We start from the raw sequence: 55,155 nt of genomic DNA on the forward strand, positions 1-55,155 counted from the left end.
CGGGGGGTGTCGTGGTCATGACCGCCTGCCTCCTGATGCGACGACCGGATATCGCCGACGGTCAGCCTATCGCCGCATCGAGGCCCGCCGACGCGCGCGCGACCGCCCGCCGACGGATCGTCGGCGGGCGGTCGAGGCGACGTCAGCGGGCGCTGAAAGCGGCGTCGAAAGCGGCCGTCGGGGCTGCGAACGCGTTGCGCCGGACGAACTCCAGCGCCTCCGGAGCGCCGAGGAGCCGGTCCATCCCCGCGTCCTCCCACTCGACCGAGATGGGACCGTCGTAGCCGATGGCGTTCAGGGCGCGGAACGACTCCTCCCACGGCACGTCCCCTCGCCCCGTCGACACGAAGTCCCAGCCGCGACGCAGATCCGCCCACGCCAGGTGGGATCCGAGCCGGCCGTTGCGCCCGTTGCCGACGTTGAGCTTCACGTCCTTGCAGTCCACGTGGTAGATCAGGTCCGTGAACTCGAGGATGAAGTCCACCGGGTCGAGCTGCTGCCACATGAAGTGCGACGGATCCCAGTTCAGGCCGAACGCCGGGCGGTGGCCGATGGCCTCCAGCGTTCGGACGGTGGTCCAGTAGTCGTAGGCGATCTCGCTGGGGTGCACCTCGTGGGCGAAGCGCACGCCGACCTCGTCGAAGACGTCGAGGATCGGGTTCCAGCGGTCGGCGAAGTCCTGGTAGCCGGCATCCACCGCCTCCTGCGAGACCGGCGGGAACATCGCCACGTACTTCCAGATGCTCGACCCGGTGAAGCCGACCACGGTCTTCACCCCGAGCTTCGCGGCGAGACGAGCGGTGTTCTTCATCTCCTCCGCGGCGCGCCGGCGCACGCCCTCGGGGTCGCCGTCACCCCACACTCGGTCGCTCAGGATGTCGCGGTGGCGGTGGTCGATCGGATCGTCGCAGACGGCCTGGCCCTTGAGGTGGTTGGAGATCGCCCACACCTTGAGGCCATACCGCTCCAGCAGCTCGAGCTTCGCCTCCGCGTAGCCGGGCTCGTCCCAGCGCCACGGGTCGAGGTGATCTCCCCAGCACGCGAGCTCGAGCCCGTCATAGCCCCAGCCGGCGGCCAGGCGCGCCACCTCCTCGAGCGGGAGGTCGGCCCACTGGCCGGTGAAGAGGGTGATCGGTCGCGCCATGAGGGATTCCTTCCGATTGCGGGGAGAGATGAGGAGAGCGGATGCTGCGGCGCGGCCGCTCAGTCGACGGGCGTCCAGGCGCTGCCGGCCCCGGAGCTGCGCTGCACGGCGTCGAGCACCCGCTGCACGTGCAGGCCGTCGGCGAACGACGGACGGGGCTGCGTCCCGTCGGCGATGGCGACGACGAGATCGCGCACCTGGTGGCTGAAGCCGTGCTCGTAGCCGAGCATGTGACCCGTCGGCCACCACGGGGAGAGGTAGGGGTGGTCGTGCTCGGTCACGAGGATGCGCCGGAAGCCCTGCTCGGTGCCGGGCTGCGTCGCGTCGTAGAGCTCCAGCTCGTTGAGACGCTCGAGGTCGAACGACAGCGCGCCCAGCGATCCCGACACCTCGATGCGGAGCGCGTTCTTGCGACCCGTGCGGAAGCGGGTCGCCTCGAAGGAGGCGAGCGCACCGGACTCGAGCCGGCCGGTGAAGAGGGCGACGTCGTCGACGGTGACGGCGCCGCGCTCGGACGAGGCCGTGCCCGACAGGCCGACCCCCTCGCCCAGCAGCGGGCGCTCGGTGACGAGGGTCTCGAGGATGCCCGAGACGGAGGTGAGGCGCTGGCCGGTGATGTACTCGGCGAGGTCCGCGGCGTGGGCGCCGATGTCGCCGAGGGCGCCGGAGCCCGCGCGGTCCTTCTGCAGGCGCCAGGTGAGGGGCGCGTCCGCGTCGGACAGCCAGTCCTGGAGGTACTCGGCGCGCACCTGGCGGATGTCGCCGATGCGGCCGGCGGCCACGAGGTCACGGGCGAAGGTCGCCGCCGGCACACGGCGGTAGGTGAAGCCCACCATGGCGCGCACGCCGGATGCGGCGGCCGCGGCATCCGTCATCTCCTGCGCCTCGGCCACCGTGTTGGCGAGGGGCTTCTCGCACAGGACGTGCTTGCCGGCGCGGAGAGCGGCGATCGCGATCTCGGCGTGCGTGTCGCCGGGCGTCACGATGTCGACCACGTCGATGTCGGGGCGCTCGATGACCTCGCGCCAGTCGGTCGCGGACTCGGCCCAGCCCCACTTCGCCGCCGAGGCGCGGACGCCGTCGGCGTCGCGGCCGACCACGACCTGCATGACCGGCTCGAGCGGGAGGTCGAAGAAGCGGGGGGCCACGCGCCACCCCTGCGAATGGGCGGCGCCCATGAAGCCGTGTCCGATCATGGCGATGCGGAGTTCGTCGGTCATCGGGGCTCCTCTCGGGGATGATGCGGGGCGCCCGTCCTGTCCGGACGGGCGCCCCGCAGGTGGATCAGGACTCGAACGCGAGGTCGATGAAGTCCGCGACGTTGTCCTTGGTCACGACGGGCGCGTCCAGCACGATGCGGTTCGGCACGCTCGGGGTGATCAGGTCGCTCGCCGTCTTGCCCTGGGCGATGAGGCGCGCGAGCGCGATGCCGTCGGCGGCCTGCGTCGACGGGTAGATGATCGTCGCCTTCAGCACCGAGTCGTCGGCCTGGATGGCCTCCATGGCGTTCTTCGAGCCGGCACCGCCGACCATGATGAACTCGTCGCGACCCGCCGAGGTGATGGCGGCGAGCACTCCGATGCCCTGGTCGTCGTCGTGGTTCCAGATCGCGTCGATCTGCGGGTTCGCCGACAGCAGCTGCGAGGCCGCGGCCTCACCGCCCTGCACGGTGAAGTCGGCCGCGACGCGGGCCGAGACGTCGAGTCCGCAGTCGCTCAGGGCGTCCTTGAACCCGGCCGAGCGGTCCTGCGTGAGCGGCAGGGAGTCGATGCCCGCGATCTCCGCCACGACGGCGCCCGGCTTGTCGCCGAGCTGCTCGCAGATGTAGGTGCCGGCGCTGACGCCCATGCCGTAGTTGTCGCCGAGAACGGTGGAGCGGGCGGCGAACGGGCTGCTGAACTCCCGGTCGACGTTGATGACCGGGATGCCGGCCTGCATCGCCTTGATCGCGACCTCGGTGAGGGCGGCGCCGTCGCTCGGAAGCAGCACGATCGCGTCGACCTTGTCGTTGATGAAGGTCTCGACGGCGGCGATCTGGGCGGTGACGTCGTTCGTGCCCTCTGCGGCCTGCAGGGTGACGTCGGGATACTTCGCAGCGGCGGCCAGCGCGCCGGAGTTGATGGCGCCGAGCCAGCCGTGGTCGGCGGCCGGTCCGGAGAAGCCGATGGTGACCGTGTCTCCGGTCGCGGCGTTCTCCTCGCTGGTGGTGCCCTGGTCGACGCTCTCTTCGGCGCTGGTGCTTCCGGCCGTGCAGCCGGCCAGCAGGCCGACGGCGGCCAGCGCCGCGACTCCGGCGACGACGACGCGTGCGCGGTGGGTGCGCAGTGAACGCATGTGATTCCTCCTCGAATTGATGCGGGTAGCGGCCGCGGTGCCTCGGGAGAGCCTCGTACGCCCGTCCGGCCTCACTGCCAGGGTCAACGTAGCAGAACGAGTGTCCGAAGTGTCGTCTTTTGTCGTCGTCGGCGCAAAAGTGATCCGTGTCCGGTTTTCGCGCGGAATCACGCGGATGTCCGGCGAGACACGTTTCGGGCCTCCAACGATGAAGACCCGAGGGGATCCGTCCCCACGGGGCCGCTGAGCGCGTGTTATGGTCACGTCGTGATCAAAGATGACCATGGCACGGCGTTACTCGACGTCCGGGGTGTGACCAAGAGCTTCGCCGGGGTGCACGCCCTCCGCGGAGTCGACCTGAGCGTCCGCGCGGGCGAGGTGCACTGCATCCTCGGGCAGAACGGCGCGGGCAAGTCGACGCTCATCAAGGTGCTCGCCGGCGTCCACCGACCCGACGACGGCGAGATCGCCTGGAACGGCGAGACGGTCGAGATCCCCTCGCCGCAGGCGGGCATCGAGCTGGGCATCGCGACGATGTACCAGGAGCTCGACGTCGTGGACGGCCTGACCATCGCCGAGAACATCTTCCTCGGCCACGAGCTGGCGCGCGGGGGCTTCAGCCGGCGCAGCCAGGCGGCCGCCCGCACGCGGGAGCTGCTGCAGCGCCTCGGTCACGCGAGCCTGTCCCCCCACACCGAGGTCGGATCCCTCAGCGCGGCGAACAAGCAGATCGTCAGCATGGCGCGTGCGCTGTCGCACGACATCAAGCTCATCATCATGGACGAGCCGTCGGCCGTGCTCGACACCGAGGAGGTCAAGAACCTCTTCTCCGTCGTGCGCGAGCTCACCGGTCAGGGCATCGCCGTCGTCTACATCACCCACCGCCTCGAGGAGATCCGGCAGATCGGCGACCGGATCACCGTCCTGAAGGACGGGCGCAGCACGGCGAACGGGCTCGCGGTGGCCGACACCCCGACATCCGAGCTCATCCGCCTGATGACGGGCCGCACCGTGGAGAACGTCTTCCCCGCGGCCGTCCCGGTGCCCGCCGACGCGCCGACGATGCTCGAGGTCGACGGCCTGGCGCTCTCCGGCGTCTTCGCGGACGTGTCGTTCTCCGTGCGCGCCGGCGAGATCGTGGGGCTGGCCGGGCTCGTCGGCTCGGGTCGCTCCGAGATCCTCGAGACGGTGTACGGAGCGCGTCGCTCGACCTCCGGCACCGTGCGTGTCGCCGGCGAGCCGCTGCGCCGCGGGTCGGTCACGGCCGCCGTCGCCGCGGGGGTCGGTCTGACGCCCGAGGAGCGCAAGAGCCAGGGGCTCGTCCTCGAGGAGCCGATCTTCGTCAACGTCACCCTCTCGTCGGTCGCGCGGTTCGCGAAGGCCGGGTTCCTCGACGAACGGGCCGAACGCGCCGTCTCGCGCGAGCAGATCGAGGCCCTCGAGCTGCGACCCGCCGACCCCGACCGCGCCGCCGCCACGCTGTCCGGCGGCAACCAGCAGAAGATCCTGCTGGCGCGCTGGCTCGTGCACGGCACCCGGGTGCTGCTGCTGGACGAACCGACCCGCGGGGTCGACGTCGGCGCGCGCACCGAGATCTACGCGCTGATCCGACGTCTCGCCGCCGCCGGCAACGCGGTCGTCATCGTCTCCAGCGAGATCGACGAGGTGCTCGGCCTCGCCGACACCGTGCTCGTCATCGCCGAGGGCCGCGTGCTCACCACCCTCCCCGCCAGCCAGATCGACGAGCACGGCGTGCTCGACCTCGTGATGAAAGGAGCTGCCGCGTGAGCGAGCAGACCACCACCCGCGCCGCCGCAGCTCCTGCGTCCGCACCGGAGCCGTCCGATCGGAAGTCCGCCGCGTCGCGCCTGCTGTCCGGCTCCGCCGGACGCAACCTGGGCCTCGTCCTGGCGCTCGCCCTCATCTTCGTCATCGGGGCGGTGACGGCCGGCGACACGTTCACGAGCGTGCCGAACATCCTCGTCATCCTGCGCCAGGCCTCGATCATCGGCGTCGTCAGCATCGGCATGACCTTCGTCATCATCGCCGGCGGCATCGACCTCTCGGTGGGCGCCGTGATGGGGCTCGCCTCCGTGGTGGCCACCCTCGCCGTCATCCAGGACGTCGTCGATGACACGCACTGGATCGTGATGGTCGTCATCGCACTCGCCGTCGGCGTCTTCGCCGGCCTGATCAACGGCATCGTCATCGCCTACGGCAAGGTGGTCGCCTTCATGGCCACCCTCGCCATGCTCGTGGCCGCGCGCGGCCTCGCCGAGATCCTCGCCGACCGCCGCACGCTCGTCGTGGAGGACCGCGGATTCGTGTCGTTCTTCAACAGCGACTTCCTCGGCGTCGACGTGCTCATCTGGATCTTCGTGCTCGTCTCCGTCGCCGGCTGGATCCTCCTCAACCGCACGACCTTCGGCCGCCGCACCGTCGCCATCGGTGGCAACCGTGAAGCCGCCCGCCTCGCGGGCATCAACGTGCGCCGTCACACCGTCTGGCTCTACGTGCTCGCGGGGCTCACCGCCGGCATCGCCGCCGTGATGATCCTCGGCCGCACCACCGCCGGCACCTCGACCCACGGCACGCTCCTCGAGCTCGACGCGATCGCGGCCGTCGTGGTCGGCGGCACTCTCCTCATCGGCGGCCGCGGCACGATCACCGGCACCGTGTTCGGCGTGCTGATCTTCGCCACTCTGCAGAACGTCTTCGTGCAGAACAACCTCTCCTCCTCGGTGCAGGCCGTCGCGAAGGGCGTGATCATCGTGGTCGCCGTGCTCCTGCAGCAGCGCTTCGCCCGCCGCGGGACCCGTGGATGAGCGGATGCCGGCGGCACAGGCGCATTCGCCGGAACCACCCCTGACTCACAGCAGGTTCGTCAGAAGTCGCGGCACTTCTGCGTGTTTCCGCGTGTTTGACTGAGCCGTGGCGACGACTGTGACGGAGACATCCGCGGCCCCCGGAGGGGTGGGAGAGCTCTTCCACCTGCTGCGCGACGGGGTGCCGCGCACACGCGCGGAGCTGTCGAAGGCGACCGGCCTCGCCAGATCCACCATCGCCGCGCGGGTCGACGAGCTGATGCGCACCGGCCTCATCACACCCGTCGCCGACGCCGCCTCCACCGGAGGACGCCCGCCGTCGCAGTTCGCCCTCAACCCGCAGGCACGCCTGGTGATCGGCGCGGACATCGGCGCGTCGCACGCCGCCATCGCCGTCACCGACCTCTCCGGCGCGATCCTCGCCCAGCGCGAGGAGTCGATCGACATCCGGCAGGGGCCGGTCCCGGTGCTGACGTGGGTGGCCGAAGCGGCGATGGGTCTCCTCGCCGAGACCGGTCGTGATGCCGCCGACCTCGTGGCGATGGGCATCGGGGTGCCGGGGCCCGTCGAGCACTCCACCGGGCAGCCGGTGAACCCGCCGATCATGCCCGGATGGGACCGCTTCGACATCCCGTCGTGGATGCAGCAGCACCTGCAGGTGCCGGTGCTCGTCGACAACGACGTGAACGTGATGGTGCTGGGCGAGCGCGCCACGGCGTGGCCCACCACCGACAACATGATGTTCGTGAAGGTCGCGACCGGCATCGGGGCGGGCGTCATCTCCGCGGGCGAGCTGCAGCGCGGTGCGCAGGGCGTCGCGGGAGACATCGGCCACGTCCGCGTCGCCCGCGGGGCGGACGTGCCCTGCCCGTGCGGCAACCGCGGCTGCCTCGAGGCCCTCGCCTCGGGCCCCGCCATCGCGCGGGCGCTCACCGCGGCCGGTGTTCCCGCGGCGGACGGGGACGACGTCGTCGACCTCGTCAAACACGGCAACATCGACGCGATCCAGGCCGTCCGCCAGGCGGGGCGCGACATCGGCGAGGTGCTGACGGCCTGCGTCAGCCTGATGAACCCGTCCGTCATCGCGATCGGCGGCTCCATGGCCCGCGTCGGGGAGCACCTCATCGCGGGGGTGCGCGAGGTCGTCTACACGCGCTCGACCCCGCTGGCGACCGAGCATCTCTCGATCGTGCAGTCCTCGGCCGCCGAGCGCGCGGCCGTGCGAGGAGCGAGCGGCCTGGCGATCGACCACGCCCTCTCGCACGGCGCGCTGTTCGTCGGTGCCTGAACCGGCCTCAGAGGTCTTCGGGCGACAGGTCGCCTTCGCCGTCCTCGCCGAGTTCGGCCACGACCGGATCGTCGCCCTGCGTCTCGGGCAGGTAGACGTCGGCCGGCAGATCGGCGGCGGGGATCTGGTCGTCGTCCGAGGGGATCTGGTCGGGGTCGTCACCCGTCCCGGTCACCCCGTCCAGCTCGTCGGGCGAGGCTCCCTCATCGAGGGCGGTCGTGCGGTCCCACTCCGCCTGTGCCGGGTCGTCGGCGGGGTCGGCGGTCACGGACGTGTCGCCGTCGCGGAGGGGCTGGGGCAGGACGTCATCGGTGACGGTCACGGGGGCGTCATCGTCGGGGGTGCTCATGGGTGGTCCTTTCGTCGGCTCCCAGCCTCCGCCCCGACATCGTCCCGCCGGAGGCGCTTGCGGCGACGCATCCGACTCGCTAGGGGCCGTCCTCCCGCCGACGGCTGAACGCCGCCGGCTCCTGCGCCATCTGTTCCGGCCGATCGATCCAGGTCCCTATCGGCCCCGGGTCCGGCGGTCAACGGAACACCGCGGGTCGGCACGCGCGGCTAGCATCGGAACAACGCCATCCGCCCGTCAGGTGAGGACCCTCTTTGGACGCCCCGATCGAACGCGACCCGAGTGAGATCAGCTACGACGAACAGCGCTATCCCGCGCGACCTCGTCGGCTGCGCCCACGGGATCAGCTGCGCAGCGGCAGTCTCCGCCGCTTCGTCTCCGACCCCCGCACGGCCAACGGCACGAACCCCGCCTACATCGAATGGCTCGTGCGCCAGTCGATGCTCAAGGATGCGGACGTGCTCGCGCGCACGCTGTCGGGTCAGCCGTCGATGTGGCGCAACCCCTACGCCCGCCCCGACGCGCGCCGCGCGATCGAGACGAGCGACGTGTGGTTCACCGCGTATCCGCTCTCGCTCATCACCCGCGCCGGCGAGTCCTTCCTGCAGGCGTTGGGCGACGACCGTCTCTGGCAGGCGTTCGAGAAGATCGGCATCAACGGCCTGCACACCGGTCCGGTGAAGCGCGCCGGCGGCATCACCGGCTGGCAGCAGACCCCGAGCGTCGACGGTCACTTCGACCGCATCAGCACGCAGATCGACCCCGACTTCGGCGATGAGGCGGCCGTCCGCCGACTGGCCGACGTCGCCGACTCGCACGGCGGCAGCGTCATCGACGACATCGTGCCCGGTCACACCGGCAAGGGCGCCGACTTCCGCCTCGCCGAGATGGCCTACAAGGACTACCCGGGCATCTACCACATGATCGAGATCCCGCCGGAGGACTGGAACCTCCTGCCGGAGGTGCCGGAGGGCCGGGACTCGGTCAACCTCGACCCGGCCCAGGAGCGCGAGCTCAGCGAGCGCGGCTACATCATCGGCGAGCTGCAGCGGGTCATCTTCTACACGCCCGGCGTCAAGGAGACGAACTGGAGCGCGACCGCCGCCGTCACCGGCACGGACGGTCAGGATCGCCGGTGGGTGTACCTGCACTACTTCAAGGAGGGCCAGCCCTCGATCAACTGGCTCGACCCGACGTTCTCGGGCATGCGCCTGGTGATCGGCGATGCCCTGCACTCCCTCGGCGAGCTGGGCACGAGCGCGCTGCGCCTCGACGCCAACGGCTTCCTCGGCGTGGAGAAGAGCACCGAGGGGCTTCCGGCGTGGTCGGAGGGGCACCCGCTCTCGCAGGCCGCGAACCACATCATCGCCGGCATGGTGCGCAAGGTCGGCGGGTTCACCTTCCAGGAGCTGAACCTCACGATGGAGGACATCCGCGACACCGGCGCCGTCGGCGCCGACCTCTCGTACGACTTCGTCACCCGCCCCGCCTACCACCACGCCCTCGCCACCGGCAGCACCGAGTTCCTGCGCCTCGCGCTGAACACGTCGCTGGCCACCGGGGTCGAGCCGGTGCAGCTCGTGCACGGCCTGCAGAACCACGACGAGCTCACCTACGAGCTCGTGCACTGGGCGACCACGCACCGCGACGACGTGTTCGAGTTCCGCCACGGCGAAGTCACCGGACTCGAGCTGGCGCAGCATATCCGCGCCGAGCTCACCGAGGTGCTCACGGTCGGCGCCGACTACAACCTGGTGTTCACGCAGAACGGCATCGCGTGCACGACCGCGTCGCTGATCGCCGCGTCGCAGGGTCGCGCGACGCTGGACGACATCACCGACGAGGATGCCGCGAGCATCCGTGACGCCCACCTCCTGCTGGCCCGCTACAACGCGTGGCAGCCCGGCGTGTTCGCTCTGTCCGGGTGGGACCTCACCGGTTCGCTGACGCTCCCGGCCGAAGAGGTGCGCTCGCTGATCGCGACCGGCGACACCCGGTGGATCGAGCGCGGCGCGCACGATCTGCTCGACGTCGATCCGGACGCGACGCGGTCGGCTGCCGGGATGCCGCGGGCCCGCGCCCTCTACGGCGCCCTGCCCGCGCAGCTCGAGGACCCGCACTCGTTCGCGTCCGGCCTCCGGCACGTGCTCGATGTCCGCCGCGCCCACGGGATCGCCGTGGCGACGCAGGTCGACATCCCCCAGGTGGCCCACCCCAGCATGCTGGTGATGGTGCACCGTCTGGACGGCGGCGACGCCGCGCTCGAGGATGCGCCGCTGCAGATCACGGTGCTCAACTTCTCCCCCGAGACGATCGACGGCACCGTGCGCTCCGACTCGCTCGTCCCGCGCAGCGGCGTGATCGACGCGGAGAGCGGCGAATCGGTCGGCCGCGTGGACGATCTGCAGAGCTTCCCGCTACAGCTCGGCCCCTACGAAGGCCGCTTCCTGATCTTCGAGGCGCCCGAGCCCGAGGAGCTGCACCCGGTCACCCGCGCCATCCACATCATCCCCACCGCCTGAGCCCTCGTCTCCGCCACCCGCACGGGTGGCGGAGACGTCCGCTCACCTCCGCGGCTGCGCGACGGGGTTGCCCGCGACGAACAGGTCGCCCGGATCGAGGATGCCCTTCAGCGTCTGCAGGCGGCGTGCCGCCGGACCGAACCCGAGGGCGCGATCCTCGTCAGGCGCGTCGATGAAGGTGAGGGCGAGCGCGTCGATCCGCCAGCGGTCGAGCAGGCCCACTCCCTCCCGCACGGCCGTCGTCAGGGGAGACGCCATCTCCGGCGCGGGCACGATCGCGATCGTGTGCATGATGTACTCCCCCGGCAGGCTGGCCACCGCACCGCCGCCGGCCGGGCTCTGCGCGAACGCCCCGCCGATGTGTCGCAGCTCGCTCACGAAGATCCCCGGGATCGATCCTGCCTCCACGAACGCGTCGGCCGCGGCGGCGGGGAGCCCGTCCAGCACCGAGTGCGCCGTCACCGCCGGCGCCGGTCCCGGCGGGTCCATGTGCACGCCGATGAGGTCGGCGGACGGGATGCGCGCGAACGTGTCCACCTCGGGCGCGAGGGCGCGGAGGGGGCCGAGAAGAGCGGATGCCGCGGCATCCGATCCCAGGATGGCGCCGTCGATGACCACCACCGACCGTCCCGAGAGGAACGGCGGCAGGTCCGGCATCGGCGGGAAGTTCATGATGCGCAGGGCGGTGGTGGCCTCGTCGGGTGCCGTGCGGGTCCACGCCGACCACGCGCGCGTCACCTCGTCGGCGCGGGAGGCGTCCCACAGGAGCATGCCTGCGACGACCGTGGCGAGCGGCCGGAGGGAGATCGTGAGGGCCACGACCACGCCGAAGGCCCCCGATCCGCCGCGCAGCGCCCAGAAGAGCTCCGCGTCCTCGTCGGGTCCGGCGCGGTGCAGGCTGCCGTCGGCGGTGACGACCTCGATCGCCCGCACGTCGCCCACGGCGAGCCCGTGCGCCCGGCCGTAGAACGACAGACCGCCGCCGAGGAGATAGCCGACCACGCCGACGCTCCCGGCGCTGCCGTGGAGTGCCGTGAGACCGTGCGGGGCGGTCTGCGCCAGCACGTCGTTCCAGGTCGCACCCCCGTCGATGCGGGCCGTGCGCCCGGTCGGATCGACGGTGACCGATCGCAGGGCGGACATGTCGACGAGGATCACCTCGGACAGATCCGTGGCGCTCAGCCCGGCCGCCATGTGGCCCGTCGCCTGCGGTGCGACGCGCAGGCCCGCCGCGGACGCCGCGCGGACGACGTCGATGACCTCCCGCGTGCTCTCGGGCCGGACGACGGCGAGAGGTCGCTGATCGATCGCCACGTTCCACGGGGTGCGGAGCTCGTCGTATCCGGCGTCGGTCGCAGTGACGAGTCGGTCGCCGAGCGCCTCCCGCACGCGTCGGAGGCGGGTATCGGTGTCGGCGGTGTCGATGGCGGTCATGTCGGGTCTCCCACGTCGGGTTCCGTCCTCTCGGGTGTCGAGGCGGAGGTGATCCCAGGGTGCGCCGAGCAGCGGACGAAGGCCATGGGCCTGGGTCCTGCATCACCGCCGGCGCTCAGAAGGCGTAGCGCACGCGGCAGTACGGGAGGTGGCGCGCGATGAGGCCCTCGAGCTGCGCCACGGCCCGGCTCTTGAGTCCGTAGCGGTAGCGCACGTTGACCCCGCCGTTCTGCGAGAGCTTCGTCTCCTGGTTCTCCGGCGTCCAGAGCAGCTCCTCCGCCGTCGGATGCCATCCGAGGTTCACGTCGTGCAGCTGCTCGTTGTGGGTCAGGAAGATGACCTCGCAGGCGAGCTGAGCCTTCGCGCGCGCGCTGAGCGCGGCATCCAGCTGCGCGAAGAGCTCCGTCCACTCGCCGATCCAGTCGGGCGTGAGGATGACGGGCGAGAAGTTGACGTGCACCTCGTAGCCCGCCTCGACGAAGTCGTTGATCGCGGCGATGCGCTCGGCCATCGGCGACGTGCGCAGGTCGGTGACCTTCGCGACGGCGGCCGGCATCAGGGAGAAGCGGATGCGCACGCGGCCGGCGGGGTCCCACTCCAGCAGGTCGCGGTTGACGAACTTGGTCGCGAAGGACGCCTTGGCGGTCGGGGTCATGCGGAACAGATCGCAGAGGTCGCGGACGTTCTCGCTCAGGAGGGCGTCGACCGAGCAGTCGCTGTTCTCACCGATGTCGTAGACCCACGCCTCCGGATCGCACTGCGTCGGCTCCGTCTTCACGCCCTGCTTCGCGATGTGGCGCGCGAGGTGCCGCGAGATCTGCTCGATGTTCGCGAACACCGTCACGGGGTTGCTGTAGCCCTTGCGCCGCGGCACGTAGCAATAGGCGCACGCCATCGCGCAGCCGTTGGCCGTGCTCGGCGCGATGAAGTCGGCCGACCGTCCGTTCGGCCTGGTGACCAGGCTCTTCTTCACACCGAGGACGAGAGCCTGCGTCTTGATGCGCACCCAGCGGGCGACATTGGCCTCGTCGCCGTGCACCTCGGGGATCTGCCAGTGGGACGCGACCGGCACGATGTCGGCGGCGGGCCAGCGGGCGACGATCTCCTGCCCGCGGGGCAGTTCGAGAGCGGCGTCCTCCGCATAGATGCGGGTCACCTGCAGCAGGGTGGAGCGGGTGACAGACATCCTTCCTGTCTACCCGCCCCCTCCGACATCCGCCCCGGGGAGAGTGCGGCTTACGCCCAGGTCCAGGTGGACAGGACCGAATCGGCGACCTCGGTGCGCTGCGACTCCTCGACCGTCGTGCTGAAGGAGAAGGTCACGACGTAGGTCTGACCGTCGTTGGTGAGGTAGTACTGGTCGATCCGGTACTCGGCGCCCTCCGAGCTGAACAGCGCGGTGAGGTGCGCGGACTCCGAGCCGGCGACGTTCTCGCGATCGAGCACCTGCACGTCGGTGGCGCCCGCGCCCTCGAGCTCCTGCACGCCGAGCGTCTCGACGTCATCGGCGGAGATCTCGCCGGCCGGGCTCTTGATGACGTTGACGTTGTCGGAGAAGCCGTCGGTGTCGGTGAGGTCGGCGGCGAGCGAGTCGGCTCCGGTGGCGCCGGCCTGGTCCTTGGCGTCCTCCCAGCCCTCGGGCGCCGTGTAGCTGTAGCCGTCGCCCGTGATGGTGGTGCCCGAGGCGTCGGGAGCCTCGGTCGCGGGTGCGGCCGACTCCTGCGAGGCGGACTCCTGGGGTGCCGCCTCGTCGGGGGCGGTGGTGGCGGCCGGGCCGGCGCAGCCGGCGAGGGCGAGGACGGCGGTCAGGGCGAAGACGGGAAGGGCGGAGGTTCGGGCGATGCGGGACATGCTGTCACCGTAGAGGCAGGCCGGTCGCGGGATCCAATCTCCGTCGCGGGGTTGACCCGGGGCCGCCCGACGCCCTACTCGCCGCCGGGCGGGACGCGGGCCGGACGTCGGGAGCCGGACGAGGGTCGTGCAGGATGGACGCAGGCGACGGACGGGGAGCAGGGATGAGCGGGCGCGAGGATGCGGCATCCGATCTCTCCGATGGCGTCGATGCGTTCGCCGATCTGATGCGCGAACCGCCGAATCCGCCCGCGGACGGGGAGTGGGCCGATGACCCGCGACGCCGGCGCGCGCGTCGGCGGCGCGGCTGGATCATCGCCGCGGTGCTGCTGCTCGTGCTCGTCGGGGCACCGGTGACCTATACGGCCTGGGCGCTGAACGCACCGGTCGCCGCTCCCGTCGGGACGATGAGCACCCCCCAGGCGGCCGCCGCCGCTCCGGTCGCGCTGACGCTGCCCGCCGAGGGCGCGACCGCGATCAGCGTCAGCGGCGGCGAGGCGTACCTCGGCGACACCGCGGCAGGCATCTGGGCCGCGACCGGGGGCGATGACCCGCGGCCGATCGCGAGCATCACGAAGCTCGTCACCGCGATGGTCATCCTGGACGCGATCCCGCTCGCCGGCTCCGACGACCCGGGACCGACCATCACGTTCACCAAGGCCGACCACGACCTCTACGACGAGTACTACGTGCAGGGCGCGACGATCGCCCCGATGCCGACCGGCAGCACGCTCTCACTGCACGATGCGCTCGCGACGATGCTCATCCCCTCGGCGAGCAACTACGCCGACGCGGTGTCGCGCTGGGTCTTCGGATCGCAGGGCGCCTTCGTCGACGCCGCACGCGCCTGGCTCGACGAGCAGGGCCTCACGGGCACGACCATCGTCGAGCCGACGGGGCTGAGCCCCGACAACACGAGCCGACCCAGCGAACTGATCGCGATCGGCAGGCTCGCCGCGGCGAACCCGGTGATCTCCCGGATCGCGTCGACCGGAACGCTCGCGCTCCAGGGGCCGGGCTTCATGGTCAACACCAACTCCCTCCTCGGCCGAGAGGGCGTCACCGGCCTGAAAACGGGCACGTTCGGTCTGGGCTCCTACAACCTGCTGTTCACCGCGTCGCTCGACGTCGGCATCGGCGCACCGCTGCAGGTGACCGGGATCAGGATGGGCGGCGCGACCCGCGACTCGACGAACGCCGACGTCATCGCGCTGCTGAGCAGCATCCGCTCCGGGTTCCACGACATTCCGGTGTCGGCCGCGGGCCAGGAGATCGGTGCTTTCACGACCGCGTGGGGCGCGTCGGCGACCCTCGTGCTGCGCGATGCGGCCTCGGTGCTGACGTGGTCCGACACCCCCATCGTCGCGTCGCTGTCGACGACCGCGCCCGTGACCTTTCGCGACGGCGAAGAGGTGGGCGTGATGACCTGGACCGCCGGACCGAACACCGCGACCTCCGTCGTCGAGGTCGAGGGCGAGATCGAGCCGCCCACCGAGTGGTGGCGGCTGACGCACCCGTCGGAGCTCGGCCTGCCCTGGGACCCGCCGCCGGGCTGAGCGGTCGCCGCCCCGGTCCGACCGGTCGCTGCGGCGGTCTCAGCCGCCGATGGCGTTCATGCCGCGCGCGGGCTGGAGGAACCCCGGGTCGTTGATCGCGTGGCCCGGAAGCTTCCCGTGCACGCAGGAGCGCAGCATCCCGTCGATCCGGTCGTCGATCGCCGCGGCATCGCCGTCGCGCAGGATCGGCACGAGGTCGTACTCGGTCGTCGAGAAGAGGCAGTTGCGCAGCTGACCGTCGGCCGTGAGGCGGAGCCGGTCGCAGTCGCCGCAGAACGGTGCCGTCACCGACGCGATCACGCCGACGGTGTGCGGGCCGCCGTCGAGCGTCCATCGTTCGGCGGGGGCGCCGCCGCGGCCGGGGATCGGCGTGAGCTGCCAGCGGGCCGCGAGCGCCGCGAGGATCTCCTCCCGCGTCACCATCTGCGCGCGATCCCACGTGTGTCCGGCGTCGAGCGGCATCTGCTCGATGAAGCGGAGCTCGGCGCCGTGGTCGACGGCGAACTGCACGAGGTCGGCGAGTTCGTCGTCGTTCACGCCGCGCATGGCCACGGTGTTGAGCTTGAGAGGACGCAGACCGGATGCCGCGGCCGCCGCGATGCCCTCGAAGACCTCGTCGATGCGATCCCGCCGCGTGAGCTCGTGGAAGCGCGCACGGTCGAGGGTGTCGATGCTGATGTTGAGGCGGTTGAGGCCCGCGTCGACGAGCGCCGGGAGCTTCTCGGCGAGCTTGATGCCGTTGGTGGTCATGGCCAGCTGCACGGGGCCGGACGGGGACGAGATCGCCGAGAGACGACGCACGACCTCGACGATGTCCGTCCGCAGCAGGGGCTCGCCGCCGGTGAGGCGGAACGTCGACACACCGGCCGCGGCGGCGACGCGCGCGATCCGCTCGATCTCGTCGAGCGTCAGGATGCTGGAGCGGGCCAGCCACTCGTTGCCCTGCTCGGGCATGCAGTAAGTGCAGCGCAGCGAGCAGCGGTCGGTCAGCGAGACCCGCAGATCGCGGTGGACGCGGCCGTGGGTGTCGACGAGCGGGTCGCCGGGCGCTCCGCTCGGGACGCCCACCGGCGGGCGCACGCCGAGCATGACGGGAACGGCCGTCACGACCGGTCCCCCGCTCTGCGACGCGAACCCATGTCCCGAGCGTAACCGCGCGGCGGGCGGTCCGGGCCTTCCGGCTGCCGGCGGCTGCGGGATCGCGCCGCCTCAGCCCGCGGTTGACCGCGTCCGACGGCGGGGTCAGCCCGCAGCGCGGAGCGGCTGGAGCCGCACGTGGCGCTCTCGCACGTGCAGCCGCACGGTGGAGCCGGGGCGCAGGCCGAGCTCGGCCGCCTCGTCGACCGCGACGTCGACGGCGACGGCCGGCTCGGCGGTGTGCACGCGCACCGCGCCGGGCAGCTGCTCGAGCCGCGCGACGCGGGCACTCCACTCACCCGGTACGGGCCGCTCGAGCTCCGCGCGGCGCAGGACGCCGGTCCACGTGCTGTCCGTGATGGTCGTGAGCCGCACGTCGGACGGGCGGAACGTCGCCGCGACGGGCGTCCCGTCGGGCAGACCCGACGCACCCGCGGAAGGGACGCCGGGAGCGGATGCTGCAGCCACCGTCCCGCTCAACACGACGTCACCGGCGGGGAACGTGGCGTGCCACCGCCCGTCGCGGAGGGCGCCCTCGACGCGGTTGACCCCGGCCAGCGCCGCGACGAACCGCGTCGCCGGGGCGGCGAGGACCGCCCGCACCGTTCCCTCCTGCACCACACGACCCGCCTCGAGCACGGCGAGGCGGCCGGCCATCGCCGCGGCATCCACCACATCGTGGGTCACGACGACAGCGGTCGCGTGCGCGTGAGCGAGCTGCTCCGCGACCATCGCGCGGAGGTCGCCGGCGGTCTCGGGGTCGAGCGAGGTCAGCGGCTCGTCCAGCAGCAGCACCCGCGGCTGCACGGCGAGCGCGCGGGCGACCGCGACGCGCTGCTGCTGACCGCCCGACAGCTCGGCGGGACGACGATCCCCGGAGCCGGGGAGCCCGACCCGCCACAGCCACTCGTCGGCGTCGCGGTCCGCGTCGGATCGCGACAGACCCTGCGCGCGGAGGCCGAAGGCGACATTCGCGCGGGCCGACAGGTGCGGGAAGAGCCGCGGCTCCTGCCCGAGGAGCACGGCGCCGCGTCGGGCCGGCGGCGTGGACCGGCGGGCGGAGGCGACGACGCCGCCGCCGATCGACACCTCGCCCGAGGTCGGGCGGACGAGACCGGCGATCGCGCCGAGGAGCGTCGACTTCCCTGCGCCGCTCGGGCCCATCACGGCCACGACCTCGCCGGGCTCGAGGTGCAGCTCGACGTCGAGGCGGAAGCCGGGACGCTCCACGACGACGTGCGCCGACAGCGCCGCGCCGCTCATCGGGCCGCCCCCGGACGCCAGGCGCGCACGAGCAGGAGCACGGTGAGCGCGGTCACCAGCAGCAGCAGGCTCAGCGCGACGGCGGTGCCCTGCCCGACGCCGGAGCCGTTGAAGGCCGTGTAGATCGCCAGCGGCATCGTCTGCGTCACGCCGGGTGCGTTGCCCGCGAACAGGGCGGTCGCGCCGAACTCTCCGATCGCCCGGGCGAAGCAGAGCACAGTGCCGGCCACGAGGCCGGGGGCCGCGAGCGGGAGGGTGATGCGCCACAGGATGCGCCAGCGTCCGGCGCCGAGGGTCGCCGCGGTGCGCTCGTAGGCGACGCCGGAGGTGCGCAGCGATCCCTCCACAGCGAGCACGAGGAACGGCAGCGCGACGAAGGTCTGGGCGAGCACGACGGCGGGGGTGGTGAAGGGCACGCGGATGCCGAACCACATGTCCAGCAGCTGCCCGAGCGCCCCGTTCCGTCCGAAGAGATAGAGCAGCGCCACTCCCCCGACCATGGGCGGCAGCACGAGCGGCACGGTCACGAGCGCGCGCAGCAGACCCGCGACCCGTGGGCCGCTGCGCGCGATCAGCAGCGCGAGCGGCACGCCGAGCAGGAGGCAGATCGCGGTGGCGACCACACCGGTGCGCACCGACAGCCACAGGGCGTCCACCGCGGCCGGTGCGGTGATGTCCGCCCACAGCGTCGACCACTCCACGCGGGCGACGAGCGCGCCGAGCGGGACGACGAGGAGGGCGAGCCCCACGACGGCGGGCACGGCCAGCACCGGCGGGACGAACCCCCGGGTCTCGCGCGCTGCGCTCATCAGGTCCCGACGCTATCGCGGCCGGCTCGACGGCGGGCCCGCCTCACGGTGCCCCGAATCCGAGCTCCGCGAGGATGGCCCGGCCCTCCGGCCCGGTGACGAACGCGGCGAACGCGGCGGCCGCCTCCGGGTTCGCCGAGCCCGACAGCGCGGCCACCGGGTAGCGGTTCACGACGTCGTCCGCGCCCTCCGGCACGATCGACTCGACATCGGCGTCCCCGATCACGTCGGTGGCGTAGACGAGTCCGGCATCCGCCTCGTCGGCCGCGACCTTGGTCAGCACCGCCTTCACGTTCTGCTCCGAGCTGACCGGGGTGACCGCGACGTTCTGGGTGGTCAGCAGCGTCTGCGATGCGGCGCCGCACGGCACCTCCGCCGCGCACAGCACGACCGACACCCCCGGGCGCGCGAGGTCTGCCAGATCGTCGATGTCAGCGGGGTTGCCGGCCGGCACGGCGATGACGAGCGTGTTGGTCGCGAAGAGCTCGGCCGAGCCCGCGATGAGGTCGGCGTCGGCGACCTTCGTCATGTTCTTCTCGTCCGCCGACGCGAAGACGTCGGCCGACGCGCCTTCGACGATCTGCGTGGCCAGCGTGCTCGACCCGTCGTAGACGACCGGACGCACGTCCACCCCGGGGTTCTCCGCCGCGAACGCCGACGCGATCTCGTCGAACGCGGCGCCGAGAGACGCCGCGGCGTAGACCGTCAGCTCCCCGGAGAGGGAGGAGGATGCCGTCGCACTCGGCGACGCGGTCGCGCTCGCCTCGGCAGGGGCGGCCGCACCCGACGCGCACCCGCAGAGGAGCAGAACGGATGCCGCGGCCGCGGCGATCAGGGTGATCGGTCTGCGCACGGGTCAGCTCCGGGGGGTCTCGACGATGACGGTGGTGGCCTTCACGACGGCGACGGCGAGCGAGCCGACCTCGAGCCCGAGGTCGCGCACCGCCTCGGCGGACATGAGCGACACGACGCGGTGGGGACCCGCCTGGATGTCGACCTGGGCCATCACGGTGTCGGCCTGGATGCGCGTCACCAGCCCGACGAACCGGTTGCGGGCGCTGGAGAGCACATCGGTCGGGTCGGGCGCGGCTCCCGCCTGCGCGACCGCGCGCGCCGCCAGCGCCTCTCCGGGGATCTCGGTCGGCGTGGAGCCCGTCGTCGGCAGAACCCCCTGGTCGACCCACCGTCTGATGGTGTCGTCACTCACCCCGAGCAGGCGCGCGGCGTCGGAGATGCGATATGCGGACATATCCCGACTATATCTCCGCGCACGCGGCAGAAAGCACGGTACTCCGACCCGGCCGTTAGCCTGAGTCCATGTCGTTCCCGCCGCTGGTCGAGCCCGTCGACGCGCTCACGTCCGCGGAGCGCGCGCGTACCGCGCGGCACGCCAGCCTCGCCGAGCTCGGCGACATCGGACAGCGCAGGCTCGCCGCCGCGCACGTCGCCGTCATCGGCGCGGGCGGCCTCGGATCGCCGATCATCCTGGCCCTCGCCGCCGCCGGCGTCGGCACGCTCACCGTGATCGACGACGACGTCGTCGAGCTCTCGAACCTCCAGCGCCAGGTCATCCACCGGCTCGACGACGTGGGCGCCGCCAAGACCGACAGCGCCGCGCGCGCCACGGCGCAGCTGTCGCCCGAGACGCGCGTGCTCACCGTGCGCGATCGCCTCACCGCGGCCAACGCCGTCGACCTCCTGCGCGAGGCGCATCTCGTCATCGACGGCTCGGATGTCTTCTCGACCCGCGAGGCCGTCGCCGCCGCGGTCGAGCACCTGGGCATCCCCCTGGTGTGGGGGGCCATCCAGTCCTTCGACGCCCAGGTCACCGTCTTCTGGACCGACCCGCCCGCGGGTCACGCCCCCGTCCGCCTGAGCGACCTGTATCCGGTCGGCAGCGCCGACGACGCCCCCACCTGCGCAGCGGTCGGCGTGCTCGGCGCGCTGTGCATCCAGGTCGGCGGACTCATGGCGATCGAGGCGATCAAGCTCATCGCCGGCATCGGCCGCCCGCTCCTCGGTCGCGTGCTCGTGATCGATTCGCTCGGTGGCCGCCAGTCCGAGGTGGCTCTCCGGGGAGCAGCGGCAGCAGCGCGTCCGGCGCCCGTCGAGACGGATGCCGCGCGCCGCCCCCGCTGGATGCCGCTCGACGAGGCCGACGCGGCCCTTGCCGCCGGCATCCGCGTACTCGATGTGCGCGAGCCGCACGAGACCGCCGCGGGCATGATCCCCGGCTCCGTCGCCCTGCCTCTGGCCGACGTGCTGGTCGACCCGACCGCCGCGGGGCCGGGTCCGGTGCTGGTGGTCTGCGCCGTGGGCGCCCGCGCCGATCGCGCCGCGGCCGCGATGCTCGCGCACGGGATCGAGGCGGTCGTGCTCGCCGGCGGCATTCGCGCATGGGACGCCCGAGCCTCGGCCGACGGCGCGTCGGTGCCCGCATGAGCGCCTCGCACGCGCACCCGGGTGGGCACGGGACGCATGACGTCGCCCGCGACTCCGCCCTCCGGACCGTCGAGCAGCACCTCGAGGTCGTGCTGTCCGCCGTGCGCGTGCTGCCGACGACGAGGGTGCCCCTGGGCGAGGCGTTCGGCCGCACGCTGGCCGAGCCCGTCGTGTCGCGGGTCGACATCCCGGTCTTCGACAACTCGGCCATGGACGGATTCGCCGTGCGATCCGCGGATGTCGCGGCCGCAGCATCCGATCACCCGATCCGGCTGCGCGTGGTCGCCGATCTCCCGGCCGGCACGTCGCTCGACCCGGCGCTCGCGCCCGGCGAGGCGGCGCGCATCATGACCGGCTCCCCCGTCCCGGCCGATGCGGACGCGATCGTGCCGTTCGAGGACACCGCGGGCGGACTGCATGGCACCGGCGACATCGTCGAGGTGCGGGCGGCTGCGGCTGCCGGCGCCCACGTGCGCCGACGCGGCGCGGACTCCGTCGCGGGCACCGAGATCGTCTCGGCCGGCACGCTGCTCGGCGGCTTCCAGGTCGCCGCGGCCGCCGCCGCCGGCGTGCCGGACATCGCGGTGCACCACACCCCTCGCGTGGCGGTGGTGTCGACGGGCAGCGAGCTGGCCGAACCGGGCGGCGCGCTCGAGCGCGGGCAGATCCCGGAGTCGAACTCGCTGCTGCTGGACGGACTGGTGCGGGGCGCCGGCGCCGACGTCGTGCTGCGCGCCACGGTGGCCGACGAGGTCGGCGAGCTTCGTGCGGTGCTGGCCGAGGCGGTCGCGCGCGGCGCGGACGTGCTCATCACCTCCGGCGGCGTCAGCGCGGGCGCGTACGAGGTCGTGAAGGACACGTTCGGTCCGGGCGGCGAGCTGCAGTTCACGAAGGTCGCCATGCAGCCGGGTAAGCCGCAGGGCTTCGGCGTGCTCGAGGGTGGCATGCTCGTCTTCGGACTCCCCGGCAACCCGGTCAGCGTCGCCGTCTCGTTCGAGACGTTCGTGCGTCCGGCGCTCCTCGCACTGCAGGGGCGCGCGCAGCGTCAGCGCGACCTGCTGCGCCTGCCGGCGGCCGTCGCGTGGCGCACCCCGCCCGGCCGGCGGCAGTACCTGCCCGCGGCGATCGATCGCTCCGACCCTGCGCGCTGGACGGTGCGACCGGCCACCGCCGGCGGATCGGGCTCGCACCTCGCCGGCGGTCTCGCGGTCGCCGAGGCGTTCGCGGTCGTTCCCGCCGACGCGCCCGCCGTCGCCGTCGGCGACCTCGTGGATGTCATGCTGATTCCATGAGCTTCACCCATCTGGATGCCGCGGGTCACGCCCGCATGGTCGACGTCACCGAGAAGCAGCCGACGGTGCGCTCGGCCACCGCGCGCGGCTTCGTCCGCTGCGCGCCCGACATCGTCGCGGCGCTCCGCGACGGCTCCGTCCCCAAGGGCGACGTGCTCGCCGTGGCGCGCATCGCGGGCATCCAGGGCGCCAAGCAGACCCCCGCGCTCCTGCCGCTGGCGCACGTCATCGGCGTGCACGGCGCGACGGTCGACCTCGTCGTCGAAGACGCGGGCGTCGCCGTCGAGGCGACGGTGCGCACCGCGGATCGCACCGGCGTCGAGATGGAGGCCCTCACCGCCGTGTCGGTGGCGGCGCTGGCGATCGTCGACATGGTGAAGGGGCTCGACAAGGCCACGTCGATCGAGGATGTGCGCATCATCGCCAAGACCGGCGGCAAGTCGGGCCCGTGGGTGCGCCCCGGCGAGAACGTCTCCGCGAGCGGGGAGACGCGCTGATGGCGCTCGTCCGCTTCTTCGCCGCCGCGCGGGAGGCCGTCGGCGCCGACGAGCTGATCCGCTCGGAGAAGACGCTCGGCGAGCTCCGCACGGCCCTCGTGCGCGAACACCCGGCGCTGACCGACATCCTGCCGCGCTGCGCCGTGCTGGTCGCCGGCGAGCGCACGGGAGACGAGCACCCCCTGGTGCCCGACGACGTCATCGACGTCCTGCCGCCCTTCGCCGGCGGCTGAGCCCGGGCGCCGGAACCGGCACATCGAGCCGACCGGCGGTCAGGCGACGGCGATCAGCCGCCGATGCCCTTCCATGCCGTGGTGCCGTCGGCCTCGATCTGACGCTTCCACACGGGCAGCGCGAGCTTGATCTGCTCGATCACCTCCCGGCACACCTCGAACGCCTCGGCGCGATGGGGCGAGGCGACGGCGATGACGACCGCCGCGTCGCCGACGGCCAGCCGGCCGATGCGGTGGCTGACGGCGACGGAGGCCGCCGTGCCCGCCGACGCCTTCTCCGCGATGGCGTGCAGCGCGGTCTCGGCGTCGGGGTGCGCGGAGTACTCCAGCGCGACGACGGCACCCGCGGCATCCGGATCGTGGTCACGCACCCGGCCGACGAAGGTCGTCACCGCTCCCGAGCTCGCGTCGTCGACGGCGTCGAGGTGCTCGTCGAGGACGAGGGCCACGTCGCTGATCCTGGCCAGCCGCACGCCGCCGGACATCAGCGCGCCCTTCCGGGAGCGGGGGCGGACGGCCTGGAGGCGGTGCGGGTCGGCATGCGATCAGCCTAGGTCGACTGCGGACGGACGTGGGGCAGGGTGCGCCCCGCTCACAACCCCCTTCCCGCTCCCGAGCGGTGCGGGCCAGTGTGAGGGGCATGAGTGCAGATGAGCCCGACGCGCGTTCGGGCATGCGGCTGATGTTCTGGGCCTGGATGACGCTGATCGTCGGCGGACTGACGATCATGATCGTGCTGCCCCTGGCGGGGCGCTGAGATGCGACGGTTCTTCCGCGACAACGGTCTGAGCGTCGCGTTCCTGGCCATCTTCGTCGCCGCGCTCGTCGGGCAGTCCTTCGCCGGATTCGCCTACATGAACGAGGATCTCGCGCAGCACGGACTGCCCGCCGTGGGTTATCTCGACTTCGTGACCTCGTCGGACTTCCTTGTCGACGTCGCGGAGAACTGGCAGTCGGAGTTCCTGCAGTTCTTTCTGTTCATCTTCGCGACGATCTGGCTCATCCAACGGGGGTCTCCCGAATCGAAGATCCCCGGCGACGCCGGCCTCGGCTCCGATGAGGACCAGATGGTCGGCGAGCACGCGCGGGCCGACTCGCCGTCGTGGGCGCGCGTCGGCGGCGCGCGCCGGTGGCTGTACTCGAACTCGCTGCTGCTGGTGATGGGCGCGGTGTTCGTGCTGTCGTGGTTCGCGCAGTCGCTGGCGGGCACCGTCGTCGCGAGCGACGAGAACGCCGAGCACGGCCTGCCGCCGCTGACCTGGCTCGACTACGTCATGTCTGCGGACTTCTGGAACCGCACGCTGCAGAACTGGCAGTCGGAGTTCCTCGCCGTCGGCGCCATGGTCGCCTTCTCGATCTACCTCCGCCAGCGCGGATCGAGCGAGTCGAAGCCCGTCGGGCTGCCGCACCACACGAGCTCCGTCGAGTCCGACTGACGACAGGATGCTGCGGCGCCGCCGCACCGGCGGCGCTCAGATCGGACGGCGGGAGCCGGACGGCGGGAGCCGGTCAGTGGTCGCCGCCGCCGAGCTGCGCGACGATGTGCGCGGCCACGGAGAGGACGATCGGCATCCCCGTCCCGACCGCGTTCGGCGAACCGGGGAGGTTGACGACGAGCGCGCCCGAATGCTCACCGGTCGGGTCGACGACACCGACCAGCCCGCGCGCGAGCATGCCGGTGGGCTTGACCGCGGCATCCGCTCGACGCAGCTCCTCGGCGATCCCGGGCACCTCGCGGTCGATCACGCCCCGCGTGCCCTCCGGCGTCTGGTCACGGGGCGAGACGCCCGTGCCTCCGGTGGTGACGACGAGGCGCGCGCCTTCGGCCAGCGCCTCCCGCACGGCCGCCTCGACGCTGTCGGCTCCGTCGGGCACGACCCTGGCTGAGGCGCACGTCCACCCGGCGGCGGTCAGGGCCGCGACGGCGATCGGACCGCTGCCGTCGGAGCGCTCTCCGGCCGCGGTGCGGTCGGAGACGGTGATGACGGTGGCCGTGAGGTTCGCCGGCGGGATCTCGTGATGATGCGACATGGCTTCACCCTAGGCCCGGGCGCTCGGCTGCCTCGGAGCGCGAGCATGATGGAGTCATGCCTGCCGAGCACCGCCCCGGACTGCGCGTGACGCCCGGGGTCGTGATCCCCGAGGCGGAGCTCGCATGGCGCTTCTCGCGCTCGTCCGGACCGGGCGGGCAGGGCGTGAACACGGCGGACTCGCGCGTGGAGCTGGTGTGGGATGCCGCGCGGTCGGCCGCACTGTCCACGGTGCAGCGCGAGCGGGTGCTCGAGAGGCTGAGCGGACGCCTCGTCGACGGAGTGCTCACGATCGCGGCATCCGAGACCCGCGCGCAGCTGCGCAACCGGGAGGCGGCGCGTGCCCGGCTGGTCGGACTCGTCGCCGAGGCCCTGCGGCCTCCCGCTCCCCCGCGCCGCGCGACGAAGCCGACGCGCGGGTCGAAGGAGCGGCGCCTGACGTCGAAGAAGCAGCGCACCGATGTCAAGCGCCTGCGGCGCCCGCCGACCGACTGAGGTCGATCAGATGCGCGAGCGATCCCAGCGGTCGCCCGAGTAGCTGATGATGAAGTAGCCGATGAGCGACAGCAGCCACAGCAGGAAGATCGAGAACACCGCGCCGTGCCCGAACGCCCGGCCGAGTCGCAGGGCGACGATGACGGCGAAGACGACGTTGACGATCGGCACGAGGAGGAGCAGTCCCCACCAGGCCGACAGGCCGGCGGCGCGAACGATGAAGAACGCCGCGACGAAGGGGATGAGCGCGACCCATCCGGGCTGTCCCGCCTTCTTCAGGAACGGCCAGACGGCGGCGACGAAGAGGATGTAGCCGATGAGGCCACCGAAGAAGGAACCCGTCGTGGCGCCTGAATTGTCGGCGTTCTGAACGGAGGCGAGGAGCGGCAGGGCGAGGGCGACGGTGTGCATGCCGCGAGTCTAGGGGCGGCGTCGCACCGCTGACACGGGACCCAGGTCCACGTGTCGCCGGGCGTCGGATGCCGTGACGCCACCATGCCGGCCCGGTCCGCGGGCGCCCCCTGTCAGCCGATGAGCGCGACCCCGAAGCCGGCGACGACCGCTCGGACCTCGTCGAGGTAGCGCTGCGCCTGCTCCGTGAGGGGGATGGCGGCGTGGCCGATCCATCCGATCTCGATGCGCTCGTCGACGTCGAGCGGCACCGCCACGATCTCGGGGTCGAGGTCGTCGCTGATGATGCCCGTCGAGATCGTGTAGCCGTCGAGGCCGATCATGAGGTTGAAGATCGTCGCGCGATCGGAGACGCGGATCTCCTGCCTGCTCGAGAGCGTCGAGAGGATCTCCTCGGCGAAGTAGAAGGAGTTGTTCGCCCCCTGGTCGAAGGTGAGGCGCGGCAGGCCGGCCAGATCGTCCAGTGTCGCTCGCTTCCGCGAGGCCAGCGCGTTGCGGCGGGAGACGAAGATGTGCGGCTCTGCGACGAACAGGGGGTGGAAGGCGAGGCCCGAGTCGCGGAGGAGCTTGTCGATGACGTTCCTGTTGAAGTCGTTGCGATAAAGGATGCCCAGCTCGCTGCGCAGGGTGCGGACGTCCTCGATGATGTCCCACGTGCGGGTCTCCCGTAGCGAGAACTCGTAGTCGGCCGTCTCGGTGCCCTTGACCATGCGCACGAACGCGTCGACCGCGAACGAGTAGTGCTGCGTCGACACCCCGAGCAGCCGTCGCGAGGGCGGCCGGCCGAGGTAGCGCTGCTCGAGGAGAGCGACCTGCTCGACCACCTGCCGGGCGTAGCCGAGGAACTCCACGCCCTCGGCGGTGAGGGTGACACCGCGCGCCGATCGGAGGAGCAGAGCGCGCCCGACCCGGTTCTCGAGGTCTTTCATCGCCGCGGACATGGTCGGCTGTGCGATGAAGAGCAGGTCGGCGGCCGCCGTGATGGAGCCCTCGGCGGCGACCTCGATGAACGACTGGAGTTGCTGGAGGGTGATACCGCTCGTCCGACGCACCATAGGCAGATGCTATGGCATCGGATAGCGAGGGCGAATTACCCGATGACTCGGCGCGGCCCGCACGATGGGGAGACCATCTCGCCGGGCCTTCGGGGCCTCTGCATCCGGAAGGCCCACCATGGTGACCGACGTCACGTTCCGCATCACCACCACGCGCTTCGACGAGGACTACACGCCGTCCTCGAGCTCGCGCGCGACGACGAACTTCGCGAACCTTGCCCGCGGGGAGGGCCGACGTCAGAACCTCCGCAACGCCCTCACGATGATCGACCACCGCTTCAACGAGCTCGCCGTCGACCCGGCCCGGGACCGGTACCGCGTCGAGCTCGACATCGTCTCGGTCGCCCTGCGCTTCGGGACCGACGGCGAGGGCGACGAGGAGTTCCCCGCCGTGGAGATGCTCGAGATCACCGTCGTCGACCGGCGGACGGGCGAGCGGCGCCCGGGCATCGTCGGCAACAACTTCTCGTCGTACCTGCGCGACTACGACTTCAGCATCCGCCTTCCGGCGTCCGCCGCCGCCGCGGGCCATCCTGTCGTCCCCGACGACTTCGGCGATCTGCACGGCCGGCTGTTCCAGCACTTCCTCGACTCCGACGCCTACCGCGAGCTCTTCGCACTGCCGCCCGTGATCTGCATCAGCGTGTCGACGAGCAGGACCTACCACCGCACCGGGTTCGTCCATCCCGTGCTGGGCGCCGAGTACGCGCAGGACTCGTTCTCGCTCACCGACGACTACTTCGGAAAGATGGGCCTGCGGGTGCGCTACTTCATGCCGCGCGGAAGCGCCGCGCCCCTCGCCTTCTACTTCCGCGGCGACCTGCTCGTCGACTACACCGATCTGCAGCTCATCGGCACGATCGCGACCATGGAGACCTTCCAGAAGATCTACCGACCGGAGATCTACAACGCCCTCTCCCCCGCCGGCGACATCTACCGGCCGACTCTCGATCATGCCGACTTCGCCCGGACGCAGGTCGACTACGACCGCGAGGAGCGGAGTCAGCTCGCCGTCATCCAGGGGCGGTACGCCGAGCAGCACTTCGTGAATCCCCATCGGGCCACGCTCGACCAGTGGGCTCGCGACGTCGTGGCTGTCGTCCGATGAGCGTCGCCCCGACCCGCGGCGGGCCTGCGCTGCTCCCCACCTCGATCGTCGGCAGCCTGCCCAAGCCGGCGTGGCTCGCGCAGCCCGAGGTGCTGTGGTCGCCGTGGAAGCTCGAAGGCGCCGTGCTGGACGAGGGACGGCAGGACGCGCTGCGCGTCGCCGTCCAAGAGCAGCAGCGACGCGGCATCGACATCATCAGCGATGGGGAGCAGACCCGCCAGCACTTCGTCACGACGTTCATCGAGAACCTCGACGGCGTCGACTTCGAGCAGCGCGAGACGGTGCGCATCCGCGATCGCTACGACGCCAGCGTCCCGACCGTCGTGGGCGCCGTCAGCCGGAAGCAGCCCGTCTTCGTGAAGGATGCCGCCTTCCTCCGTCAGCAGACCGATCGGCCGATCAAGTGGGCGCTGCCCGGGCCGATGACCATGATCGACACGCTGTACGACCGGTACTACGGAAGCCGCGAGAAGCTGGCCTGGGAGTTCGCGACCATCCTCAACCAGGAGGCGAAGGAGCTCGAGGCTGCGGGGGTCGACATCATCCAGTTCGACGAGCCCGCATTCAACGTCTTCTTCGACGAGGTGAAGGACTGGGGCGTCGCGGCCTTGGAGCGCGCGGCCGAGGGCCTGCGCGCCGAGACCGCGGTGCACATCTGCTACGGCTACGGCATCAAGGTGAACACCGACTGGAAGGCGACACTCGGCTCGGAGTGGCGGCAGTACGAGGAGACGTTCCCGCTCCTCCAGGGCTCCACCATCGACATCGTCTCCCTCGAGAGCCACAACTCGCGGGTGCCGATGGATCTGATCGAGCTCATCCGCGGCAAGAAGGTGATGCTCGGCGCCGTCGACGTGGCGAGCGACGACGTCGAGACGCCGGAGGAGGTGGCGCGCACGCTGCGGCGCGCCCTGGAGTTCGTGGATGCCGACAAGCTCATCCCGAGCTCGAACTGCGGCATGGCGCCGCTGCCGCGCGACGTGGCGTTCGCCAAGCTGAGCGCGCTGTCGGCCGGCGCCGAACTCCTGCGCGCCGAGCTCGCCGGCGGAGCCGACGCACGCCTGCCCGGGGCGGCCTGACGGCGCGGTGACACGCGGCGTCCATGATCAGCGCTGCTGCCGCGTCTCCTGCGCGTCGTCGTCAGCCGCTGGACGCCCCGGACCTTCCGCCACCCGTCGTGACCTTCGGTCAGCGGATGGGGGTGATCCCCTGGGTGGTGCGGGGGAAGGTGGCCAGCACGGCGGGGTCGATGTTCAGGTGAGCTGACACGAGCTGCGGTGGCACGTGCGCGAGCCAGTTCGCGAGAGAGATCTCCTCGTACGTCGGGGCGCGGAACACCTCGAGGAACTGCAGGACGTCGTCGCCGGTGTTCTCGACGTAGTGGCCGTAGTTGCGCTTCACGACTCCCACATCGCCGGGCCGGAAGTCGGTGGTGTTCGCGTGGGGTCCCGTGTTGAAGACCGTCATCCGCGCGGATCCACGGAGGTAGTACTGCCACTCGTCGGAGTTGGGGTGCCAGTGCAGCTCCCGCATCGACCCCGGCTCGACGGTGACCAGGGCGGCAGCGACCGTGTTCGAGAGGGGGAAGGTCGTGCTGTCGGCGATCTGGATGCTTCCGCCGCTGTTCTGATGGCGCGGCTGCGATCGGGACAGACGGAAGATGACCGGCTCCGACGCCCCCCAGCTGACACCCGCAGCGTCCTGATCGGCCGCGAGATCGCCGGGCTCCTCGCCGGGGAAGATCCAGAGGTTGTGCAGCGGGATGTCGCTGAACACGTCCTGAGCGACGCCGAAGTTCTTCGCGAGCACCTCGGGGGGCGTGTGGGCGAACCAGTCCGTCAGCAGGAGCGTGTTGCTCTCGGACTGATTGCCGTCATCGAACGCGAGGACGAATTCCGCGCCGTCAGGTCCCAGACCCTGCAGGGAGTGCGGGGTCCCCGCGGGGAAGAACCAGAGATCGCCCTCTTCGACGTCCTCGACGCTGGGGAGTCCGGCACGGCTGAGCGTCGTGACACGGCATTTCCCCCGGGTCATCACGGCCCACTCGGCGGTCTGATGCCAGTGGAGTTCGCGGATGCCTCCGGCCTCGAGGTGCATGTTCACCCCGGCGATCTCCTCCTGGATCGCGAAGTCCTGCTTGGTGAGCTCCCGCGCCCAGCCGCCCTTCTGCACCCTCCGGGGGGAGATGTTGAACGAGGACCAGAAGAAGGCCTGCGTGCTGATGTCCGTCGCGGGCGCGTCGATCTGATTGGGGAACTGGCTTTCGATCACCGTGTTCTGCGGCCCGGTCATCGTCGTGCTCCCGGGGTGATCGACAGTGTTGATCTCACCCTCCGCAGGAAGGTCGGGGTTCCCGAACGACGCCGTCTCGTGGTTCGGACTCGTGCTGCCGGTGGATTCCATGGCTACTCCTCGATCGTCGACACCTTCTGGCCAGCATTCAACGCCCTCTCCGCGGGTTTGTGCTGCCGCTGTCTCACATGTCTCGACACATGTCGTGGTCACGGAGGCGCCGCGACGGGTGTGATGGGTCATCCGACCCTTTCGATCGACGCGGAGGAGCGCCCGATGACCTCGACAGTCTCGACAGAACGAAGGCGGTATCCGCTTCTCGAACGCCCTTCGGCCGCCATCGCGCTGGCGGTCGCCGCCGGACTCTTGAACGCGTGGACGTTCGGGCACACGCAGACGTTCGCGACCGTTCAGTCCGGCAACATCGTCTCGATCGGCTACTTCGTGGTCGCCGGCGACATGGGACGTGTCGGCATCGCCGCGATCTCCGTCCTGGCGTTCTTCGCGGGCGCGTGCGTGTGCAGCATCCTGATCCTCTGGCTGGCTCGTAGTGGCCGGGCGTACTCCTTGGTCGTCCTCGCCTGCGAGACGGTCCTGCTCATGGTGCTGGCCGCCGTCGCGACGGTCGGCGCCGTCGACCCGTGGTGGATCGCATGGAGCATCAGCTTCCTCGCGGGAATGCAGGGGAACGCCTTCCACCGGGAGACGGGGATGCTGTACGGAAATGTCGCTGTGACGCTCGTGGTGCAGATGGCGGGAAGCCTCCTGGGGCGCGCCATCGGTGCGAAGATCGCGTCGGACGGCCAGCCGCACCTGCGACCGGCAGGTGGGTTCCTGCTGATCCTCCTGGGTTTCGCGGCCGGTGGAGCGGCCGGCTGCGCGGTGGATCCGGTCTGGACCAGCGGCTCGCTCGTGGCCGCTGCCGCCGTGCTGGCCGTGCTGGCCGGTGTCGCCGCGACGCGTCGCGGCCCGGTCGACCCGGCTCAGAACGCTCCGACGCCCTGAGGATCGGTGTCCGCGTGACGCGCCGGTCCGCCGCGACACGCGCGTCGATCCGCACGGAGGCCGGCGGTCACCGGCGATCGTGTGGGCGTCCGGCACTCCTGCGAAGCGCCGGCTCGGGGAAGTAATGCCGTTCGCGGGGTTCGCCATCGGTGTGGGCCCGGGCGGCCGCCTGTAGCTCGCGATCGCGGCCGGTCAGTCTCTGAGTCTGCTGCCGGCGGTACTCGCCCCAGGAGGGCACCATGAAGGACTCGAGCAGCACGTCCTCCTCCTCGCCGCTGCGGAGCAGGGTCCATCTGTACCCGCCGGTGCGCCGCCGAGAGCTCTCGACGAGCCGCATCGATGCGCGGAACGGGTCGATGTCATCGGGGTGCACGATGTAGGCGATCTGCACCAGGACGGGGCCGTCCGTCGGGTCGGGATCGAGAACCAGGGTGGGCGTGGGCCACGACATGGAGACGGTGCGGTCGACCGTGCTGGTGCCGGGCAGAAGCGGCCACCACGTCACACTCGTGGCGATGATGACGAGCAGGGCCGCGGCTGCGGCCAGCGATGTCTCCGTGCCCACGGCCCCGGCCAGGGCACCCCAGCCGAACGAGCCGACGGCCATCGTCCCCATGAAGACGAGGATGTAGATCGACGCCCCGCGCGACCGCACCCACTGCGGGAGCGTCAATTGGAGCGCGGCGTTGAGCACCGTCAGCGTGCCGATCCATGCCACCCCGGCAAGGACGAGCAGCACCAGCATCGGGACGAAGGGCAGGAACGCCGCAGCGACAGTGCCGACGGCGAACAACAGAGCGCTCACCGCGATGACCGCGTTGTCCGAGTACTTCTTCCGAGCCAGCGGCAGCACGAAGATCCCGAGCACGGCGCCGACACCGACAGCACCGAGAAGCAGCCCGTACCCGCTCGAGGTGAGGCCCAGACGTGTGGCGGTCAGGGGAAGCAGCGCCCAGAGCGCGCTGGCGGGAAGGGCGAACAGGGCCGACCGCAGCAGGATGCGACGCACCAGGTGGGCGGATGTGACGTAGCGGACGCCGGCGCGCAGCGCGGCGCCGAACGGTTCCCGGTCATCGAGCCCGACCTGCGGCGGCCGTCGCCACCACCAGAGCGCGGCGACGGCTCCGATGAAGCTGAGCGCGTTGACGCCGAAGACGACCGGGGCGCCGAGCAGGGAGAGCATCACTCCGGCGAGAGCAGGGCCGACGGCTCGCGCTCCGTTCACGGTGACGCCGCCGAGCGCGGAGGATGCCCCGATGAGCGGGCGCGGGACGAGCTCGGGCTGGATCGCCTGCCACGCCGGTGAGGTCAGTGTGGAGGTGATGCCGAGCAGGAATGTGAAGCCGAGGATCGTCCAGGGAGTGAGCGCGTTCAGGAAGGCGATGACCGTCAGCACCGCGGCGATCACCGCACTCGCCGCCGATCCCCAGATCAGCAGCTTCCGGCGATCGAGGGAATCGGCGAGCACCCCCGCCGGGAGGGAGAACAGCACTGCCGGCGCCAGACTCGCTGTCTGGACGAGGGCGATGATGGTCGCGCCCGCAGCGGCATCGACGAGGTACCACTGCGCACCGACCGTCTGCATCCAGGTGCCGATGTTGCTCCCCAGCTGCGCGAACCACAGCATCCGGAACGCCGGGATGGCCAGCGGCGCCCAGGCGGAAACGGCGCCGGGCTTCGAGGCGGCGGGCTTTGAGACAGCGGGCTTCGAAACAGCGGGCTTCGGGGCAACGGGCTTCGCGGCGGCGGGCTTCGCGGCATCCGGCTTCGCGGCAGCGGGCTTGGGGGCGTCTGGCTTCGCGTTCATCGGTCCGCCCGGGCCTGCGTCGCCGCGGCCTCGTCCACGACGGTCGGTGGCCCCACGGGCGTGGCGCTCTCCGCCCCATGGGGGGTGCGGACGGCCGTCGCCGACGGTTCTTCTCGCACGGCGAAGAGGTTGCCGAAGGGATCCAGCAGCTGGCAGAGGCGCTCCCCGGTGAAGACCGTCTTCGGCCCCCGGTGGGTCGTCGCGCCGTGGGCCGTCCATTCCGCGACCACCGCGTCGACGTCCGGCACCGTCCAGTACGGGACCGTTCCCGAGGGTCCGGAGGAGTTCACCTCATCCACGACGTGCAGTGTCAGCCGCGAACCACCGACGTCGAAGGCGACGAGCATGTCCCCACGAACCACGGGCCGGCAGCGCAGCCGCGCCGCGTACCACTCGACCGCCGCCTCCAGGTCTGCCACGAAGTAGAAGACATTGCCGACCGAGCCGAAGGGCGCTCCCGTCATGCGGGACCCGTCGCCGAGACGGACTGCACGGCGACCGTCTCCGAGAGCGGTACGACGGCGGCCCCCCGGCCGGCATCGTCCCCCGGATCGGTCCCGGCGCCGGGAATGGATCGTGTCGCCACTTCGCCCCCGTTCTCACGCCGTGATCGACGCCCTCACAGAACGGTAGGAGATGCGCGCCGTCTCGTGCCTAGACATTTGTCTGAGGTTCTCCGCGTGGAACGCTCCTACGCTGTGCTCCACACGGTAAACGCTCACGTCGAAAGGCACGGATGTCGAACGCGTCGCCGAATGCCGAGCCGATCGCCGCACCCCCGCAGCGAACGGAGAACCTCGCCCTGATCGTGGTGTGCGCGGCTCAGTTCGTGCTTCAGCTCGACTTCAGCGTCGTCAACGTCGCCCTGCCGTCGATCAGGGGCGGACTCGGCTTCTCCGACAGCGACCTGCAGTGGATCGTCACGGGCTACGCACTCACTTTCGGCGCCCTCCTGCTGTTCGGCGGACGGGCGGGAGACCTCTTCGGTCAGCGGAGGATGCTGCTGCTCGGGCTGGTCGTGTTCGGGGTCGGCTCCATCGGCGGCGGCCTCGCGCCCACCCCGGAAGCACTCATCGCCGCGCGGTTCGTTCAGGGTGCGGCAGGCGCCCTGATCTCCCTCGCGGCGCTGTCGTCTCTGACCCTGCTGTTTCCGGACGGTGCGGGGCGGATCCGAGCCCTGGGCATCTGGCAGGGGGCCACCGCTGCCGGAGGGACTGCAGGCATCGTCCTCGGCGGATTGCTGGTCGAAGTCCTCGGGTGGAGAAGCGTCTTCATCATCAACGTCCCGATCGTCATCGCGCTGGTCGTCCTGGTGCCGCGCGTCATCCCCCGACCGGCGACGCGGCAGCACGTCTCCCTGCATCTCGGACCGTCCGTGCTGATCACCGCGGCGATCGCGCTGGTGATCTTCGCGCTCAGCAATCTGGAGCAGTCCGGACCGACGAGCATCGTCACCCTCGTCCCCTTCATCGCCGGTCTCGGCGTGGCCGCCGTGACCCAGAAGCGCTCGCACGACCCGCTGATTCCGAAAGTCGTGCTTCGTTCGCGCCAGCGACGTGGCGCTCTCGTGGTCATGCTGATCGCCGGCGCCGTGCTCGCCGCCTACGTCTACTTCGTCTCGCTCTACCTGCAGACCGTGCTGGGGCTGAGCCCGCTGCTCACCGGGGTCAGCCTGCTACCCGCCACGCTCACCATCGTCGTGCTGTCATCCTTCATCGCCCGGCGGGTCATCGAAAGAATCGGCCTGAAGTCCACGACGATCATCGGCGCGCTGCTCGTGGCCGCCGGACAGACCTGGTTCGTGTCCGTCTCGTCCACCGGCGACTATCTGCTGAATGTCCTCCCGGCGCTCATCCTGACTGCGTCCGGCATCGGGCTGCTGCTCCCCGCCGTGTCGATCGCCGCCACCGCGGACGTCGCATCCGACATCCAGGGCGCAGCCGCGAGCCTCCTGACGACGAGCCAGCAGGTGGGAGCGGCGCTCGGCGTCGCTGCGCTGGCCACGATCGCCGCGACTCGGACCTCCGCCGGCGCCAGCGCCTCCGCGGGGTACTCCACAGCGTTCCTGGTCTCCGCGACAGCGATGATCGTCGCCGTCGCCGTCGTGGCGGTGACCTTCACGAACAAGCATCCCGAGCCGTCACCCCCTCCACACCGTCAGCCCCGCACGAGGAGAAGATCATGACCGACACCGACCAGCACGCCGATTCCCTGCACTTCTCGACAGACATCAAGCCGCTCTTCCGTGACCTCGACCGGAACAGCATGGTGAAGGTCTTCGACCTGTGGAACCACGCAGACGTCGTCGCCCACCAGGACGCGATCGTCCATGCGCTCGAGAGCGGATCCATGCCCTGCGACGGCCCCTGGCCCGCCGCGCAGGTGGCGACCGTCAAGCGCTGGATCGCCGAGGGCTCCCGCCCCTAGCCGGATTGATCTGGATCGTGCCCGATCGCGAGCATCCGTACGCCGAACGTGGCGACCCTCGACGCTATGGCCTGAACACCGACACGAGCCGTTGTCGCTGGAGGCGCGCACAATGATGACGCCGTGCCGGATGGCACGGCGGGAAGGAAGACATGGACCTCACATCACTCCGCATCATCACAGGCGACGTCGACCGGCTCACCCGCTTCTATGAGGCGGTGACCGGAATCACGGCCACGCGGCCCGCGCCGGTGTTCGCAGAACTGCGAACACCCTCGGGCACCTTGGCCATAGCAAGCACGGCGACGGTCGTCATGCTCGGGGAGAACGCACCACAGCCTGCCGTCAACAACTCGATCATCATCGAATTCCTCGTCGAAGACGTCGACGCCGAATTCGCGCGCCTCCATGACGTCCTCGACGACGTCGCCCTGCCGCCGACGACGATGCCCTGGGGAAGCCGGTCAACCCTCTTCCGCGATCCTGACGGCAACCTCGTCAACCTGTTCTCACGCCCCGCCACGTGATCACGCGGCCGTCGTCAGAGCTGATTGCGGGGACGATCGCGATCGCCGCGCACGGGTGACAGTCGTGCTGACCAGTCGAACCTCTCCACGTGGATTCGACGGTCGGGCAGCCCCGCGGCCCGGGCATCGCGGACGACCAGGTCGGTCCACGCAGTGGGACCGCAGACGAACAGATCGGATTCGAGCAGGTGAGGAAGTGCTGAGGTGATGGTCTCTCCTCGGCCGACGGCGTCGGCAGACATCCAGGTCATCACCTCGGCCGGCCGTTCGCCGATCATCTCGGAGACCGTGCCGTCGCCGGCGCGGATGAGTTCTTCCACCTCGTCCCAGAGAAATCTCCGGGACCGATCGGTCGCGCGCAGGATGACGGTCGCTTCGCCTGGGCGCACTCCGCTGTGCTCGAGCAACGCGCGTGCGGGCGTGATACCGATCCCGGCCGCCACGATCGAGAGTCGCGGGGCGGTCCGGGCCGCATCCGTGAAGATCCCATAGGGACCCTCGATGGACACCCTCGTTCCCGACCGCAGTCGTGCAAGGCGCCTCGTCCCGGCCCCCACCGCGCGGACGGTGATGCGTGCACTGGTGTCCGTGGGCACCGCGGAGAACGAGATGGGATGTGCGTGCCACCACGTGCCGCGGCTCCAGAACCGCCAGATCGCGAACTGACCACCGCGCACGCCGAGGCGTGACAGGGCGCGCCCGGAGAGGCGGATCGTGAAGACATCGGGGCCGATGGTCTCCACATCGGTGACCCTGATCGTGTGCTCGTCCGTGGCGAGCAGCGGGGCTGCAACGCGGAACCAGATGATGGAGCCGAATGCCAGGGCGTAGAGGAAGGTCCAGTAGAAGAACTGCGGGGTGCTCTGAGCGAGCACCTGCCCTGCGGAGAGCTGATGGGGCACGGCCACCAGGACGGCGATGTAGCTGAGCAGGTGGATCGCGTGCCATGCCTCATAGGCGAACCGGCGGCGTACGGCGACGAGCGAGGTGATCACGACGAGCACCAGGAGGATGATCCCGGCCAGCGCCAGGAGCATGTCGCGTCCGGAGTACAGCGAGAGCGTCTGGTGCCAGATCGACAGACCGTCCCGGAGGGAGTATCCGACGGTGAGGAGAGCAGCGTGTCCCAGGATCAGGTAGAGCGCCGGCTTCCCGAGGCGTCGGTGCAGGGCCAGCGTGGCATCTTGGCCGAATGTGCGATCCAGCCAAGGGATGCGCGCGGCGAGCACGAGCATGAGCAGGATGAGGTCGGTGCCGATGAGGCCGGTCACGATCCCGGCGGCCGTGATCGCTCCGGCGAGGTCGGTGACGTGTGCCGGTTGCCCGGATCCGAGGAACAGCATCACCGCGATCACGACGGAGACCCAGCAGGCGGCGACAAGAGCGACCTCGGAACGCTGTCGTCGTTGCGATGATCGGTCGCGGTCCTCCTGCGACTTTCCGGGTGAGCTCCGTACGGGCGAGACAGCGGAGGCGGTGGACGGCTTGCTGCTGCTCACGGTGGCGCCCTCCGGCCGGGGCGAGGTTCGCCAGCCTCCGTCAAGTGTCGCATCCCGCGCACGAGTGCGGCCGGAAGCGCACGCTCTCGACAACGTGCAGAACTGCCGGACACGGGCGATGCTGGTGCGACGGCCACCAGCGACTCCTCGCCAACGACCCGACAGAAAAGCCCCGGCTGACCGGGGCCTTTTCACTGTAGCGGGAGCGGGGCTTGAACCCGCGACCTCACGATTATGAGTCGTGCGCTCTCACCAACTGAGCTACCCCGCCGGGTGGAACCGGACGGATCCGGATGCTGCGAGCCCCGAGACAGGATTGAACTGTCGACCCCTTCCTTACCATGGAAGTGCTCTACCACTGAGCTATCGGGGCGTGCTCGGATCTCTCCGGGCAACTCAACGAGAATACCAGAGGCCGGGCCTCCTCTTTGCACGCGATCAGCAGGTGGCGTGCTGCTGGAACCACGGCAGCGGGTCGATCGGCGTGGTGCCGCCCGCGAGGATCTCGACGTGGGTGTGGGCGCCGAAGGAGCGGCCCGTGTCCCCGGTGCGGCCGATGTACTCCCCCACCTCGACGGTGTCGCCGACCTCGACCTGACGCGAGCCGTACTGCATGTGGCCGTAGCGACTGGAGACGAGCTGCCCGTCGACGATGTGGTCGATGACGATCGTCACGCCGAAGGCTCCGCCGCTGTCCGTGGAGATGCGTACGGTGCCTTCGGCGATGGCCTGGATGTGCGCGCCGTCGCCCGGGGTGAAGTCCACACCCTCGTGCATGGTGCCGTCGCGCATGCCGAAGCCGTAGCTCATCGTCACGCCGGTCGCGAAGGGCCACTGGATCGGGCAGTTCGCGTCGTTGGTGAAGACCGAGTTCGAATAGTTCGAGATGCCCTCGACACCGGCGAGGTCGACCAGGCGAGCGGTGTCGTAGCTGCCCGGACGGTCGATCGTCGTGTTCTGGTACTGCGCGGGCGCGACGTAGGCCTGGATCTCGCCTGCGCCGGCAGCGGAGACGACGTCACCGGCGGGCGCCTGGTACGAGGTGGAGGCGACGTCGCTCGAGCCCGTCGCGGCGGCGACCGCCGACACGGGGGTCGTCATGCCGACGGCCAGGAGTCCGACGATGCCCATGACGCCGACGGAGAAGGATGCTGCGGACAGCCGCTTCGTCGAGCGCCGAACCCGCCGCGGCGCGACGTGGACCGGAGCGGTGAGCGCGGCGGGCTCGGTGACCGCAGGCGCGATGATCGGGGTCTCGCCGGTGAAGGAGAGCGCACGGGCGGCTGCGGCGAACGCGTCGTCGTCGATCGCGTCCGTGATCGACACGGGCGTCGCGGATGCCGTGGTCGGTTCTGCGGCGGGGGCCGTCGGCTCGGATGCCACGACCGGCGCCTGTCCGCGACGCGCACGACGGCTCAGCGCTGCCGCGACGGGCGGGGCATGGCCGGCAGCGGCCGGCGGGGTCTCGCCCGACGCGACGGAGTCGGCGGCGAGAGCAGCGGCGGCGACGGCGATCGAGCCGAGGACGGCCGGTGCGGCATCCATCTGCTCGGTCACGGGCGAGGGAGAGACAGGGCTCTCCTGATGCGCGTCGGGCCGCGCGGAAAGAGGTCGGCGAGACCGTCGCGTTGCCGCGGGCTCAGCCGTAGGGGTATTCGAAGACAAGCTCGGTGGGACTCTCGGATCACGTCGCGCAGGCGCATCGACAAGACGGAACAGGCTTGGGATCGTTTGTCAATGCCGGGGGACAGAAGATAACGATCAGGTAAACACTACCCTGCTGAGCCTGAGAGTGCGGTGTGCCGCCGATCAGGCGCGTCGATGTCACGCATTCGGATCATGATCGCCGAACGCGGCGAACGACAGATCGTCGTAGAGGGAGTCGGCGCAGGCGATGGTCATCTCGACGCCGGGGCGGCCTGCCGGAGCGCCACCGACCCGTCCCCCCGCCTCGGTCACCAGCAGCGCACCCGCCGCATGATCCCAGGGGTTGAGCCCTCGCTCGAAGTAGCCGTCGAGCCGTCCGGCGGCGACATACGCGAGGTCGAGCGACGCCGCGCCGATACGGCGCAGATCGCGCGCCAGGGGCATCACGCGGGCGACGCGTTTGAGGTCTCCGGCGTGCGTCGCGGGGTCGTAGCCGAAGCCCGTCGCCAGCAGCGCACCGGCCACACCGCGCTCGGCGTTGACGGAGAGCGGAGATTCGCCGAGCCACGCGCCGCCGCCGCGGGAGGCGGAGAACATCTCGTCGATGGGCGGGGCGTAGACCGCTGCCGCTTCGGCCCGCCAGAGGCGCGCGTCCGGCTCCCCCGTCACCGCGGCGATGCTGACCGCCCAGGCGGGGATCCCGTAGGCGTAGTTGACCGTCCCGTCGATGGGGTCGACGACCCACGTGACCGCGGTCGATCCGCGATCGGCGCCCGTCTCCTCGCCGAGGAAGCCGTCGCCCGGTCGCTCCGCCTTCAGGCGATCGCGGATCAAGGCTTCGACCTCACGGTCCGCCTCGGTCACGATGTCGGCCACCGCGGACTTGGTCGCGGCGATCGCCACGCCCTCCCTGCGGCGGCGCAGAGCCAGGCCGCCGGCTTCGCGGGCGATGTCCATCGCGAGGGCGCGGAGATCCTCTTCCAGGGGCATGACTCCACGTTATCCCCGCCCCGCGGGGCCGGGTGACGCTCGGCGCAACCACCCTGCACGACCCGTCCGCGGCCGGTACCGTGGCCCGCATGACCCGAACCCACGACGTCGTCATCGTCGGAGGCGGGCACAATGCGCTCGTCGCCGCCGCCTATCTCGCGCGCGCCGGATTGAGTGTGGTCGTGCTCGAGCGCCTCCCTCACGTCGGAGGGGCCGCCGTCTCCGAACGCCCGTGGGCGGGAGTCGATGCGCGTCTCTCGCGATACTCCTACCTCGTCTCTCTGCTGCCCGCCGAGATCATCCGCGACCTCGGACTCCGGCTGGAGCTGAAGCGCCGCCGGTATTCGTCGTACACGCCGGATCCCGCAGACCCGACGCGCGGCATCCTCGTGGATCGAGGGGATGCCGCGGCCACGGCCGACTCCTTCGCCCGGGCGACCGGCGACGAGGCCGAGGCGGCGCGCTTCGCGGCGTTCTCGGAGCGCATCGGCGCTCTCGGCCCGGCGATCTTCCCCACTATGACTCAGCCGCTGCCGACGAAGGCGGAGATGAAGGCGCGGCTGGGCGACGATGCGCTGTGGGAGGACGTCGTCGAGCGTCCGCTGGGCGCGATGCTCCGCACCGACCTGCAGAGCGACCTCGCACGCGGCATCGCCCTGACCGACGGACTCATCGGCACCTTCGCCGCGGCGGACGACCCCTCTCTCAGCCAGAACCGCTGCTTCCTGTACCACGTCATCGGCGGCGGCACCGGCGACTGGGACGTGCCGGTCGGCGGCATGGGGCGCGTGTCCGGCGAGCTGGAGCGGGCCGCCCGCGAGGCGGGTGCCGAGATCCGCGTCGACACCGAGGTGACCGCGGTGACGCCCGACGGTGAGGTCTGGGTCGGCGGGAACACCCCGGAGGTGCTCCACGGGCGCCTGGTGCTGAGCGGCGTCGGGCCCGCGGTGCTCGATCGGCTGCTCGCCGCCGCCGCATCGAACCAGCGATTCGACCTCGCCGACAATCCCCTCTTCGCCGGAGCCGGCGTGCCCGAGGGCGCTCAGCTCAAGGTCAACATGCTGCTGACGCGGCTCCCCCGGCTCCGCGACCCGCACGTCGCACCCGAGGCCGCCTTCTCCGGCACGTTCCACGTCAACGAGACGATGACGCAGCTGGACCGTGCCCACGTGGAGGCCCTGGCCGGCGGCATCCCCGACCCCCTCCCCGCCGAGATCTACTGCCACTCCCTCACCGACCCGTCGATCCTCGCCCCCGAGCTGCGGGCCCAGGGCGCGCAGACGCTGACGCTCTTCGGACTGCAGGCGCCGCATCGGCTGGTCGAGGGGACGGATGCCGCGACCTCCCGCGTGGCGCTGCTCGCCGCCGCGCAGCGGAGCCTCGACTCGGTGCTCGCCGAGCCCATCTCCGACTGCATCGCGCTGACGCCGGAAGGGCTGCCGTGCGTCGAGGCGCGCACGACCGCGGATCTCGAGGTGGCCTTGGGCATGGCCGGCGGCGACATCTTCCACGGACCGCTGTCGTGGCCCTGGACACCCGGCGAGGTGCCCGACGCCCCGGCCCGGCGATGGGGCGTCGACACGGCGAATGCGCGCATCCTCACCTGCGGATCCGGCGCCGTCCGCGGGGGCGGAGTGAGCGGCATCGGTGGCCACAACGCCGCCATGGCCGCGCTGGAGCTCCTCCGACCCTGAGTGGAAAGCCTCGCGCGCTCAGCGCTGCGGGGGCAGCGGGGGCGGCGGCGGGAAGCCCTCGTACGGCGGTCGTGCCTGCTGGTCCGGATGCTGCGGCTGCGGCTGGCCGGCCGGTGCGGCCGGCGCGGGGGGCTGCATCGGGGGCCACTGCTGACCGGGACGCTGCGGCGCCGGCTGCGGCGCGTTCCACTGCTGCTCCGGGTGCGGGGCGGGCCACTGCTCGGCCTGACGGGCGGGCCACTGCTCCGGCTGCGAAGCGGGCCACTGCTCGGGCTGCTGTCCGGCCTGCGGGGCCCACTGCTGCTGCGGCTGAGCCTGCCAGGACTGCGGCTGAGCAGGCAGGGCCTGCGGTGCGGCGAAGACCTGCGCGCCCGGTGACGGATAGCCGGTGTAGTAGGCGTTCCAGTCGGGGCTGCCGTCGGGCAGCATCGGGAGGGGCGTCTGGCCGTCGACGTAGGTCGGCCACGGGGCGAGCTCGGAGCCCTCGGCGGCGCGCGGCGCGCGCGGGGCGAAAAGCACGTTCATGAGCGGCAGGAGGGCCGTGCCGACGGCGACCAGGATCGCGATCGCGACGACGAGGCGCCAGTACCAGTCGCCGAAGTCGATGAACTCGTTGAGCATCAGCGCGAAGACGAGCATCGCGGAGAGGATCGCGAGGAGGGCCACCGTCACGTAGGTGACCGCGCGGGTGAACGTGGTGACACGACGCTCGTACGCCTTGCTGTAGAGCCGGACGTGCAGCAGCGCCAGCTGAAGGATGAGGACGATCAGCAGGAACGACAGGAAGCGACCGGCTCCGCCCCCGTAGGTGTATCCGTACTCGTCGTAGCGGTAGGGCAGCCAGATCAGGAACGCTCCGACGATCAGCGTGACGACCCAGACCACCATGCTCGTGAGCGCGAACCAGGCGGGACGCCGTGGCGCGAGGCGGGCCTCGAGGATCGTCACCCCCGCGAACGCGGCGAGCAGGAAGATCGTGAGGAACGCCCGGCCGATCACATCGTTGGACGGACCGACGAGCACCCACACGACGCAGACCAGCGCGGCGGCGATGAGGGCGCCGATGGCCACCCAGATCGCGATGCGGATGAGCTTCGAGCTCGAGACGTCCGTCGGGGTCGATCCCTGGCGGGGGTCATGCGCTGTCATGGCGTCGTCCTCTCTGCGCGGCGTGGATCCGCACGCCCATCCTGGCACGGTGGTCCGCGGGGACGGGAGAAGCGCGGGAGTCCACGCAGCCCTTCCTCCGGCCTGTCGGTGGGGAGGAACGACGAAGGGGGCTCCGCGGTGCGGAGCCCCCTTCAGACGGGTGGCGAGTGAGGGATTCGAACCCCCGAAGTCGAAGACGGCTGATTTACAGTCAGATCCCTTTGGCCGCTTGGGTAACTCGCCAGACGCACCCGCCCGACTTTGGCAGACGACCGGAGGCGCGATTCACGATCTTACCCCGACACGGGAGAGGTCTGAAATCAGGTGCCGATGCGGTCGAGGTCCTCACTGCGGAGCGACTCCGGGAGGCGCAGAAGAGCCCCTTCGTAGCGGCACGTGGCGGCCGCGACATCCATCGCCCTCTCGAGCACCGCAGCCCATTCCTCCTGCGTCGCGGGAGCCTCGGCGATGACGGCGGCCGCTGTGGCCGCGAGCACGGCGTCGCCGGCGCCCATGGTGTCGACGATGCGACCAGGCAGGTCGGAGACGGGGCGGGTGACGACGATCGGCCCGGCCTCGATGGTCGCACCCGACGGACCCTCGGTCGCGAGGACCGCCGTCACGCCGAGGTCGACGAGACGCGCGCGGAGGGCGTCGAGCGGCTGGTCGTAGAGGATGCCGGCGTCGTCGTCGCCGACCTTGACGAGCGCCGCGCCGGCCGCGAGAGCCTCGAACCCGCGCACGAACTCGGCGGTGTCGTGCATCATGCCGGTGCGCGGATTCGGATCGATCGCCAGCGCCCCATGACCTGCGACGGCGCCCGCGAGGTCTTCGGTCTGCGCGGTGTCGTCGAACGGGAAGCAGCTGACGACGACCATGTCGGCCGCGGCGATCGCCTCGCGCTCGACGTCGCCGAACACGATCCGCCGCTCCTGCGCGGCCTGATTGAATTCGTAGACCGGCTCGCCTCCGCCGCTGCGGGTGCTCACCGCTCGTGACGAGCCATGCGGAGCCGGGGTGCCCAGCAGCTCCACGCCGAAATCGGAGAGGAACGTCCGGATGCGGGCGCCGGCATCGTCGTCGCCGACCATGGCGATGAGGGTCGTGGGCACGCCCAGGCGGGCGAGGCCGACGGCGACGTTCAGACCGGCACCGCCGACGAACTCGCGCAGGCCGGTGTCGTCGCGGAGCTCGTCGATGAGGGCGTCGCCGATCACCACGGCACGGCCGCTCATGCGCCGGTCCGCATCGGCTCGAGCACGCGGTCGACGAACGACTCGGCCCGCCGGCGCGTACCGTCGATGCGCCGGTCGACGCTCGCCCGCATCTCGCTGGGCGCGAGCGGCATCGCCAGTCTGACGTTCTCGTGGCAGGACAGGTCGGCGCACATGTAAGTGCCGACGCTGTCGCCGTGCTCCCCCGCGCTGCCGGCCTTGCGCGCGGTGAAGAGCGCGACCTGATCGGCCGGCTGCATCGTGTGGCAGATGTTGCACATCGCGGAGCGTGCGCGCGACGTGCCGTCGGCGGCACGCACGATCACTCCGGCCGGCTGACCGTCGAGCTCGGCGATCACGTACCCGCGACCCTTGGCGCGCGGATCGCGCCAGGCGAGGAAGTCGAGATGGTCCCAGTCGGTGAGCAGGAAATCGTGCGGCATCGTCACGATCTTGAGCTCGTCTGCGGTGGCGTTCGCGAGCGACTCGCGGACGTCGGACTCGGTCATGGGGCGCATGGATCCTCCTCGCGTCTCGGGACAGTCTACGAAGGTGTGCGGACACGGGGCCCGGGGATCGGCGGATGCCGCGGCATCCGCTCGCCCGTCCCTGTCAGGTCCCGCGCCGAGGGCCGTCGCTAGACTGCGGGGATGGCTGATTCCTCTTTCGACATCGTGAGCAAGGTCGACCACCAGGAGGCGGAGAACGCCCTCAACCAGGCGCGCAAGGAGATCGAGCAGCGCTACGACTTCAAGGGGACCGGCGCCTCGGTGGAGTGGAGCGGCGACTCCGTCCTCATCAAGGCGAACTCCGAGGAGCGCGCGAAGGCCGTCCTCGACGTGTTCCAGTCGAAGCTGATCAAGCGCGGCATCTCGCTCAAGAGCCTCGAGTCGGGTGAGCCCTTCGCCAGCGGCAAGGAGTACCGGATCGTCTCGACGATCAAGGACGGCATCTCTTCGGAGAACGCGAAGAAGATCAGCAAGATCATCCGCGACGAAGGCCCCAAGGGCGTCAAGTCGCAGATCCAGGGCGATGAGCTGCGCGTGCAGTCCAAGAGTCGCGACGACCTTCAGGAGGTTCAGCGCCTGCTGAAGGCCGCCGACCTCGAGGTCGACCTGCAGTTCATCAACTACCGCTGACCCTCAGACACGGGGATCGACGGGCGCGACAGCGTCGGCGAGCAGGGCCAGCGTCCGCTCGGCGGCCGGGTGGCCGATCTCGTCGAGGTAGCCGTGCAGGGCGCCCCGCTGGCGCTCGACGTGCACGTCGACGCTTGCCGCGGCGAGCTCCGCCGCGAAAGCCTCACCGGACGCACGCAGGCTGTCGAGCTCGGCGTTGACGATGAGCACCGGCGGGAAGCCGGTCACGTCGTGCCCGCCCGCGAAGGCGTACCCGTCGGGGTCGTGAGCGTCGGGCAGGTAGTTGCGGTTGATGGCGGAGCGGATCTCCGGGGTGAAGATGAACTCGGGCGGCACCTGCGCGAGCAGCCCTGCCAGCTCATCGTTCGGCGGCAGGATCCCGTCGTGGGGCGACGGGTAGACGAGAGCGAGCACGTGCGGCAGGCCGGTGCCGCGGTCGCGCAGGCGCATCGTCGCGGCGGCCGACAGGTTCGCACCGGCGCTCGCACCGCCCAGCGCCACCCGCTCGGGGTCGCCGCCGAAGTCCCGCGCGTGCTCGACGGCCCAGTCGAAGGCCGCGACCGTCTGCAGCGACGCCACGGGGAACCTCGCTCGCGGCCGGTCGGGTTCGGGATCATCCGGGACGTCGTCCGGCGCTCCCCCGAAGGCCCGGGCGCCGTCCAGCGGAGCGAGCGTGTAGTCCACCGACACCACGGTGATGCCGACGGCGCTCAGTCGCCGTCCCACCTGATCGGCCTCAGCCATCTCGAGGCTGCCGAACATGAAGGCTCCGCCGTGCAGCCAGACGAGCGTCGCGCCGAGCGGCTCGTCGGCCGGATAGACCCGCACCCGGAAGTCGTGGTCGGCGGCGCGCAGGGGCACATCGCGGGGGCTGCTCATCCGGGCATCCTGTCAGTGTTCGCTTGGACTGCGGTGCGTCCGCGGATCAGGCGCGATGTCGACGCCGACCACGGCGGACGCATTGCGGCGTTTCAGGAGGGTCGACCCGAGCTCGGCGAGGGGAGGATCAGCGTCTGAGCAGCGACCTCGGCGGCCACGTCGCCGAGCTTCCGCCGATGGCTGCGGGCGTAGTCGCGAAGCGCTCCGAACGCCGTCTGCATGTCGACGTCGTTCTGCGCGGCGATCACGCCCTTGGCCTGTTCGATGAAAATCCTGCTGTCGAGGGCGGCCTGCAGCTGAACGGCCAGGATCGTCCGGTCGCGCAGCAAGCGCTCTTGAAGGATGCCGATGGTCGCGACGTCGGCGAGCGACTGCGCGGTGACCACGTCGGAGTGGCTGAGAGGACCGACGCTGGAGCTGAACTGGTTCATCGAGCCGATGGTCTGCCCCCGCAGTCGCATCGGGAATGCGTGCATCGACCGGAAGCCCTGCCCCAGGGCGGCTCGCGCGAAGACGGGCCACCGATCGCCGATCGCCTCGATGTCCGGAATCGACACGGCCATGCCGGTTCGGAAGGCCTCGACGCATGGCCCCTCTCCGACGCTGAGCTGGTTGATCTCGACGAACGTGACCTCTTCGCTGGTCGACGCGACCACCTGCAGGGCGCCGGACCCATCAGCCAGCACCAGCCCCACATCGTTCGAGTCGAGCAGTGCCGCGCTCTCCTCGACCAGGATGTTCAGGAGCTCCACCACGTCGTAGTCGTCCACCAGTGTGTCCGCCAGCTTGACGAAGGCGGCGGCGAGTCGCGCATCCCTCGTCGTCTCAGTCATCGTCCGTCCGGTCCTCTGCGTGCACGGTGTTGGCCATCATGCCTCCCCTCCCACGTCGCGGGCGGAAATCCGCCCCGCGACGACGTCGCGTGCCACCTCATCCAGCGTCTGCCCGGTCGCGTAGGCACGCGCGCGGAGCCAGGCGAAGGCATCCGTCACCGACACGCCCAGCTGCACCGAGGCCATGCCGGTCGCCTGATGGACTTCGCGTCTCAGACCGACCCCGAACTGCTCCCGCCCCTCCGCCTCCGCGTCCGCTGCCGCCCACCGGAGGGCCTCGTCGGCGGCCCCCCTCGCCAGCGCGGACGCCAGGTCGGTCTGGGTGGGTGTCAGCGCTCCGGGACGGGTCCGGTGGAGATCGACCACACCGACCGTTGCGGCGCCGACTCGAAGCGGGAACGAGAAGAGCGATCCGACCCCGAGCTCGGCGATCGCGTGCGCGAACATGGGCCAACGGCGTCCGTCGTCGGTGCGCGTGTCATCGACCAGCACAGGCTCGCCGCTGCGCAGCGCGGACCAGTGCGGTCCTTCGCCGAGGTCGAACTGCACCTGTTCCAGTCGCGTGGCGAGCTCGCCGCTCGACGAGAGCGTCGAGTGACTCCCGGCGGCGGTCATGACGGATACCGACGCGCCGTCGACGGGCAGCATCTCCAGGAAGCGTGCGTGAAGAGGGTCCTGATCGTGCGTCGAGCGCCCATCTTCGCCGCCACTCTTGTCCGGCATCTGCCTTGTCCCGTCGAGCACGAACCGCTCAGGGCTCTCACGGGACGCAGGTCACAGCGGCGACCCATCCGATTGCCGTGACCATCGTCACGATCCTCCGCTGAGTCCCACACTAGCGACGTCGGGGCCGGCGCGTCAGCCGCCGAGCCCGGGCGGGCGCCCGGGCAGACCCAGGATCCACGCCCGGAGGGTCGCGTAGGCCGCCTCGCGCGCCGCCGGGGCCGACAGGAAGACGTCGTGCAGCGCACCGTCGATTCGGCTGATGGTGACGAGCGATCCGATGCGCGTGGCCGCCCGGGCGATGTCATCGACCACCAGCACCGAGTCGACCGCGCGCAGGGTCTCGGACCAGGAGAACGCCGTTGCGCTGTGCCGCGACAGCAGGACGAGCACCGGGCATCCGACGTCGACACCCATCGCCACGGCGCGGTGGCCCTCGATGATCGCCCACAGCCAGCCGGGGTGCGTCGGGAAGCCTCGCGCGGGTCGCCAGGCCACGTGATCGTCCGGCGGGAGAGTGCCGAGCTCCCGCTGCGCGCGCGTGTAATAGCCGAGGTCGACGGCAGGGTGGGTGCCGCGGGGATCCAGCCGCGCACGCACTTCGACGAGCGGCGTCAGCGCCTGACGTCCGATCGCCCCGAGCTGCAGCTCGAGCCAGGGGCTGTTGAGCACCACGGCTGACGCCAGACCAGGATGGCGGGCGGCCCACAGGGTCAGGATGAGCCCACCCGTCGAATGCCCGAGCAGCACGAGACGGCGGGGCGAAGCATCCGCTTCCTCTCCCGGCGTGTGCCCCATCACCGTCAGGGCCGCCGCGATGTCTTCGTCGTACACCGCGAGATCGGTGACGTAGCCGGGCGTCTGCCCGTCGCGCAGCGATCTTCCGTACTTCCGCAGGTCGAGGGCGTGGAAGCGCGCGCCGAGGTCCGTCCAGAACCGGGCGAGCTCGACCTGGAAGAAGTAGTCCGACCACCCGTGCACGTAGAGGATGTCGACGTCGTGGAGGGGTCGGAACGCGGCGGTGAGCCTGTGCGGAAGTCGTCGCACGAGCGTCGCGACCACGGCGCCCTCGTCGTCGGCACCCAGGGGAAGGGTGCGCTGCTGGAACGGAGGCCCGAGGATGTCGTCGGTCCAGCCCTCGTCCGTCGTCGGTTCGCTCCCGGTGGTCGACGTCGGTTCGCTCCCTCTGGTCGACGTCGGTTCGTTCCCGCGGGTCGACGTCTCCCGTGCGGTCACCGATGCACTCCGCGACGTCCACGGCGGCCGGCGGAGAGGGGCTCGCTCGTGCGCTCGGGCGCGCGTCTCGCCCATCCCGGTGCTCTTTCGGGACGAGGACCCACTCCGATGATGAGCGCGGGGAGGACGGCGAGCGCCGGCAGCCGACGCAGCACCCGCAGCACCGGGGGCGGCGGGCCTCCGGGGTCGCCGCGGAGCGCGGGCATGATGACGCCCGCATGCAGCCCGCGCTGGACGGCCTGGATGACGGCGGCCGGCAGCATGCGGCGACGTTGCACGCGCTCGAGTGCGCGGAGCCCCTCCCGCGTGTGCAGGATGCCGCGGCGCAGCGGATTCGCGAGGACGCGCGCCGCCGCGACCGCGTCCTGCACGGCCAGGTTGATGCCGACACCGCCCACGGGAGACATGGCGTGCGCGGCGTCGCCGATGCACAGCGCGCCGGGCACTAACCACCGGCGAAGGCGGTCGACGCGGACGTCGAGGTGCTTCACGTCATCCATCGATGCGACCGATCCGACGTCGTCGGCGAGGGCGGGGAGCAATGCCGCGGTGTCGGCTCGCAGCGCCTCGATCCCCCGCTGCCGCATCTCCGCGTCCGTTCCCTTCGGGCCGAGGGCGGCGATCTGCACGTAGCCCCTGCGGGGGATGGCGATGGACACCCGGCCGCCGCCCATCCGCGGGAGCAGCGACTCCTCGAACGGATGGGCCGAGGTCACGCGATACCACCACACGTCGAAGCCGACCGGGAAGGACCGCGACGGCAGCGCGAGCTCGCGGCGGATCGTGCTCCCCCGCCCGTCGCAGGCGACAGTGAGATCGGCGCGCAGCTCGCCGGCGCCCTCCGGCGAGCGATACCGCACGCCGACCACGCGGTCGCCCTCGCGCAGCACCCCCGTGACCTCGTGACGGGTGAGCAGGGTGAATCCCCGCTCGCGGGCCGCGGCCTGCGCGAGGAGGTCGAGGAGGTCCCACTGCGGCACCATGGCGATGTAGGGATGCCGCACCGGCAGCCGCGTGAAGTCGGCGATGGTCGTCTCGACGCCGTCCGCATCGGGGAAGACGACACGTGTGATGCGCGACTGCGGGATCTCGTCGAAGGGCGGCAGCAGCCCGAGGTCGTCGAGCAGCGCCAGCGTCGTCGGGTGGACCGTGTCGCCGCGGAAGTCGCGGAGGAAATCCGCGTGCTTCTCGAAGACCGTCACCTTCACCCCGGCCCGCGCGAGCAGCAGCCCCAGGACGAGGCCCGCCGGTCCGCCGCCCGCGATGACGCACGAGCCCGCGATCGGCGGCGCCTGCCTCTTGTCTCTGCTCATCACGCCCCCTGTCGATCATGCATCGGTGCGACGACGTTGACCAGGGCGGGGCGCGGGTGATGCCGGGGACGCGGCACCCGGAGAGACGACTTGACCAGAGCGGGACGCGGGTGATGCCCGGGACGCGGCATCCGGAATTCTTGTATCAGGCTCGGGCGGGGGCGCTCTCTCCATGCATGACCTCGAACCGCGGACCCGCAGCGATGCCGGCGCGGATGCGACGCTGGGGCGTCGCTCGGGGCTGAGGGGGGACGACCGGAGCCGTGGGGGTACGGCATCCGGGCCGGTCGGGCGCGAGCTGGGGGCGCGCCCGACCGGAGTCCCGCTCCTCACGCTCAGCATGCCGATCCGGAGGAGATGCGCCGGTCGGGAGGACGGATGCCGCAGTGGACTCCTCCGCATCGACACATCTCCTCTCGTTCGGCACGCGTCATGAGCGGACCTTGTGGAGGTTCTGCGCCACCGCGCGCATGATGACGTCCTGCACCTCGTGCCAGCGCTCGACGACCGCGACGTAGCCGACGCGGATGACGTGGTACCCGAGGAGTGTGAGCTGGGCGTCGTGGGCCATGTCGCTGTCGCGCTGCGCGCCGACGTGGTGTCCGCCGTCGATCTGCAGGACGAGCCGGTCGCCGATGAGCAGGTCGACGCGGTGGCCCGCGATCAGGATCTGCCGTCGGAGCGGAAGCCCGAGCCAGCGCAGGCGCGGGACGACAAGGGTCTCCAGACCCGAGTCGGCGTAGTCGTCGGCTTCGTCCAGGACCGCCCGAGCCGACGCCGGCAGCCGGAGGCGGCGCAGCGACTCCCTCGCCACGACGCCTGTGCGGAGGGCGGACTCGAAGACGACGAGCGCCGATTCGAACGGCTGGCACGCGGCGACGAGGCACAGCGCGTTCTCTGCCGTGTCCTCGAGCTGCGCCGGATGTCGCGGCACCGGAGGAACGGACCAGTGCACCGTCGCTCCGCGCCATGTCGCATGCCCGGAGTGCGGCGGTGCAGCGACGTGGATGTCGGCACCGTCCAGCACCCACAGTCCGAGACGCTGGGCACGGGTCACGCACGACAGGACGACCCCGGCGCGAGCGGCCGAAACGAGCAGCGGGTCCGCACTCCGGGTCGCGACCCAGCCGTTGCGCACCCGCTCGATGCGGCCGGCGGCGAGCGCACGTTCGACCTCGCGCCTACTGAAGCCCCGGCGTCTCAGCGCCTGGACGCGGATGACACCGCCGACGCTGTGCGCAGCATCCTGGATCTTCTCCATGCCTGCATCGTGCCGAAGCGGCACACCCGTACGAGGGGGTGGTGCGCGGATCCGGGGTCAGCCCGCAACGACCCGCCTTGGGGAGGAATCTCGAGCACGCGCAGCGCGTACAGAAAGGGAGGAGATGTGTCGGTCGGGAGGACGGATGCCGCGGCATCCTCCTCCGGAACGACACATCTCCTCCCGATCAGCACGCCGGAGGCTGGGCCAGCAGCCCGCGAGCCTCACTCGGCGCGGGAGACCCGCACCATCTCGCCGCGCTCGACGACCTTCACCCGCGCTCGACCCTGGGGTGCGCCCAGACCGATCTCGTGCTCGTCGAGGCGGTGCCAGCCGTCGAGGTCGGTCCACGCGACGCCGCGCTCGGCCAGCAGTGCGGGGATCGCCTCGTCGGACGCGTCGGCGGGCTGCCACCACGATGCCTGGTCGTTGATGATGTGGCGCACGGTCTCCATGGCGTCGGACTTCGTGTGGCCGATGAGGCCGACCGGGCCGCGCTTGATCCAGCCGGTCGCGTAGATGCCGGGCACGCGCTCGTTGGAGTCCTTGTGGAGGACCTTGCCCTCGTGATTCGGGATGACGCCGTGGCGCTTGTCGAAGGGGACGCCCGCAAGCGGCGATCCGAAGTAGCCGACGGCGCGGTACAGCGCCTGGATCGGCACCTCGCGCAGCTCGCCGGTGCCCACGACGCCGCCCTGACCGTCGGGCCGCGTGCGCTCGTAGACGAAGGCGCTGACCCGGCCCGCGTCGTCCTTCTTGATCTCGACGGGCTTCGCCCAGAAGTGCAGGTGCAGGCGGCGGGACGCTGTTCCGCCGGCGTTGTTGACGGAGTCGCGCGTGCGCCACGACTGCAGCACGCGGTCGATGACCATCACCTGCTTGTTGCTGGCGATCGCCGCCTTGGACGCGTCGTCGTAGTCGAAGTCCTCGTCGTAGACCACCATGTCGACGTCGCGGAGCTCGCCGAGCTCCCGCAGCTCGAGCGGGGTGAACTTCACCTGCGCGGGGCCGCGGCGTCCGAAGACGTGGACATCGGTGACGGCGCTGGCGGCGAGACCGGCGTGCACGTTGTCGGGGATCTCGGTCGGCAGCAGGTCTTCGGCGTGCTTGGCCAGCATGCGCGAGACGTCGAGCGCGACGTTGCCGTTGCCGATCACCGCGACGGACGCGGCGTCGAGCGGCCAGGTGCGCGGCACATCGGGGTGGCCGTCGAACCAGCTGACGAAGTCGGCGGCTCCGTACGATCCGTCGGCGTCGATGCCGGGGATGTCCAGCGAGGTGTCGCGGATGGCGCCGGTGGCGAAGATGACGGCGTTGTAGTGCCGCTTCAGGTCGTCGAGGGTGAGATCCTCGCCGAAGCGGACGTTGCCGAAGATGCGGATGTCGCCGCTGTCGAGCACGTCGCGCAGGGCATTGACGATGCCCTTGATGCGCGGGTGGTCGGGGGCGACGCCGTAGCGCACGAGTCCGTACGGCGCGGGGAGCTGCTCGAAGAGGTCGATCGACACGTCGAACTTGCGCTCTGCCTTGAGGAGGATGTCGGCGGCGTAGATGCCCGCCGGTCCTGCACCGACGATGGCCAGCCTGAGCTTGGTCATGGGGGTCCTTTCACACGATCGCCGAGCCGCCGGCGAAACGGCGTGCCCGACGAGGGGGGTTCAGCTGGAGCGGTCCGAGACGGCGCGGGCGAAGCGCGTCAGCGCCTCCTTCACCGCACCGTCGGGAACCGGAGCGAGGGCGTCGATCGCCTCGCGCGACCACGCGTGAGCGAGATCGAGGGTCGCCTGGGTCGCCTCGTGCTCGCGCAGCTCGGCGAGCGCGGCGTCGAGGATCGCCGGGTCGGCGCCGTCCGCGATGCGGGCGACCCCGTCGTCGATGCGCGTCCGCAGGGCGATGGAGGCGGCATCCGCCCTCTGGCCCAGCAGGAGGTACGGCATGGTCGGCACCCCGGCGCGGAGGTCGGTACCGGGCACCTTGCCGGTGATCTCGGGGTCGTTGGAGAGGTCGATGACGTCATCGAGCAGCTGGAACGCCACGCCCGCCTTCTCGCCGAAGACGACCATCGGCTCCTCGAGCTCGGCCGGGCCGTGCGAGAAGATGATGCCCGCCTGCGCCGCGGCGGCGATGAGCGAGCCGGTCTTGTCGGAGAGCACCTGCAGGTAGAACTCGACGGGATCCTCGTCGCCCTGCGGACCGACGGTCTCGTGGAACTGTCCGAGCACGAGGCGCTCGAACGTGTCGGCCTGCAGCTGGATGGCCTCCTCGCCGTGCCGCGCCATGATCTGGCTGGCCCGCGAGAACAGCAGGTCCCCGGTGAGGATCGCGACGTTGTTGCCCCACACCGTCTGGGCGGCGGGAACTCCGCGGCGCCGGTCGGAGGAGTCCATGACGTCGTCGTGGTACAGCGAGCCGAGGTGGGTGATCTCCAGGGCGCTGGCGGCCTGCACGACCTCGTCGGTCATGCCGTCGCCGAGCTTGGAGGTCAGCAGCGCGAGCATCGGGCGGAGGCGCTTGCCACCGGCCTCGTAGAGGTAGCGGCTCGCGGCATCGGCCACCGGATAGGTCACGGTGAGCTCACCGGCGAGGTGCTCCTCGACGCGCTGGAGACCCTTCTCGACCTCCGACAGCAAGCGCCGCGAACGGGGTCCGGCGAAGATCCGGTCGGTGAAGCCCAGCTTGCCCGCGAGGGGCGAACCCGGCGCAGAAGGGGTCACGCTCCCAGCCTACCGGGCCGGGAGGGCCGGCCTCCCCGTCGCAGCCCTGATCAGGCGGGCTTCACAGCCCGGTGGAGGGCGACGATTCCGAACGAGAGGTCGCGGTGGGCGACGCGGGTCCAGCCCGCCTCGCGCATCCATCCCGAGAGGGTCCGCTGGTCGGGCCAGTCGTTGATCGACTCGTTGAGGTACTCGTACGCCTCGGCGTTGGAGCTCACCGCCTTGGCCACCGCGGGCAGGATCCTCCCGTTGTAGAAGCGGTAGAGCCCGGCGAACGCCTTCGACGGCGGGTGCGAGAACTCGCACACGACGATGCGTCCGCCCGGCTTGGTCACGCGCAGCAGCTCGCGCAGGGCCTTCTTGGGCTCGTCGACGTTGCGCAGCCCGAAGGACATCGTGACCGTGTCGAACTCGTCGTCCTCGAATGGGAGGTCGGTCGCGTTCGCCTCGACGAAGCGGAGATTCGGGATGCCGCCTCCCACCGCTCCGGAACCGTACCGGCGCTCGCCCTCGGCGATCATGCCGGGCGAGAAGTCGGCGGCGACGATCTCGGCGCCGCTGCGCGCGAGCGCGACGCTCGAGGCGCCGGTGCCGGCGGCCAGGTCGAGGATGCGCTGACCGGCCCGGGGCGCCACGGCACGCGTGGTCGCGACGCGCCACAGCCGGTCGTTGCCGAGGCTGAGGACGGTGTTGGTGCGGTCGTACGCGGGAGCGACCTCGTCGAACATGCC

General features: G+C 71.0%; 54 protein-coding genes and 3 tRNA genes (2 of these 57 only partly in view). 19 read left to right on the top strand and 38 right to left on the bottom strand.

Features of this window, described 5'->3' with window-relative positions:
* From CVS47_RS12520 to CVS47_RS12535, 4 genes are all read right to left on the bottom strand, one after another.
* Positions 1–19, bottom strand: partial view of an Rv0361 family membrane protein gene (locus CVS47_RS12520; protein WP_127096377.1) — the 5' portion only. 566 nt of this gene lie to the left of the window's left edge; the window shows 19 of its 585 coding nt (coding positions 1–19); the start codon lies at positions 17–19; the stop codon falls past the left edge of the window.
* 123 nt (positions 20–142) lie between these two features.
* A complete protein-coding gene (locus CVS47_RS12525; protein WP_127096378.1) occupies positions 143–1,144 on the bottom strand; it encodes a sugar phosphate isomerase/epimerase family protein in 1,002 nt (333 codons plus the stop codon).
* Positions 1,145–1,203: 59 nt separating this feature from the next.
* Positions 1,204–2,364, bottom strand: coding sequence for a Gfo/Idh/MocA family protein (locus CVS47_RS12530; RefSeq protein WP_241240147.1), 1,161 nt, complete (start codon positions 2,362–2,364; stop codon positions 1,204–1,206).
* Between the two features lie 64 nt (positions 2,365–2,428).
* Positions 2,429–3,478 (bottom strand): substrate-binding domain-containing protein, encoded by a 1,050-nt coding sequence (locus CVS47_RS12535; protein ID WP_127096379.1) that lies wholly within the window; start codon positions 3,476–3,478, stop codon positions 2,429–2,431.
* 312 nt (positions 3,479–3,790) lie between these two features.
* On the opposite strand from CVS47_RS12535, the gene CVS47_RS12540 reads away from it, so the two are divergent.
* The 3 genes from CVS47_RS12540 to CVS47_RS12550 all read left to right on the top strand — a co-directional run bounded on the left by CVS47_RS12540 (position 3,791) and on the right by CVS47_RS12550 (position 7,591).
* Positions 3,791–5,266, top strand: coding sequence for a sugar ABC transporter ATP-binding protein (locus CVS47_RS12540; RefSeq protein WP_127097358.1), 1,476 nt, complete (start codon positions 3,791–3,793; stop codon positions 5,264–5,266).
* Complete coding sequence (locus CVS47_RS12545; RefSeq protein ID WP_127096380.1) at positions 5,263–6,303, top strand: ABC transporter permease; 1,041 nt, start codon at positions 5,263–5,265, stop codon at positions 6,301–6,303. Before CVS47_RS12540 ends, CVS47_RS12545 begins: the two co-directional genes overlap by 4 nt.
* A gap of 118 nt (positions 6,304–6,421) precedes the next feature.
* Positions 6,422–7,591, top strand: coding sequence for an ROK family transcriptional regulator (locus tag CVS47_RS12550; RefSeq protein WP_127096381.1), 1,170 nt, complete (start codon positions 6,422–6,424; stop codon positions 7,589–7,591).
* Positions 7,592–7,598: 7 nt separating this feature from the next.
* Here the strand turns inward: CVS47_RS12550 and CVS47_RS12555 are convergent, their stop codons facing one another.
* Positions 7,599–7,940 carry a sugar ABC transporter ATPase gene (locus CVS47_RS12555; protein ID WP_127096382.1) on the bottom strand — a complete coding sequence of 114 codons (342 nt, stop codon included), beginning with the start codon at positions 7,938–7,940 and terminating at the stop codon, positions 7,599–7,601.
* A 254-nt stretch (positions 7,941–8,194) separates the two neighbouring features.
* Here CVS47_RS12555 and treS point away from each other — a divergent pair, with 254 nt between their 5' ends.
* On the top strand, positions 8,195–10,462 hold the full coding sequence (treS, locus tag CVS47_RS12560; RefSeq protein WP_127096383.1) for a maltose alpha-D-glucosyltransferase: 2,268 nt from the start codon (positions 8,195–8,197) through the stop codon (positions 10,460–10,462).
* Between the two features lie 42 nt (positions 10,463–10,504).
* Here treS and CVS47_RS12565 read toward each other — a convergent pair whose 3' ends face one another.
* From CVS47_RS12565 to CVS47_RS12575, 3 genes are all read right to left on the bottom strand, one after another.
* Entirely contained in the window at positions 10,505–11,896 is a 1,392-nt protein-coding gene (locus CVS47_RS12565; RefSeq protein WP_127096384.1) for an FAD-binding oxidoreductase, read from the bottom strand.
* 115 nt (positions 11,897–12,011) lie between these two features.
* Positions 12,012–13,082, bottom strand: a complete 1,071-nt coding sequence (locus CVS47_RS12570) for a spore photoproduct lyase family protein (RefSeq protein WP_127096385.1) — start codon at positions 13,080–13,082, stop codon at positions 12,012–12,014.
* A 50-nt stretch (positions 13,083–13,132) separates the two neighbouring features.
* A complete protein-coding gene (locus tag CVS47_RS12575; protein WP_127096386.1) occupies positions 13,133–13,747 on the bottom strand; it encodes a hypothetical protein in 615 nt (204 codons plus the stop codon).
* A gap of 164 nt (positions 13,748–13,911) precedes the next feature.
* Between CVS47_RS12575 and CVS47_RS12580 the strand changes: the two genes are divergently transcribed.
* Entirely contained in the window at positions 13,912–15,303 is a 1,392-nt protein-coding gene (locus CVS47_RS12580; RefSeq protein ID WP_127096387.1) for a D-alanyl-D-alanine carboxypeptidase family protein, read from the top strand.
* Positions 15,304–15,342: 39 nt separating this feature from the next.
* On the opposite strand, the gene moaA is transcribed toward CVS47_RS12580, so the two are convergent.
* From moaA to CVS47_RS12605, 5 genes are all read right to left on the bottom strand, one after another.
* Positions 15,343–16,410, bottom strand: coding sequence for a GTP 3',8-cyclase MoaA (moaA, locus tag CVS47_RS12585; RefSeq protein WP_378790317.1), 1,068 nt, complete (start codon positions 16,408–16,410; stop codon positions 15,343–15,345).
* A 135-nt stretch (positions 16,411–16,545) separates the two neighbouring features.
* Entirely contained in the window at positions 16,546–17,703 is a 1,158-nt protein-coding gene (locus CVS47_RS12590) for an ABC transporter ATP-binding protein (protein ID WP_127096388.1), read from the bottom strand.
* Positions 17,700–18,512 carry an ABC transporter permease gene (locus CVS47_RS12595; protein WP_127096389.1) on the bottom strand — a complete coding sequence of 271 codons (813 nt, stop codon included), beginning with the start codon at positions 18,510–18,512 and terminating at the stop codon, positions 17,700–17,702. The genes CVS47_RS12590 and CVS47_RS12595 overlap by 4 nt, the downstream gene beginning before the upstream one ends.
* Before the next feature lie 43 nt (positions 18,513–18,555).
* Positions 18,556–19,365, bottom strand: coding sequence for a molybdate ABC transporter substrate-binding protein (gene modA / locus CVS47_RS12600; RefSeq protein ID WP_241240148.1), 810 nt, complete (start codon positions 19,363–19,365; stop codon positions 18,556–18,558).
* 3 nt (positions 19,366–19,368) lie between these two features.
* The gene (locus CVS47_RS12605; protein WP_127096390.1) at positions 19,369–19,761 is read right to left on the bottom strand and encodes a TOBE domain-containing protein; all 393 of its coding nucleotides are present in this window, start codon (positions 19,759–19,761) and stop codon (positions 19,369–19,371) included.
* A 68-nt stretch (positions 19,762–19,829) separates the two neighbouring features.
* Between CVS47_RS12605 and CVS47_RS12610 the strand changes: the two genes are divergently transcribed.
* From CVS47_RS12610 to CVS47_RS12625, 4 genes are read left to right on the top strand one after another with little or no spacing between them, the layout of a single operon-like run.
* Positions 19,830–20,954, top strand: coding sequence for a ThiF family adenylyltransferase (locus CVS47_RS12610; protein ID WP_127096391.1), 1,125 nt, complete (start codon positions 19,830–19,832; stop codon positions 20,952–20,954).
* Positions 20,951–22,246, top strand: coding sequence for a molybdopterin molybdotransferase MoeA (locus tag CVS47_RS12615; protein WP_127096392.1), 1,296 nt, complete (start codon positions 20,951–20,953; stop codon positions 22,244–22,246). The genes CVS47_RS12610 and CVS47_RS12615 overlap by 4 nt, the downstream gene beginning before the upstream one ends.
* The gene (gene moaC / locus CVS47_RS12620) at positions 22,243–22,743 is read left to right on the top strand and encodes a cyclic pyranopterin monophosphate synthase MoaC (protein ID WP_127096393.1); all 501 of its coding nucleotides are present in this window, start codon (positions 22,243–22,245) and stop codon (positions 22,741–22,743) included. The genes CVS47_RS12615 and moaC overlap by 4 nt, the downstream gene beginning before the upstream one ends.
* Positions 22,743–22,976 (top strand): MoaD/ThiS family protein, encoded by a 234-nt coding sequence (locus tag CVS47_RS12625; protein WP_127096394.1) that lies wholly within the window; start codon positions 22,743–22,745, stop codon positions 22,974–22,976. Before moaC ends, CVS47_RS12625 begins: the two co-directional genes overlap by 1 nt.
* Positions 22,977–23,029: 53 nt before the next feature.
* On the opposite strand, the gene CVS47_RS12630 is transcribed toward CVS47_RS12625, so the two are convergent.
* Positions 23,030–23,461, bottom strand: coding sequence for a molybdenum cofactor biosynthesis protein MoaE (locus CVS47_RS12630; RefSeq protein ID WP_127096395.1), 432 nt, complete (start codon positions 23,459–23,461; stop codon positions 23,030–23,032).
* A 273-nt stretch (positions 23,462–23,734) separates the two neighbouring features.
* Between CVS47_RS12630 and CVS47_RS12635 the strand changes: the two genes are divergently transcribed.
* Positions 23,735–24,412, top strand: a complete 678-nt coding sequence (locus CVS47_RS12635) for a DUF6766 family protein (RefSeq protein WP_127096396.1) — start codon at positions 23,735–23,737, stop codon at positions 24,410–24,412.
* 73 nt (positions 24,413–24,485) lie between these two features.
* On the opposite strand, the gene CVS47_RS12640 is transcribed toward CVS47_RS12635, so the two are convergent.
* Positions 24,486–25,007: a MogA/MoaB family molybdenum cofactor biosynthesis protein gene (locus CVS47_RS12640; protein ID WP_127096397.1), complete on the bottom strand. Its 522-nt coding sequence runs from the start codon at positions 25,005–25,007 to the stop codon at positions 24,486–24,488.
* 56 nt (positions 25,008–25,063) lie between these two features.
* Here CVS47_RS12640 and arfB point away from each other — a divergent pair, with 56 nt between their 5' ends.
* On the top strand, positions 25,064–25,501 hold the full coding sequence (gene arfB, locus CVS47_RS12645) for an alternative ribosome rescue aminoacyl-tRNA hydrolase ArfB (protein WP_127096398.1): 438 nt from the start codon (positions 25,064–25,066) through the stop codon (positions 25,499–25,501).
* A 6-nt stretch (positions 25,502–25,507) separates the two neighbouring features.
* Here the strand turns inward: arfB and CVS47_RS12650 are convergent, their stop codons facing one another.
* Both CVS47_RS12650 and CVS47_RS12655 read right to left on the bottom strand, forming a co-directional pair.
* Complete coding sequence (locus CVS47_RS12650) at positions 25,508–25,912, bottom strand: DUF5684 domain-containing protein (RefSeq protein ID WP_127096399.1); 405 nt, start codon at positions 25,910–25,912, stop codon at positions 25,508–25,510.
* Positions 25,913–26,025: 113 nt separating this feature from the next.
* A complete protein-coding gene (locus tag CVS47_RS12655) occupies positions 26,026–26,967 on the bottom strand; it encodes a LysR family transcriptional regulator (RefSeq protein ID WP_127096400.1) in 942 nt (313 codons plus the stop codon).
* A gap of 118 nt (positions 26,968–27,085) precedes the next feature.
* On the opposite strand from CVS47_RS12655, the gene CVS47_RS12660 reads away from it, so the two are divergent.
* Together CVS47_RS12660 and CVS47_RS12665 are read left to right on the top strand one after the other, a co-directional pair.
* Entirely contained in the window at positions 27,086–28,075 is a 990-nt protein-coding gene (locus CVS47_RS12660) for a putative oxygenase MesX (RefSeq protein WP_127096401.1), read from the top strand.
* Positions 28,072–29,154 (top strand): methionine synthase, encoded by a 1,083-nt coding sequence (locus tag CVS47_RS12665; protein WP_127096402.1) that lies wholly within the window; start codon positions 28,072–28,074, stop codon positions 29,152–29,154. Before CVS47_RS12660 ends, CVS47_RS12665 begins: the two co-directional genes overlap by 4 nt.
* A 109-nt stretch (positions 29,155–29,263) precedes the next feature.
* Here CVS47_RS12665 and CVS47_RS12670 read toward each other — a convergent pair whose 3' ends face one another.
* Positions 29,264–30,478 carry a cupin domain-containing protein gene (locus CVS47_RS12670; protein ID WP_127096403.1) on the bottom strand — a complete coding sequence of 405 codons (1,215 nt, stop codon included), beginning with the start codon at positions 30,476–30,478 and terminating at the stop codon, positions 29,264–29,266.
* A 165-nt stretch (positions 30,479–30,643) separates the two neighbouring features.
* On the opposite strand from CVS47_RS12670, the gene CVS47_RS12675 reads away from it, so the two are divergent.
* A complete protein-coding gene (locus CVS47_RS12675) occupies positions 30,644–31,372 on the top strand; it encodes a YoaK family protein (protein WP_164734655.1) in 729 nt (242 codons plus the stop codon).
* A 67-nt stretch (positions 31,373–31,439) separates the two neighbouring features.
* On the opposite strand, the gene CVS47_RS12680 is transcribed toward CVS47_RS12675, so the two are convergent.
* Both CVS47_RS12680 and CVS47_RS12685 read right to left on the bottom strand, forming a co-directional pair.
* Positions 31,440–33,179: an MFS transporter gene (locus CVS47_RS12680; RefSeq protein ID WP_127096405.1), complete on the bottom strand. Its 1,740-nt coding sequence runs from the start codon at positions 33,177–33,179 to the stop codon at positions 31,440–31,442.
* Positions 33,176–33,643 (bottom strand): VOC family protein, encoded by a 468-nt coding sequence (locus CVS47_RS12685; RefSeq protein ID WP_127096406.1) that lies wholly within the window; start codon positions 33,641–33,643, stop codon positions 33,176–33,178. The genes CVS47_RS12680 and CVS47_RS12685 overlap by 4 nt, the downstream gene beginning before the upstream one ends.
* Positions 33,644–33,915: 272 nt before the next feature.
* Between CVS47_RS12685 and CVS47_RS12690 the strand changes: the two genes are divergently transcribed.
* From CVS47_RS12690 to CVS47_RS12700, 3 genes are all read left to right on the top strand, one after another.
* Positions 33,916–35,364: an MFS transporter gene (locus tag CVS47_RS12690; RefSeq protein WP_127096407.1), complete on the top strand. Its 1,449-nt coding sequence runs from the start codon at positions 33,916–33,918 to the stop codon at positions 35,362–35,364.
* Positions 35,361–35,606: a hypothetical protein gene (locus CVS47_RS12695; RefSeq protein ID WP_127096408.1), complete on the top strand. Its 246-nt coding sequence runs from the start codon at positions 35,361–35,363 to the stop codon at positions 35,604–35,606. Before CVS47_RS12690 ends, CVS47_RS12695 begins: the two co-directional genes overlap by 4 nt.
* 152 nt (positions 35,607–35,758) lie before the next feature.
* Entirely contained in the window at positions 35,759–36,133 is a 375-nt protein-coding gene (locus CVS47_RS12700) for a VOC family protein (RefSeq protein ID WP_127096409.1), read from the top strand.
* Positions 36,134–36,147: 14 nt separating this feature from the next.
* Here the strand turns inward: CVS47_RS12700 and CVS47_RS12705 are convergent, their stop codons facing one another.
* The 5 genes from CVS47_RS12705 to CVS47_RS12725 form a co-directional block, all read right to left on the bottom strand.
* A complete protein-coding gene (locus tag CVS47_RS12705) occupies positions 36,148–37,632 on the bottom strand; it encodes a ferredoxin reductase family protein (RefSeq protein WP_127096410.1) in 1,485 nt (494 codons plus the stop codon).
* A gap of 197 nt (positions 37,633–37,829) precedes the next feature.
* Positions 37,830–37,903: transfer RNA gene (locus CVS47_RS12710), tRNA-Met, on the bottom strand.
* Between the two features lie 30 nt (positions 37,904–37,933).
* Positions 37,934–38,005 (bottom strand) — tRNA-Thr (locus CVS47_RS12715).
* 65 nt (positions 38,006–38,070) lie between these two features.
* On the bottom strand, positions 38,071–39,189 hold the full coding sequence (locus CVS47_RS12720) for a M23 family metallopeptidase (RefSeq protein WP_241240149.1): 1,119 nt from the start codon (positions 39,187–39,189) through the stop codon (positions 38,071–38,073).
* Positions 39,190–39,456: 267 nt separating this feature from the next.
* Positions 39,457–40,269 carry an inositol monophosphatase family protein gene (locus tag CVS47_RS12725; protein ID WP_127096411.1) on the bottom strand — a complete coding sequence of 271 codons (813 nt, stop codon included), beginning with the start codon at positions 40,267–40,269 and terminating at the stop codon, positions 39,457–39,459.
* Positions 40,270–40,358: 89 nt separating this feature from the next.
* Here CVS47_RS12725 and CVS47_RS12730 point away from each other — a divergent pair, with 89 nt between their 5' ends.
* Positions 40,359–41,963 carry a phytoene desaturase family protein gene (locus tag CVS47_RS12730; protein ID WP_127096412.1) on the top strand — a complete coding sequence of 535 codons (1,605 nt, stop codon included), beginning with the start codon at positions 40,359–40,361 and terminating at the stop codon, positions 41,961–41,963.
* Between the two features lie 18 nt (positions 41,964–41,981).
* On the opposite strand, the gene CVS47_RS12735 is transcribed toward CVS47_RS12730, so the two are convergent.
* From CVS47_RS12735 to CVS47_RS12750, 4 genes are all read right to left on the bottom strand, one after another.
* Complete coding sequence (locus CVS47_RS12735) at positions 41,982–43,112, bottom strand: hypothetical protein (RefSeq protein ID WP_127096413.1); 1,131 nt, start codon at positions 43,110–43,112, stop codon at positions 41,982–41,984.
* A gap of 161 nt (positions 43,113–43,273) precedes the next feature.
* Positions 43,274–43,355, bottom strand: a tRNA-Tyr gene (locus tag CVS47_RS12740).
* A gap of 77 nt (positions 43,356–43,432) precedes the next feature.
* Entirely contained in the window at positions 43,433–44,347 is a 915-nt protein-coding gene (locus tag CVS47_RS12745; protein ID WP_127096414.1) for a PfkB family carbohydrate kinase, read from the bottom strand.
* The gene (locus CVS47_RS12750; protein ID WP_127096415.1) at positions 44,344–44,844 is read right to left on the bottom strand and encodes an FBP domain-containing protein; all 501 of its coding nucleotides are present in this window, start codon (positions 44,842–44,844) and stop codon (positions 44,344–44,346) included. The genes CVS47_RS12745 and CVS47_RS12750 overlap by 4 nt, the downstream gene beginning before the upstream one ends.
* 132 nt (positions 44,845–44,976) lie before the next feature.
* Between CVS47_RS12750 and CVS47_RS12755 the strand changes: the two genes are divergently transcribed.
* Positions 44,977–45,465, top strand: coding sequence for a YajQ family cyclic di-GMP-binding protein (locus CVS47_RS12755; protein WP_127096416.1), 489 nt, complete (start codon positions 44,977–44,979; stop codon positions 45,463–45,465).
* Between the two features lie 3 nt (positions 45,466–45,468).
* On the opposite strand, the gene CVS47_RS12760 is transcribed toward CVS47_RS12755, so the two are convergent.
* From CVS47_RS12760 to CVS47_RS12800, 9 genes are all read right to left on the bottom strand, one after another.
* Positions 45,469–46,344: an alpha/beta hydrolase fold domain-containing protein gene (locus CVS47_RS12760; RefSeq protein WP_127096417.1), complete on the bottom strand. Its 876-nt coding sequence runs from the start codon at positions 46,342–46,344 to the stop codon at positions 45,469–45,471.
* Between the two features lie 92 nt (positions 46,345–46,436).
* Positions 46,437–47,177, bottom strand: coding sequence for a GAF and ANTAR domain-containing protein (locus CVS47_RS12765; protein ID WP_127096418.1), 741 nt, complete (start codon positions 47,175–47,177; stop codon positions 46,437–46,439).
* Positions 47,178–47,213: 36 nt separating this feature from the next.
* Positions 47,214–47,900, bottom strand: a complete 687-nt coding sequence (locus CVS47_RS12770; RefSeq protein ID WP_127096419.1) for a GAF and ANTAR domain-containing protein — start codon at positions 47,898–47,900, stop codon at positions 47,214–47,216.
* Positions 47,901–48,035: 135 nt separating this feature from the next.
* Positions 48,036–49,022, bottom strand: coding sequence for an alpha/beta hydrolase (locus tag CVS47_RS12775; protein WP_241240357.1), 987 nt, complete (start codon positions 49,020–49,022; stop codon positions 48,036–48,038).
* Positions 49,023–49,132: 110 nt separating this feature from the next.
* A complete protein-coding gene (locus CVS47_RS12780; protein ID WP_127096421.1) occupies positions 49,133–50,449 on the bottom strand; it encodes an FAD-dependent oxidoreductase in 1,317 nt (438 codons plus the stop codon).
* A 430-nt stretch (positions 50,450–50,879) separates the two neighbouring features.
* On the bottom strand, positions 50,880–51,710 hold the full coding sequence (locus CVS47_RS12785) for a DUF559 domain-containing protein (protein ID WP_127096422.1): 831 nt from the start codon (positions 51,708–51,710) through the stop codon (positions 50,880–50,882).
* 224 nt (positions 51,711–51,934) lie between these two features.
* Complete coding sequence (locus CVS47_RS12790; protein ID WP_127096423.1) at positions 51,935–53,308, bottom strand: FAD-dependent oxidoreductase; 1,374 nt, start codon at positions 53,306–53,308, stop codon at positions 51,935–51,937.
* A 60-nt stretch (positions 53,309–53,368) separates the two neighbouring features.
* Complete coding sequence (locus CVS47_RS12795; RefSeq protein WP_127096424.1) at positions 53,369–54,424, bottom strand: polyprenyl synthetase family protein; 1,056 nt, start codon at positions 54,422–54,424, stop codon at positions 53,369–53,371.
* 50 nt (positions 54,425–54,474) lie between these two features.
* Positions 54,475–55,155, bottom strand: partial view of a class I SAM-dependent methyltransferase gene (locus CVS47_RS12800; RefSeq protein WP_127096425.1) — the 3' portion only. It continues 54 nt past the right edge of the window; only the last 681 of its 735 coding nucleotides appear in the window; its start codon lies off the right edge, out of view; its stop codon occupies positions 54,475–54,477.

The sequence above is a fragment of the Microbacterium lemovicicum genome (genome assembly GCF_003991875.1).
GTDB lineage: Bacteria > Actinomycetota > Actinomycetes > Actinomycetales > Microbacteriaceae > Microbacterium > Microbacterium lemovicicum.

What these genes read in the sequence shown, in the direction of transcription:
- CVS47_RS12755 (WP_127096416.1), top strand. Translation starts at nt 44,977, where the DNA reads ATGGCTGATTCCTCTTTCGACATCGTGAGCAAGGTCGACCACCAGGAG.
- CVS47_RS12660 (WP_127096401.1), top strand. Translation starts at nt 27,086, where the DNA reads ATGGTGACCGACGTCACGTTCCGCATCACCACCACGCGCTTCGACGAG.
- CVS47_RS12700 (WP_127096409.1), top strand. Translation starts at nt 35,759, where the DNA reads ATGGACCTCACATCACTCCGCATCATCACAGGCGACGTCGACCGGCTC.
- CVS47_RS12730 (WP_127096412.1), top strand. Translation starts at nt 40,359, where the DNA reads ATGACCCGAACCCACGACGTCGTCATCGTCGGAGGCGGGCACAATGCG.
- CVS47_RS12650 (WP_127096399.1), bottom strand. Translation starts at nt 25,912, where the DNA reads ATGCACACCGTCGCCCTCGCCCTGCCGCTCCTCGCCTCCGTTCAGAAC.
- CVS47_RS12680 (WP_127096405.1), bottom strand. Translation starts at nt 33,179, where the DNA reads ATGAACGCGAAGCCAGACGCCCCCAAGCCCGCTGCCGCGAAGCCGGAT.
- CVS47_RS12770 (WP_127096419.1), bottom strand. Translation starts at nt 47,900, where the DNA reads ATGCCGGACAAGAGTGGCGGCGAAGATGGGCGCTCGACGCACGATCAG.
- CVS47_RS12625 (WP_127096394.1), top strand. Translation starts at nt 22,743, where the DNA reads ATGGCGCTCGTCCGCTTCTTCGCCGCCGCGCGGGAGGCCGTCGGCGCC.
- CVS47_RS12530 (WP_241240147.1), bottom strand. Translation starts at nt 2,364, where the DNA reads ATGACCGACGAACTCCGCATCGCCATGATCGGACACGGCTTCATGGGC.
- CVS47_RS12780 (WP_127096421.1), bottom strand. Translation starts at nt 50,449, where the DNA reads ATGAGCAGAGACAAGAGGCAGGCGCCGCCGATCGCGGGCTCGTGCGTC.
- CVS47_RS12575 (WP_127096386.1), bottom strand. Translation starts at nt 13,747, where the DNA reads ATGTCCCGCATCGCCCGAACCTCCGCCCTTCCCGTCTTCGCCCTGACC.
- CVS47_RS12595 (WP_127096389.1), bottom strand. Translation starts at nt 18,512, where the DNA reads ATGAGCGCAGCGCGCGAGACCCGGGGGTTCGTCCCGCCGGTGCTGGCC.
- CVS47_RS12605 (WP_127096390.1), bottom strand. Translation starts at nt 19,761, where the DNA reads ATGTCCGCATATCGCATCTCCGACGCCGCGCGCCTGCTCGGGGTGAGT.
- CVS47_RS12790 (WP_127096423.1), bottom strand. Translation starts at nt 53,308, where the DNA reads ATGACCAAGCTCAGGCTGGCCATCGTCGGTGCAGGACCGGCGGGCATC.
- CVS47_RS12735 (WP_127096413.1), bottom strand. Translation starts at nt 43,112, where the DNA reads ATGACAGCGCATGACCCCCGCCAGGGATCGACCCCGACGGACGTCTCG.
- moaC (WP_127096393.1), top strand. Translation starts at nt 22,243, where the DNA reads ATGAGCTTCACCCATCTGGATGCCGCGGGTCACGCCCGCATGGTCGAC.
- CVS47_RS12570 (WP_127096385.1), bottom strand. Translation starts at nt 13,082, where the DNA reads ATGTCTGTCACCCGCTCCACCCTGCTGCAGGTGACCCGCATCTATGCG.
- CVS47_RS12690 (WP_127096407.1), top strand. Translation starts at nt 33,916, where the DNA reads ATGTCGAACGCGTCGCCGAATGCCGAGCCGATCGCCGCACCCCCGCAG.
- CVS47_RS12785 (WP_127096422.1), bottom strand. Translation starts at nt 51,710, where the DNA reads ATGGAGAAGATCCAGGATGCTGCGCACAGCGTCGGCGGTGTCATCCGC.
- CVS47_RS12750 (WP_127096415.1), bottom strand. Translation starts at nt 44,844, where the DNA reads ATGCGCCCCATGACCGAGTCCGACGTCCGCGAGTCGCTCGCGAACGCC.
- CVS47_RS12635 (WP_127096396.1), top strand. Translation starts at nt 23,735, where the DNA reads ATGCGACGGTTCTTCCGCGACAACGGTCTGAGCGTCGCGTTCCTGGCC.
- CVS47_RS12665 (WP_127096402.1), top strand. Translation starts at nt 28,072, where the DNA reads ATGAGCGTCGCCCCGACCCGCGGCGGGCCTGCGCTGCTCCCCACCTCG.
- CVS47_RS12760 (WP_127096417.1), bottom strand. Translation starts at nt 46,344, where the DNA reads ATGAGCAGCCCCCGCGATGTGCCCCTGCGCGCCGCCGACCACGACTTC.
- CVS47_RS12765 (WP_127096418.1), bottom strand. Translation starts at nt 47,177, where the DNA reads ATGACTGAGACGACGAGGGATGCGCGACTCGCCGCCGCCTTCGTCAAG.
- CVS47_RS12615 (WP_127096392.1), top strand. Translation starts at nt 20,951, where the DNA reads ATGAGCGCCTCGCACGCGCACCCGGGTGGGCACGGGACGCATGACGTC.
- CVS47_RS12580 (WP_127096387.1), top strand. Translation starts at nt 13,912, where the DNA reads ATGAGCGGGCGCGAGGATGCGGCATCCGATCTCTCCGATGGCGTCGAT.
- CVS47_RS12640 (WP_127096397.1), bottom strand. Translation starts at nt 25,007, where the DNA reads ATGTCGCATCATCACGAGATCCCGCCGGCGAACCTCACGGCCACCGTC.
- CVS47_RS12655 (WP_127096400.1), bottom strand. Translation starts at nt 26,967, where the DNA reads ATGGTGCGTCGGACGAGCGGTATCACCCTCCAGCAACTCCAGTCGTTC.
- CVS47_RS12745 (WP_127096414.1), bottom strand. Translation starts at nt 44,347, where the DNA reads ATGAGCGGCCGTGCCGTGGTGATCGGCGACGCCCTCATCGACGAGCTC.
- CVS47_RS12670 (WP_127096403.1), bottom strand. Translation starts at nt 30,478, where the DNA reads ATGGAATCCACCGGCAGCACGAGTCCGAACCACGAGACGGCGTCGTTC.
- CVS47_RS12525 (WP_127096378.1), bottom strand. Translation starts at nt 1,144, where the DNA reads ATGGCGCGACCGATCACCCTCTTCACCGGCCAGTGGGCCGACCTCCCG.
- CVS47_RS12590 (WP_127096388.1), bottom strand. Translation starts at nt 17,703, where the DNA reads ATGAGCGGCGCGGCGCTGTCGGCGCACGTCGTCGTGGAGCGTCCCGGC.
- CVS47_RS12630 (WP_127096395.1), bottom strand. Translation starts at nt 23,461, where the DNA reads ATGTCCGGCGGCGTGCGGCTGGCCAGGATCAGCGACGTGGCCCTCGTC.
- CVS47_RS12535 (WP_127096379.1), bottom strand. Translation starts at nt 3,478, where the DNA reads ATGCGTTCACTGCGCACCCACCGCGCACGCGTCGTCGTCGCCGGAGTC.
- CVS47_RS12555 (WP_127096382.1), bottom strand. Translation starts at nt 7,940, where the DNA reads ATGAGCACCCCCGACGATGACGCCCCCGTGACCGTCACCGATGACGTC.
- CVS47_RS12565 (WP_127096384.1), bottom strand. Translation starts at nt 11,896, where the DNA reads ATGACCGCCATCGACACCGCCGACACCGATACCCGCCTCCGACGCGTG.
- CVS47_RS12685 (WP_127096406.1), bottom strand. Translation starts at nt 33,643, where the DNA reads ATGACGGGAGCGCCCTTCGGCTCGGTCGGCAATGTCTTCTACTTCGTG.
- CVS47_RS12675 (WP_164734655.1), top strand. Translation starts at nt 30,644, where the DNA reads ATGACCTCGACAGTCTCGACAGAACGAAGGCGGTATCCGCTTCTCGAA.
- CVS47_RS12610 (WP_127096391.1), top strand. Translation starts at nt 19,830, where the DNA reads ATGTCGTTCCCGCCGCTGGTCGAGCCCGTCGACGCGCTCACGTCCGCG.
- CVS47_RS12695 (WP_127096408.1), top strand. Translation starts at nt 35,361, where the DNA reads ATGACCGACACCGACCAGCACGCCGATTCCCTGCACTTCTCGACAGAC.
- CVS47_RS12725 (WP_127096411.1), bottom strand. Translation starts at nt 40,269, where the DNA reads ATGCCCCTGGAAGAGGATCTCCGCGCCCTCGCGATGGACATCGCCCGC.
- arfB (WP_127096398.1), top strand. Translation starts at nt 25,064, where the DNA reads ATGCCTGCCGAGCACCGCCCCGGACTGCGCGTGACGCCCGGGGTCGTG.